42 protein-coding genes and 2 pseudogenes (1 of these 44 cut by a window edge) are annotated in these 57,671 nt (G+C 74.2%); 34 read left to right on the top strand and 10 right to left on the bottom strand.

Annotated elements, in window-relative coordinates:
* Nucleotides 1–329: 329 nt before the first annotated feature.
* On the top strand, nt 330–866 hold the full coding sequence (locus AB0O09_RS01490) for a hypothetical protein (protein WP_363539033.1): 537 nt from the start codon (nt 330–332) through the stop codon (nt 864–866).
* Nucleotides 863–1,684 carry a hypothetical protein gene (locus AB0O09_RS01485; protein ID WP_363539031.1) on the top strand — a complete coding sequence of 274 codons (822 nt, stop codon included), beginning with the start codon at nt 863–865 and terminating at the stop codon, nt 1,682–1,684. The genes AB0O09_RS01490 and AB0O09_RS01485 overlap by 4 nt, the downstream gene beginning before the upstream one ends.
* Before the next feature lie 60 nt (nt 1,685–1,744).
* Here AB0O09_RS01485 and AB0O09_RS01480 read toward each other — a convergent pair whose 3' ends face one another.
* Entirely contained in the window at nt 1,745–2,077 is a 333-nt protein-coding gene (locus tag AB0O09_RS01480; RefSeq protein WP_359983694.1) for a phage tail protein, read from the bottom strand.
* 47 nt (nt 2,078–2,124) lie between these two features.
* Entirely contained in the window at nt 2,125–3,354 is a 1,230-nt protein-coding gene (locus AB0O09_RS01475) for an RNA-guided endonuclease TnpB family protein (RefSeq protein ID WP_363539029.1), read from the bottom strand.
* 7 nt (nt 3,355–3,361) lie between these two features.
* On the opposite strand from AB0O09_RS01475, the pseudogene tnpA reads away from it, so the two are divergent.
* The 10 genes and pseudogenes from tnpA (at nt 3,362) to AB0O09_RS01425 (ending at nt 15,793) form a co-directional block, all read left to right on the top strand.
* Nucleotides 3,362–3,795: pseudogene (gene tnpA, locus AB0O09_RS01470) on the top strand (IS200/IS605 family transposase).
* Nucleotides 3,796–3,884: 89 nt separating this feature from the next.
* Nucleotides 3,885–4,883, top strand: coding sequence for a LysE family transporter (locus AB0O09_RS01465; RefSeq protein WP_363539261.1), 999 nt, complete (start codon nt 3,885–3,887; stop codon nt 4,881–4,883).
* A 289-nt stretch (nt 4,884–5,172) separates the two neighbouring features.
* On the top strand, nt 5,173–7,032 hold the full coding sequence (locus AB0O09_RS01460; protein ID WP_363539027.1) for a non-ribosomal peptide synthetase: 1,860 nt from the start codon (nt 5,173–5,175) through the stop codon (nt 7,030–7,032).
* A 295-nt stretch (nt 7,033–7,327) separates the two neighbouring features.
* Nucleotides 7,328–10,333 (top strand): beta-ketoacyl synthase N-terminal-like domain-containing protein, encoded by a 3,006-nt coding sequence (locus AB0O09_RS01455; protein WP_363539025.1) that lies wholly within the window; start codon nt 7,328–7,330, stop codon nt 10,331–10,333.
* Complete coding sequence (locus tag AB0O09_RS01450) at nt 10,326–11,513, top strand: MupA/Atu3671 family FMN-dependent luciferase-like monooxygenase (RefSeq protein WP_363539023.1); 1,188 nt, start codon at nt 10,326–10,328, stop codon at nt 11,511–11,513. The genes AB0O09_RS01455 and AB0O09_RS01450 overlap by 8 nt, the downstream gene beginning before the upstream one ends.
* Nucleotides 11,514–11,516: 3 nt before the next feature.
* Entirely contained in the window at nt 11,517–12,080 is a 564-nt protein-coding gene (locus tag AB0O09_RS01445; protein ID WP_363539021.1) for a gamma carbonic anhydrase family protein, read from the top strand.
* Nucleotides 12,080–12,844 carry an alpha/beta fold hydrolase gene (locus AB0O09_RS01440; RefSeq protein WP_363539019.1) on the top strand — a complete coding sequence of 255 codons (765 nt, stop codon included), beginning with the start codon at nt 12,080–12,082 and terminating at the stop codon, nt 12,842–12,844. The genes AB0O09_RS01445 and AB0O09_RS01440 overlap by 1 nt, the downstream gene beginning before the upstream one ends.
* Nucleotides 12,834–13,685 (top strand): transporter substrate-binding domain-containing protein, encoded by an 852-nt coding sequence (locus AB0O09_RS01435; protein WP_363539017.1) that lies wholly within the window; start codon nt 12,834–12,836, stop codon nt 13,683–13,685. The genes AB0O09_RS01440 and AB0O09_RS01435 overlap by 11 nt, the downstream gene beginning before the upstream one ends.
* Nucleotides 13,686–13,780: 95 nt before the next feature.
* Nucleotides 13,781–14,341 carry a flavin reductase family protein gene (locus AB0O09_RS01430; RefSeq protein WP_363539015.1) on the top strand — a complete coding sequence of 187 codons (561 nt, stop codon included), beginning with the start codon at nt 13,781–13,783 and terminating at the stop codon, nt 14,339–14,341.
* A gap of 114 nt (nt 14,342–14,455) precedes the next feature.
* The gene (locus AB0O09_RS01425; protein WP_363539013.1) at nt 14,456–15,793 is read left to right on the top strand and encodes a homoserine dehydrogenase; all 1,338 of its coding nucleotides are present in this window, start codon (nt 14,456–14,458) and stop codon (nt 15,791–15,793) included.
* A 109-nt stretch (nt 15,794–15,902) separates the two neighbouring features.
* On the opposite strand, the gene AB0O09_RS01420 is transcribed toward AB0O09_RS01425, so the two are convergent.
* Nucleotides 15,903–16,490, bottom strand: a complete 588-nt coding sequence (locus AB0O09_RS01420; protein WP_363539011.1) for a histidine phosphatase family protein — start codon at nt 16,488–16,490, stop codon at nt 15,903–15,905.
* Between the two features lie 247 nt (nt 16,491–16,737).
* Between AB0O09_RS01420 and AB0O09_RS01415 the strand changes: the two genes are divergently transcribed.
* A complete protein-coding gene (locus AB0O09_RS01415) occupies nt 16,738–17,523 on the top strand; it encodes an HAD family acid phosphatase (protein ID WP_363539009.1) in 786 nt (261 codons plus the stop codon).
* 152 nt (nt 17,524–17,675) lie between these two features.
* Nucleotides 17,676–19,334: an NAD(P)/FAD-dependent oxidoreductase gene (locus AB0O09_RS01410; RefSeq protein ID WP_363539007.1), complete on the top strand. Its 1,659-nt coding sequence runs from the start codon at nt 17,676–17,678 to the stop codon at nt 19,332–19,334.
* Nucleotides 19,335–19,360: 26 nt separating this feature from the next.
* On the opposite strand, the gene AB0O09_RS01405 is transcribed toward AB0O09_RS01410, so the two are convergent.
* Entirely contained in the window at nt 19,361–19,801 is a 441-nt protein-coding gene (locus AB0O09_RS01405; protein WP_363539005.1) for an ATP-binding protein, read from the bottom strand.
* 277 nt (nt 19,802–20,078) lie between these two features.
* Between AB0O09_RS01405 and AB0O09_RS01400 the strand changes: the two genes are divergently transcribed.
* The 6 genes from AB0O09_RS01400 (at nt 20,079) to AB0O09_RS01375 (ending at nt 24,839) form a co-directional block, all read left to right on the top strand.
* Complete coding sequence (locus AB0O09_RS01400) at nt 20,079–20,441, top strand: STAS domain-containing protein (protein ID WP_363539003.1); 363 nt, start codon at nt 20,079–20,081, stop codon at nt 20,439–20,441.
* Nucleotides 20,442–20,472: 31 nt separating this feature from the next.
* On the top strand, nt 20,473–20,865 hold the full coding sequence (locus tag AB0O09_RS01395; RefSeq protein ID WP_363539001.1) for an ACT domain-containing protein: 393 nt from the start codon (nt 20,473–20,475) through the stop codon (nt 20,863–20,865).
* 96 nt (nt 20,866–20,961) lie between these two features.
* Nucleotides 20,962–21,900 (top strand): ATP-binding cassette domain-containing protein, encoded by a 939-nt coding sequence (locus tag AB0O09_RS01390; RefSeq protein WP_363538999.1) that lies wholly within the window; start codon nt 20,962–20,964, stop codon nt 21,898–21,900.
* The gene (locus tag AB0O09_RS01385) at nt 21,897–22,745 is read left to right on the top strand and encodes an ABC transporter permease (protein ID WP_363538997.1); all 849 of its coding nucleotides are present in this window, start codon (nt 21,897–21,899) and stop codon (nt 22,743–22,745) included. The genes AB0O09_RS01390 and AB0O09_RS01385 overlap by 4 nt, the downstream gene beginning before the upstream one ends.
* 127 nt (nt 22,746–22,872) lie before the next feature.
* The gene (locus AB0O09_RS01380) at nt 22,873–24,168 is read left to right on the top strand and encodes a histidine kinase (protein ID WP_363539259.1); all 1,296 of its coding nucleotides are present in this window, start codon (nt 22,873–22,875) and stop codon (nt 24,166–24,168) included.
* Nucleotides 24,165–24,839, top strand: coding sequence for a response regulator transcription factor (locus tag AB0O09_RS01375; protein WP_363538995.1), 675 nt, complete (start codon nt 24,165–24,167; stop codon nt 24,837–24,839). The genes AB0O09_RS01380 and AB0O09_RS01375 overlap by 4 nt, the downstream gene beginning before the upstream one ends.
* A gap of 76 nt (nt 24,840–24,915) precedes the next feature.
* Here the strand turns inward: AB0O09_RS01375 and AB0O09_RS01370 are convergent, their stop codons facing one another.
* The 3 genes from AB0O09_RS01370 to AB0O09_RS01360 form a co-directional block, all read right to left on the bottom strand.
* The gene (locus tag AB0O09_RS01370; RefSeq protein ID WP_363538993.1) at nt 24,916–25,695 is read right to left on the bottom strand and encodes a VOC family protein; all 780 of its coding nucleotides are present in this window, start codon (nt 25,693–25,695) and stop codon (nt 24,916–24,918) included.
* A gap of 141 nt (nt 25,696–25,836) precedes the next feature.
* Entirely contained in the window at nt 25,837–26,100 is a 264-nt protein-coding gene (locus AB0O09_RS01365; protein WP_363538991.1) for a hypothetical protein, read from the bottom strand.
* Between the two features lie 76 nt (nt 26,101–26,176).
* Complete coding sequence (locus AB0O09_RS01360; RefSeq protein ID WP_363538989.1) at nt 26,177–27,412, bottom strand: cytochrome P450; 1,236 nt, start codon at nt 27,410–27,412, stop codon at nt 26,177–26,179.
* Nucleotides 27,413–27,729: 317 nt separating this feature from the next.
* Between AB0O09_RS01360 and AB0O09_RS01355 the strand changes: the two genes are divergently transcribed.
* The 11 genes and pseudogenes from AB0O09_RS01355 (at nt 27,730) to AB0O09_RS01305 (ending at nt 52,386) form a co-directional block, all read left to right on the top strand.
* The gene (locus AB0O09_RS01355; RefSeq protein ID WP_363538987.1) at nt 27,730–28,563 is read left to right on the top strand and encodes a PIG-L family deacetylase; all 834 of its coding nucleotides are present in this window, start codon (nt 27,730–27,732) and stop codon (nt 28,561–28,563) included.
* 313 nt (nt 28,564–28,876) lie between these two features.
* Nucleotides 28,877–29,446 carry a GNAT family N-acetyltransferase gene (locus tag AB0O09_RS01350; RefSeq protein ID WP_363538985.1) on the top strand — a complete coding sequence of 190 codons (570 nt, stop codon included), beginning with the start codon at nt 28,877–28,879 and terminating at the stop codon, nt 29,444–29,446.
* 88 nt (nt 29,447–29,534) lie between these two features.
* On the top strand, nt 29,535–31,817 hold the full coding sequence (locus AB0O09_RS01345; protein WP_363538983.1) for a hypothetical protein: 2,283 nt from the start codon (nt 29,535–29,537) through the stop codon (nt 31,815–31,817).
* A 133-nt stretch (nt 31,818–31,950) separates the two neighbouring features.
* Nucleotides 31,951–32,730, top strand: coding sequence for a hypothetical protein (locus AB0O09_RS01340; protein WP_363538981.1), 780 nt, complete (start codon nt 31,951–31,953; stop codon nt 32,728–32,730).
* A gap of 146 nt (nt 32,731–32,876) precedes the next feature.
* A complete protein-coding gene (locus tag AB0O09_RS01335) occupies nt 32,877–35,132 on the top strand; it encodes a hypothetical protein (RefSeq protein ID WP_363538979.1) in 2,256 nt (751 codons plus the stop codon).
* Between the two features lie 153 nt (nt 35,133–35,285).
* Nucleotides 35,286–36,167: a hypothetical protein gene (locus tag AB0O09_RS01330; protein WP_363538977.1), complete on the top strand. Its 882-nt coding sequence runs from the start codon at nt 35,286–35,288 to the stop codon at nt 36,165–36,167.
* Between the two features lie 4 nt (nt 36,168–36,171).
* The gene (locus tag AB0O09_RS01325; protein WP_363538975.1) at nt 36,172–49,077 is read left to right on the top strand and encodes a hypothetical protein; all 12,906 of its coding nucleotides are present in this window, start codon (nt 36,172–36,174) and stop codon (nt 49,075–49,077) included.
* Between the two features lie 132 nt (nt 49,078–49,209).
* Nucleotides 49,210–50,265, top strand: coding sequence for an NAD-dependent epimerase/dehydratase family protein (locus AB0O09_RS01320; protein WP_363538973.1), 1,056 nt, complete (start codon nt 49,210–49,212; stop codon nt 50,263–50,265).
* Nucleotides 50,266–50,365: 100 nt separating this feature from the next.
* Nucleotides 50,366–51,043 (top strand): annotated as a pseudogene (locus AB0O09_RS01315) (glycosyltransferase family 2 protein); the annotation flags it as partial.
* The gene (locus AB0O09_RS01310; RefSeq protein WP_363539257.1) at nt 51,017–51,706 is read left to right on the top strand and encodes a DUF2064 domain-containing protein; all 690 of its coding nucleotides are present in this window, start codon (nt 51,017–51,019) and stop codon (nt 51,704–51,706) included. The pseudogene AB0O09_RS01315 and the gene AB0O09_RS01310, both read left to right, overlap by 27 nt.
* Entirely contained in the window at nt 51,703–52,386 is a 684-nt protein-coding gene (locus AB0O09_RS01305) for a methyltransferase domain-containing protein (RefSeq protein WP_363538971.1), read from the top strand. The genes AB0O09_RS01310 and AB0O09_RS01305 overlap by 4 nt, the downstream gene beginning before the upstream one ends.
* Before the next feature lie 77 nt (nt 52,387–52,463).
* Here the strand turns inward: AB0O09_RS01305 and AB0O09_RS01300 are convergent, their stop codons facing one another.
* Nucleotides 52,464–53,846 carry a glycosyltransferase 87 family protein gene (locus tag AB0O09_RS01300; protein ID WP_363538969.1) on the bottom strand — a complete coding sequence of 461 codons (1,383 nt, stop codon included), beginning with the start codon at nt 53,844–53,846 and terminating at the stop codon, nt 52,464–52,466.
* 178 nt (nt 53,847–54,024) lie between these two features.
* Between AB0O09_RS01300 and AB0O09_RS01295 the strand changes: the two genes are divergently transcribed.
* A complete protein-coding gene (locus AB0O09_RS01295; RefSeq protein ID WP_363539255.1) occupies nt 54,025–55,134 on the top strand; it encodes a molybdopterin-dependent oxidoreductase in 1,110 nt (369 codons plus the stop codon).
* Nucleotides 55,134–55,589 carry a hypothetical protein gene (locus tag AB0O09_RS01290; protein WP_363538967.1) on the top strand — a complete coding sequence of 152 codons (456 nt, stop codon included), beginning with the start codon at nt 55,134–55,136 and terminating at the stop codon, nt 55,587–55,589. Before AB0O09_RS01295 ends, AB0O09_RS01290 begins: the two co-directional genes overlap by 1 nt.
* On the opposite strand, the gene AB0O09_RS01285 is transcribed toward AB0O09_RS01290, so the two are convergent.
* Both AB0O09_RS01285 and AB0O09_RS01280 read right to left on the bottom strand, forming a co-directional pair.
* Nucleotides 55,534–56,409: an S-methyl-5'-thioadenosine phosphorylase gene (locus AB0O09_RS01285; RefSeq protein ID WP_363538965.1), complete on the bottom strand. Its 876-nt coding sequence runs from the start codon at nt 56,407–56,409 to the stop codon at nt 55,534–55,536. The two genes, AB0O09_RS01290 and AB0O09_RS01285, sit on opposite strands and share 56 nt — an antisense overlap.
* Before the next feature lie 135 nt (nt 56,410–56,544).
* Nucleotides 56,545–57,396 (bottom strand): methyltransferase domain-containing protein, encoded by an 852-nt coding sequence (locus tag AB0O09_RS01280; RefSeq protein WP_363539253.1) that lies wholly within the window; start codon nt 57,394–57,396, stop codon nt 56,545–56,547.
* A 59-nt stretch (nt 57,397–57,455) separates the two neighbouring features.
* On the opposite strand from AB0O09_RS01280, the gene AB0O09_RS01275 reads away from it, so the two are divergent.
* Nucleotides 57,456–57,671: the start of a PadR family transcriptional regulator gene (locus AB0O09_RS01275; protein ID WP_363538963.1), read on the top strand. The gene runs 501 nt beyond the window's last position; only the first 216 of its 717 coding nucleotides appear in the window; its start codon is at nt 57,456–57,458; the stop codon falls past the right edge of the window.

Genomic DNA, 57,671 nt, shown 5'->3' with positions numbered 1-57,671 from the left:
GGACGTATGCGGATGGTAATCACACGTCGCCCTCCCTCCGCTCATCCGACTCCGTGGCGTCACCGCGGCTGAGGGCCGGCGCCGACCGCCCGCAACGCGATCCGCCCCGCCCGGTGGCCCCGCGCCCGCCCGCCCACGCCCCGCCCGCGCGCGCGGGGGGATGCCCGCCGGCGGGTGCGGCCGCTCATCGGCGGACTCCGGCCCGGGCGCGGCGGGAGAGCGCGACCACGGCGGGAACGGCGCTGGCGACGGCGGGCAGCCGGACGCGGCAACCACGGAGGCGGGCCGGTGCGTCAGGGACGGTAGAACCCGACCCGAGGGAGTGAACCGTGTCCGGCAGGCCTCCGGCGGATCCGCACGCCACCACCACCCCGGACGGCCCGGCACCCGGCTACGATCCGTCTGCCCGGTGGTGGGCGATCCTGCGGCACGCGCTGTCCGTCGCCGTGACGACAGCGGTCGTCGTCACGGCCTTCACGGTCCTCACCCTCCCCCTGGCGGCGGTCTTCCTCCTTGACGACGTGTTCGTCGTCCGCGACTTCGCCGAAGCCGTTCTGATCGCCCTCGGCGTGGGGTTCGCCGCGAGCGTGCTCGTCCTCCCCGTCGCCTTCGGGTTCGAGCGGCGGGTCATGCGCGGCGGCACCGCATGGAAGGCGCTGGCGGCGTGCGCCCCGGTGGCCGCTCCGATCACGGCTGCGCTCGTCTTCGCTTCACTGTTCGAGTTCCAGCCGTCGGCCGCCGTCGGCTATGCGCTCGACGTCGCCGTGCTGCTCCTCGTGAGCTTCTCGGTCTACTGGCCGGCGCTGTGGTCGCTGAACGCCCTCCACCACGGCGCTCGGCGCCTCTGCCGGCGGGTGGCGGGGTGACGTCCGTCGAGCGCCTGACCTCCCGCGCCCGGCACGGCCGACACCGGGAGATGCTTCCCGAGCTGCTCGACCTGGCCACCGATCCCGCTGCGCCACCCGACCCGGCGTGGGAGGCCGCAGCGGCGGCCGTCCAGGTCCTCTGCTGGGAGGACCGCTTCGCGGAGGCGGGCGAGCTGGCCGAGCTGCTGATCGAACGTCAGGGGCCCGGCGGCGGGGACCTGTGCGACCAGGACATGCCCTTCACCGAGGCGTTCCTGGCCGCCCAGCTGTACGCGGGGGTGCCCGCACAGCCCCGGATGCGCGCCGCGGCCGACCACGTCCCGGAGGGCCGGGTCCTGCGGGACGGGCTGCTCTGGCCGGCCGAGCAGCTCGACGTCCGGCCGGTGGAGTGGCTGCTGCCGTGCCACTACGACTGGGGCGGGCCGCGCGTGCCCCGGGAGGGCGTGATCGGCGAGTGGCTGCTGGACCGCGACTTCGCGGCGCTGGAGCCGCGCGAGAAGCGGGTCGCCTGGGAGGCCGTCGCCAAGACCAACGACTTCGCGCGCGGCCGCGAGCTGGTCGAGTCGCTCGGCGAACTCCCCGATCAGTACCACCTCTGCCTGTGGCTCGCCGGCTGGTACGCCGTCGAGGGGGACGTCGCCGGCGGCGAGCGGATGCTGCTGGCCGCGCACGCGCGGTGGTGGCCGTACATGAGGTGGGACGTGATCCCGACCTCCGAGGTGCTGCAGCCGACACTGCGGAGGGTGGTCACCGACGAGGTGCGGCAGCACTACCTCAGCCGGCCGGCCGGCCCCGAGGCGTCCGGCGGGCCCTCGTAGCGGCACCCGACACCCGGCACGCGGGGCCCGGCCGGTCGCACGGCCGGGCCGGCGCCGGGATCAGTACTCGTTCTTGATGACGAAGTACGAACCGCGGATCGTCCCGGCGAGCTTCGACTTCTGCCGCGCGAACTTGAAGCTGGAGGCGAGCTCCTCCGGGACCTCCATCCCGTCCGAGAGCTTGAAGCCGACCGCACGCTTCTTGGGGTCGTCGACGGTGTACATCACGTTGATCGACAGGCCGCTCTCGTAGAAGACGTAGGCCATTCGGATGTTCTCGACCTGGAAGGCCGTGGCTTCGAGGGGCCGGGAGGAGATGACGATCTCGCGCTCCTCCCGCAGGATCCGGTGCACCCACTCGACGACCTCGGCGGCCTCGCCGGCCGGCTCCACCGTGAAGACGTGGTCGTACTTGTTCTTGAATTGACATCCTCCCCGGCCTAAAGGCCGGGGATTCCCGCCTGCTCCCACCGGATGGTGGAGGGCTTCGGATGGGTTCCTGCTTCGCCGCGCGGTGCGGGCACGGGTGCCCGGCTTACCTGCGCTCCACAGGCTGACACCGCCAGTCCGGCGGCCTTGGCGACGTTGACCGCCGCGTTCACGTCCCGGTCGAGGACGGCCCCGCATGCCCCGCATGTCCACACGCGGACGTGCAGCGGCTTTGGGCCGTCCTTGACGCCACACCGCGAGCACACCTGGGAGGTGGGCTCGAAGCGGCCGATCCGGAGGAAGGTGCGCCCGTACCGGGCGGCCTTGTACTCCAGCATGCTCACGAACGCCGACCATCCGGCGTCGTGCACGGACTTGGCCAGGCGCGTGCGGGCGAGCCCCTTCACCGCCAGACCTTCCACGGCGACCGCTTGGTTCTCGCGGATCAGCTTGGTGGAGAGTCGGTGATGGAACTCGCGGCGCGCGTCCGCGACACGGGCGTGGGCCCGTGCGACGCGAACCCTGGCCTTGTCCCTGTTCCTGCTGCCCTTCTTCTTGCGGGAGAGGGCGCGCTGCACCTTCTTCAAGCGCTTCTCGGCCCGGCGCAGGAAGCGCGGGCTGTCGATCTTCGTACCGTCGGAGAGGACCGCGAAGTGCCCGAGCCCGAGATCGATGCCCAGCTCGGGCGACACCTCGGGCAGGACTTCTTCCGGGCCGGTCCCGACGACGAAGCTCACGAAGTACCGGCCCGCGCTGTCCTTGACCACGGTCGCCGTGGACGGGCTGGAGGGCAACGTGCGCGACCACTTCACCCGCACGTCGCCGATCTTCGGCAGACGCAGCTTCTGCCCCAGAGTGATCGACCAGCGGGCGTTCGCGGTGAAGCGGACGGCCTGCCGGGTGTCCTTGCGGGACTTGTACCGGGGTGCGCCCGTGCGCGGCCGCTTGCCCATGAGCCCGTCGAAGAAGTTGCGGTACGCCGCGTCCAGGTCGCGCAGGGACTGCTGGAGGATCACCGCCGAGACCTCGGCGAGCCAGGCCCGTTCCGGGGTGTTCTTCGCCTTGGTGATGAGCTGCTTCGACAGGTCGCCGGTCTTCGGGAACGGCATGCCTTCGCTGCGGGCGGTCTCCCGGGCGCGAAGCGCGTCGTTGTAGACCACCCGCGTACACCCGAACGCCCGTGCCAGCGCGGTGCGCTGACCGGCGCTCGGGTACAGGCGAAAGCTGTACCGAAGCTGCACACAGATCATGCTACGCAGTTGGTTCACGGGTATCGACGAGAACGTTCACACGGATCGACACCGCGTCTTCCGCATGCACGTCCATTTGGTTTTCGTGACGAAGCACCGGCACTCCGTTTTCGCCGACCGGCACCTGACGCGGTGCGAGAAGATCATGCGCGCCGTGCGCGAGGGCTTCGAGGCCGAGCCGATCGAGTTCACCGGCGAGGCCAACCACGTCCACCTGCTCGTGAACTTCCCGCCGAAGGGCGCCGTGTCCGGGCTGGTGAACTCCCTCAAGTGCGTGTCCTCGCGCAGGCTCCGCCAGGAGTTCCCCGACCTCGTCCGCCACTACTGGCGGGCACAGCGCCTGTGGTCCGGCTCGCACTCGCCGGATCGGTCGGCGGTGCGCCGCTCAGCATCGCGAAGCAGTGCATCGAGCAACAGAACCGGCCGCACTGACCCGGGCCGAGGCACACCGTGCGGATCCGCGCCACGCCGCAGGGCTGCCGGCCCGAGGTGCCGACGACGGCGTTCCGGCTGCCTCGCCGATGCGGCGCCCACCACCAGAACTTCCTCACGACGCAGCCCGACTGACTGTGAGTCAAAGTACCGGCCGTGATGCCGATCACGTCGCAGACCGGTGCGACTCACGAACCGGCAGAAGTGCCGAACTGCGCTGCTGCACAGACGACTTGACGCCATGCAAGATCCTGACTGACGGTTCCTCACAACAGCCGCCCCCCACCGGACTCCGGGCAGGACGCTCGGCCGGGGGGGCGGTTATGGGGCATTTGCTCATCCACATCGTGGACATGGGTATGGAGTCCGTGAGGGGTGTGTATAGGCTGCGCGACGATCGCCGGGCGGAGTTCTGCCGGCGGGTCACATCAGCGGCATTTCCGGGGGAGGAATTAGCCATGCCACTTGATGCGTGGATCACTTGTTTCGCGGCTTCGTGGATCTTCTCGTTGTCACCGGGCTCCGGCTCGGTTTTCTCGATGTCGAACGGCCTGAACTACGGATTCAAGCGCGGATATCTGGGCGCGGTCGGACTGGTGCTCGGCCTCTGGGCCGTCTTCCTGGTCGTCGTGGTGGGCCTCGGGGTCATCATCCAGGCCTCGCCGATCGCCTTCAACGTGCTGAAGTGGGCCGGTGTCGCCTACCTCTTCTACCTCGGCCTGGCACAGTGGCTGTCGAAGGGTTCACCGATCACGCTCCGGGAAGGCGACAAGCCGAAGATCGGCATTTTCGAGATCATCGGAAAGGGCATTTCGCTCAACCTGATCAATCCCAAGGGCTACATCTTCATGCTGGCGGTCATCCCGCAGTTCATCGTGGCCGGGCACTCGCTGGCCCCGCAGTACGTCGCCGTCGCCCTGACCTTCGCGTTCACCGACCTCGTGGTGATGGCCGGCTACACCGGGCTCGCGTCCCGGGTCGCGCTCCGGCTGAAGACCGAGAAGCAGGTCGGCGTCCTCAACAAGGTGTTCGGATCGCTCTTCATGCTCGCCGCCGTCGTGCTGGCGACGTTCCAGCAGGCCGGCTAGTTCCAGCAGGCCGGCTGGTCCACGGCCTGCGCGGCAGTGCCCGGTGGGGAGCGGTCCGTCGGAGGACCGCTCCGCCGGGGGCACCGCCCGGGCGAGCGGGCCCGTGGTGCCCGGCCCTCGCCCGTGGGAGTCCCGTGTCCCGTTCCGCCGGACACCGTGCACCGTTCTCCCTCTCCTCCGTCTTCTCTTTCCTCCACGCAGCGGCCCCTTCCGGCCGGCCCAGGGCCGGACCGCGCTCAGGGCACGGGCACGGCCCGTCGGCCCGGGGGCCGCCTTCACCTGTCCTCACATGGAGATGTTTGCTGTGCAGGCGGTAGATGATCTTTTGCAGCGGGCGTGCGAGACGTTCGCGGACGCGACCGCTGTCACCACGTCGACCGAGTCGCTGAGCTACTCGGACCTGTTCTTACGAGCCCGGGACCTCGCCGGGGAGCTGGGTGCGCGCGGCATCGGCCGGGGCGACGCGGTCGCGGTCCTCGGCCGCCGCAGCCCGGCGGTGATCGCGGCGGTGTTCGGCGTCTGGCTGGCCGGCTCGGTGGTCATGCTGGTCGACGAGGCGCTGCCCGAGGCGCGCCGCGAGGCCATGCTGGACACCGGCCCGGTCCGGGCGGTGGTGGTGTGCACGGACGGTCCGCACACCCGCCCGCGGGTCGAACCGCGGGCCGGCGCCGCGCGGACGGACGTCCTCGACGACCCGGACCACGCCTACATCGCCTTCACCTCCGGATCGACCGGCAGGCCCAAGGCCATCGTGGGCAGCCACACCGGTCTGTCGCTCTTCCTGCAGTGGCAGGCCGAGGAGTTCGGCGTGGGGCCGGACGACCGGTTCGCGCACCTGACCAACCCGTCCTTCGACGTCTGGTTCCGGGACGCGCTGACGCCGCTGGTCTCCGGTGCCACCCTGTGCGTCCCGGACGCCGCCCACCTGGACGCCGCCGGAGCGCTGGACTTCCTGCGCGGCCGGGAGATCACCGGCCTGCACCTGGTCCCTTCCCTGGGCAAGGTGTGGACGTCGGTGGCGGCCGGGGCCGAACCGGTGCCCTCGCTGCGGCACGCCTTCTTCGCCGGCGAGCCGCTCGACGCCGAACTGGTGCGCCGTTGGTGGGAGCTGTTCCCGGGCTGCCAGGTGGTGAACCTGTACGGCCCGACCGAGACCACGCTGGCCCAGCACTTCTACCGCGTCCCGGCCGACCCCGGGCACGGGATCCAGCCGGTGGGCCGCAACCTCCCGCACTCCCGCAGCCTGGTGCTGGACGAGGAGCGCAGGCCGTGCGCACCGGGCACCGTCGGCGAGATCTGCATCGCCGCCGAACGGCCGTCGCACGGGTACCTGGCGGACGGCCGGATCGTCGCGCCGTTCGTCGAGGTCGAGGCCGAGGGGGAACGGCTCACCGTCTACCCGACGGGTGACCTCGGGCGCCGGGCCGACGGCGGCGAGCTGGAGATCCTCGGCCGGGCGGACGAGCAGATCAAGATCGCGGGCGTGCGGATCGAACTGCAGGAGGTCCGCTCGGCGATCCAGTCGCACCCGAGCGTCCGCGATGCCTTCGTGTGCGCACTGGAGGACCGTTTCACCAAGGCCATCGTGGCCGTCCTCGAGGGCGACGCGGCAGCCGAACCGGAACTCCGCACCCACCTCGGCGAACACCTGATGGGCGTCATGGTCCCCTCGGTCTTCGCCTATCTTCCGGCACTGCCGAAACTCCCCAACGGAAAGGCCGACCGGGCCGCACTCAAGGAGATCGCCGGAGAGCGCCTGGCGGAGCGTTCCCGTGCGGTTTCCGAATCCGTCGATTCCCGTTCGGATTCCCGCCGGGCCGCCCTCCCGGTGGCCGACCGGCTGGCCCGGATCTGGCAATCGGTGACCGGCGCCGGGCGGTTGGCCGACCGCGAAACGACCTTCTTCAACGCCGGCGGCACCTCGCTCACCATCGTCGTCCTCCATGCGGAGATCCAGACCGAATTCGGCGTCGCCTTCCCGCTGGTGCGGCTCTTCGAGCACGCCTCCTTCAACGCGCAGCGGAAATTCCTCGAAATCCTCCTCGAGGAGCCGGGCGGCAGCACGCCGAACACCGGTGCGGCCACCGCCGGCGCGGCTGCCCGACGCCGCGTCCTGACCGCCCGACGCACCCGCACCCGCAGCCGCTAGCCGATCCCGGGCTGCCCGGGCGCGCCCCGGGCCGTGCCGTCGCCGACCGTCCGGAGCGCACGTACCTCACGCGTCGCCTCCGGCCGGCCCGCGTACCCGCCCCTGCTGCGCCGACTCCCTCCTGCAGCGGTTCCCCTCTGCACCGTCGCGCACCCGTGGTGCCCGCGCACCCGCGCACCCCGTGCCGCCCGCCCGATCTGGGCTCACCGCCGGGCCTGGCGCCCCTGCGGGCTGTCCCGCGGGCCCGTACGCAGCGAACCGGCGCCACACACTACGGACTTGGACAAGGATGAACATGCACAGTGATGACGATGCGGTCGCGATCGTCGCGATGGAGTGCCGGCTGCCGCAGGCCGCGGACGTCGACGAGTTCTGGCAGCGCCTGGTCGACGGCCACACCGCGGTCACCGATCTGACGGACGACCAGGTCGCCGCGGCCGGTGTGCCGGCCGCGCAGCGCTCGCGTCCCGACTACGTCAAGCGGGCCGGAGTCCTCGACGGCGTCGCCGAGTTCGACTCCGGGTACTTCGGCTACTCGCAGCGCGAGGCGGACGTCCTCGACGTCCAGCAGCGCCTGATGCTGGAGAAGTCCGTGGCGCTGCTGGAGCGGGCCAACATCGATCCGCAGCGCACCGACCGGCGGATCGGCGTCTTCGCCGGCTCGGGCATGAGCACCTACGTGTTCGGCGCGCTCCGCCGACCCGACCTGGTGGAGTCGCTCGGCGAGATGCTCGTCCGGCACGGCAACGACAAGGACTTCCTGGCCACCCGGATCTCGTACAAGCTGAACCTGCGCGGGCCCAGCCTGAACGTGCAGACCGCCTGCTCGACCGGTCTGGTCGCGGTCCACTCGGCCGTGCAGAGCCTGCTGCTGAACGAGTGCGACGCGGCCGTCGCGGGCGCGGTGTACATCCGCGTCCCCCAGGAGTCCGGCTACCGGTACCAGGTCGGCGGTGTGCTGTCGCCCGACGGCGTCTGCCGGCCGTTCGACGCCGGGGCCAACGGGACGCTGTTCACCAACGGGCTGGGTCTGGTGCTGCTGAAGCGGCTCGGCGACGCGATCGCCGACGGCGACCGGGTGTACGCGGTGATCGCCGGCTCCGCGGTCAACAACGACGGTGCGCAGAAGGTGAGTTTCACCGCCCCGAGCGTCTCCGGGCAGGTCGCGGTGCTGCGCGAGGCCCTGGAGATCTCGGGTGCCGAACCGGGCGACCTCGACTACCTGGAGGCGCACGGCACCGGCACCGCGCTCGGCGACCCGATCGAGATCGAGGCGATCAAGCAGGCGTTCGGCACCGAGGGCGCCCCCTGCGGCATCGGCTCGCTCAAGGGCAACTTCGGCCACCTCAACATCGCCGCCGGCATCGTCGGCCTGATCAAGGCCGCGCTGGTCCTCGACCGCGGGTACGTACCGCCGACGGTGAACGTCCGCGAGATCAACCCCGCGCTGGAGCTGGAGGGTTCGCGCTACTACGTGACCACCGAGGGCCGGGAGCTGGACCCGGGCCGCACCCACTGGGTCGGCGTCAGCGCCTTCGGCATGGGCGGCACCAACGGCCACGTCGTCCTGCGCAGCCACGAGCCGCAGCCGGCCGGGACCGCCGAGCCGAGCGAGGCCACCGACGCGGGCGGGGCCCGGCCGAGCATCCTGACCTTCTCGGCCCGGTCCGAGAGCGCGCTGCGCGGTCAGGGCGCCGCACTGGCCGCGCACCTGGCGGCCGACCCGGACGCCTCGCTGGCCGAGTACGCCCACACCCTGCGCGAGGGCCGCACCCGCCACCCCCACCGCGCCGCGTTGGCCGCGGTGAACCCGGCCGAGGCCGTCGCCCGGCTGAAGGCCGAGCGCTACCACACCGGGGCCGCGGCCGACGCGGACGGCCTCGCCTTCGTCTTCGCGGGTCAGGGCACCCAGCGCCCGGGCATGGGCGCGGGACTCGCCGCGCACGACGAGGGCTTCGCCCGCCGGCTCGCCGAGGCGAGTGCCGCGGTCGACGCCCGCACCGGCTTCCGCCTGAGCGACCTGCTGGACGCCGGGAAGCAGGGCGGGAGCACCGACATCACGGACACGGCCGTCGCCCAGCCGCTGCTGTTCGCCGTCGAGTACGCGCTCGCCACCGCCCTGCTCGACGCGGGCGTCACGCCCCGCTACCTGTTCGGCCACAGCCTCGGCGAGATCGTCGCCGCGACCGTCGCCGGCGTCTTCGACCTGCCCGCGGCGGCCGAACTGGTCGCCACCCGAGCCCGGTTGATGTCCCGTTGCAGGACCGGCGCAATGCTCGCCGTCACCGACCTGGACCCGTTCGCCGAGCTCGTCGGCGACGGCACGCTGGTCGTCGCGGCCACCAACTCGCCGCGCCAACTGGTCCTTTCGGGCGGCCACGCCGGCATCGAGAAGGCGATCGCCCGGGCCGGCGAGGTCGGCGTCCAGCACCAGCAGCTCGCCACCTCGCACGCCTTCCACTCGCCGCTGATGCAGGACGCCGCCGACGAGTTCCTCGCCTTCCTGAAGACCTGCGAGTTCCGGGCACCGCGGATCCCGGTGGTCTCCAACATCACCGGCCGGCTGCTCACCGAGTACGAGGCGCGCAACCCGCACTACTGGGCGGAGCACCTCGTCCGCGGAGTGGACTTCGCCGGGTCGGTGGACACCCTGCGCGAGCTGGGCGTCGACAGGTTCGTCGAGATCGGCGCGGGCCGGTCGATGAGCAACCTGGTGCGGACGAACTTCGCCGCGGCGGGTGCGGCGGCGCCGGCACTGGCCCAGACCCTCGGCGAGCCGGAGCACGAGGCGGAGTCCTTCGCCGACGCCCTCGCCCTCGGCTGGGCCGCCGACCCGGAGGTGTCCGTCGAGGAGTACAGCACCGCCGGGCGGATGACGGCCCTGCCCACGTACGCGTTCGACCGGCTCGTCCACTGGGTGGAGCCGTCGCCGGGCTTCGCGGTGGACGCGGACGCCGCCCCGGCCACGCCCGCGGCGCCGACGCCGGCCCCGAGCGGACCCGCGCAGCAGCCCGGAGGTACGGCTCCCGCCGCCGCGGAGGAGGAGAACGGCGCCGCGGAGGAGATCCGGCAGATCGTCGGCCAGATCTTCGAGAGTTTCCTCGGCGGCTCGGCCGCCTCCGCCGACCTGGGCTTCTTCGACCTCGGCGGCAACTCGCTGATGGCCATCCAGTTGATCAACAAGCTTCGCGAAACCTTCCAACTCGACCTTTCCGTCCGGGACTTCTACGAGAACAGCTCGGTCTCCGGAACCGCCGACGTGATCACCGCACTGCTGCTGGAGGAGCCCGCACATGTCTGACGGCACTTTCCTCGACGCCGACCGGCTGGCCGGCCTGAAGGCACGGCTGAAGTCCGGCCCGGCGGCCCCCGCCCCCACCGCTGCCCCCGTCGCCCCTCCCGCCCCGGCGCCGCACGGGGCCCGGCGGTCGTCGGACCTCCCCGACCTCGGCGTCATCTTCTTCTCCGGGCTGACCGGCGGCAGTGACCCGTACGACCTCCTGCTGGACGTCTCCCGCTACGTCGACCGCGCCGGGTTCACGGCGATCTGGACGCCGGAGCGGCACTTCACCGAGGTCGGCGGCGCCTACCCCAACCCGGCCGTCCTCGGCGCCGCACTGGCGATGATCACCGAGAGGGTGCGGATCCGCGCCGGCAGCGTCAACCTGCCGCTCCACGACGTGCTGCGCGCCGCCGAGGAGTGGGCGCTGGTCGACAACCTCTCCGGCGGACGGGTCGACCTCGCGCTGGCACCCGGGTGGCACGCCCGGGACTTCGTCCTCAACCCGCAGGGCTACGAGAACCGTTCCCACCTGCTCAACCAGGCACGGGAGCAGCTCCAGGACCTGTGGCGCGGCACCGCCGTGCAGCGCAAGGACCCGCTCGGCGACACCCACGGGATCATGACCTTCCCCCGCCCCGTCCAGCCGGAGCTGCCGGTCTGGCTGACCTCCTCCAAGAGCGAGGACGCCTGGCGGTTCGCCGGTGAGAACGGTCTCAACGTGCTCTCGGCGCTGATCAACTTCGGCCCGCCCGAGCTGGAGAAGCGGATCGCGATCTACCGCGACGCCCGGCAGCGGGTCGGCCTCGACCCCGCGCGGGGCGTGGTCTCGCTGATGCTGCACACCTACGTCGGCGCCGACGCGGCCTCGGCCGTGGACCGGGTGCGGCCCGCGATGACCGAGTACCTGAGCTCCTTCGTCACCCAGCACGCCACCGCGGGGCAGGCCGAATCCAAGGACAAGGCCGACACGCTGCACAACCTCGGCGACGACCGGGACGCCTTCGTCGAGATGGTGTTCCAGCGCTACGTCTCCTCCAGCTCGCTCATCGGCGACGTCGCGGGCGCCAGGGCCACCCTGGAGGGCTTCCGGGCGCTGGGCGTCGACGAGATCGCCTGCCTCGTCGACTTCGGCCTGCCCAAGGACGAGGTCCTGCAGAGCCTCGCCCGCCTCGCCACCCTCGTCCGGCAGGAGATCTGAGCCGTGAAGACGTACAGCTTCCAGGGCGTCCGGCCCCGCATCCACCCGAGCGTCTACGCCTTCGACGACGTGGTCGTCATCGGCGACGTCGAGATCGGGGCGGACGTCAGCCTCTGGCCGGGCGTGACCGTCCGCGGCGACAAGGGCCCCGTCCGCATCGGCCGCGGCTCCAACGTGCAGGACCACGCGATGCTGCACTCGGACCCCGACCACCCGCTGGTCCTCGGCACGGACGTCACGGTGGCGCACGGCGCCCTGCTGCACGGCTGCACGATCGGCGCCGGAACGGTCGTCGGCATCGGCGCCGTCGTCCTCAACGGCGTCACCGTGGGCGAGAGTTCGCGGATCTCCGCCGGTGTGGTGCTCAGCGCGGGCCCGCAGTACCGGCCGCGCAGCCTGATCGCCGGCAACCCCGCCTCCGTGCTGATGACCCTCAGCGACAGCGACGTCGCCGTCCTGGACGAGACCGCCGCCGAGTACCGCGAGCTGGCCGACCGCTACCGCACCCAGCTGCGGCCCGTCACCCTGCCGGGCCGCGAACGGCCGCACGCCGGGTCCGGCGCCTGATGGCACCGCCGATCCGACCGGCCGGCAGCCGGCTGCTGCGCCGGTACGCGGGCGGCCACCGGCAGGCCGTGGTGTGCTTCCACCACGCCGGCGGGGGGATGTCCGCGTACCGGGGCTGGGCGCAGGCGCTGGCCGCCCGCGCGGACGTGCTCCTGGTCCAGCTCAAGGGCCGCGAGGACCGGGTGGCGGAGCCGCTCACCGACCGCCTGGACGACCTCGTGGTGGAACTCGCCCGGGAGATCTGCGAGTTGCCGTACGAGGACGTGGTGCTGGTCGGGCACAGCATGGGGGCGTCCCTCGCCTGGGCGGTGGCCGACGCGATCTGGGCGGTCTACCGCCGCCGGGCGCGGGTGGTGGTGTCGGCCCAGGCACCGCCCCCGTACGCGGGCCGGGACCTGCCGGGTGTTCCCGAGGTGCTCGGCGGGCCGGCGGACGACTCCGCCGACGCCGCGGCACCGGGCCCGGCCGACGGGCTGCACGCCGGGACGCTCGCCGCCGACCTGGCCTGGATAGCCCGGGAGTTCCCCGCGTTCGTGCCGCGCGCCCTGCCCGTCGACCTGCACTGCGTCCTCGCCGACCGCGACCACCTGGTGGACCCGGCCGCGGCGGCGGGCTGGGCGGCGCTGACCACCGGGCGCTTCACCCACCGGACGGTGGACGGCGGACACATGTACCTGCTCACCGATCCCGCACCGCTGCTCGCCCTGGCGGGCGCCGTCGCGGGCGGAGACCGAACGCTCCAGGAGGTCTGCGTTGACCAGTAGTCCGGCCGGTACGGCACACCACGGTGCGGGCATCCGGATCGGGTTCCAGCGGAACACCCCGCCGTTCTCCTACGCACCGCCGGCCGCGGGCCGGGCGGACAGCGGGTTCCGGCCGATCGGCTACTCCGTCGACCTGGCGCGGCTCGTCCTCGCCCGCATCCACGGCGGCGACCACCTCGTCCCGCCGGTCGAGGCGGTGGAGGTCACCTCGACCACCCGCGAGGGCCTGCTCTCCGCGGGCCGGATCGACATCGAGTGCGGATCGACCACGATCACCGAGGCCCGGTCGCAGCGCTACGCGTTCAGCCGGCCGATCTTCCGCACCTCGCACCGGATCGCCCTGAAGGGCCGCCCCGGCGTACCGCCGGCGCCCGGCCTGCGCGTGGTCGGCATCGAGGGCTCGACGAGCCAGGCCGCCCTGGAGGGCCACCCGGACCTCGGCTTCGCGTTCACCTTCGTCGGCGTGCCGTCCATCGGCGCGGCACGGGACGCGTTCCTCCACGACGACCGGATCGGCGCCCTCGTGGCGGACGAGGTGATCCTGCGCTCCCTGATGCGCGGCGGGGCGGCCGCCGCCGGCGTCCGTCTGCTGGACGTGCGCCTCGGCGGCGAGGACTACGGCTTCCTGCTGCGCAAGGACGACCCGGAATTCCTCCGCGCGGTCGACACCGCGCTGGAGGAGGTGTTCGCCTCCGACGCCTACCCGGAACTCATCAGGTCGTGGTTCCGCGCAGAGCTGCCGGGTCTTGGATTCGGCCTGGAAATGGATCCGGAGGACGATTCGTTCGTGTCGGCCGGGAGCCGCCGGAACGTGGGCCTGGTTCCCGTTCCCGGCGGCTGACCGCGCGCCGGGGAACCGATTTCCTCCGCTCGGCACGACCGGCCCCGAAAGGCGGGGCAATTCATCCGATCGACTACAAATTACGGGGGTCCGTCATGGTTATCGGAAAGGCGCCGGCGGCGAAAACCGTCGACTGCGACCTGCAGCGCGAGTTCAAGGAGGTCATGGCCTGCGTGGCCACACCCGTGTCGGTCGTGACGGCGATGGCCGGCCCGGACGTGCCCTCCGGCGCGACGGTCAGCGCCTTCACCTCGCTGTCGATCGATCCGCCGATGGTGATGGTCGCCCTCGACCACCGGTCGAGGACGCTCGACGCGATCCGCGCCTGCGGCGCCTTCGGCCTCAACGTCCTCGGCGCCGAACAGGCCGATGTGGCACTGTCGTTCGCGGCCAAGGGCGGCGCGGACAAGTTCCACGGCGCGGCCTGGGGCATCGACCGGGGGCTGCCGCGGATCGATCGGGCACCGGCCTGGATCGCCTCGACGGTGGCGGACCTGGTCGACGGCGGCGACCACGTCATCGTCCTCGGCCGGGTCCGGGCCGCGGAGGTGACCGACAGCCAGCCGCCGCTGGTCTACCACCGCCGCAGCTTCGGCACCCACCTGCCCGACCGCGTCCCGCCCCTGCTCGCACCGGCGCCGACGCGCTCCGGCTGACCGCCCGGCCCGCTCAGCCACGGATTTGCCGCGTTCGCCGGAATTACCGCGGCGAACGCGGCAGTCCGGCGACAATCCTTTCGTCTCGCACTCTGAGAACCCGAAGCTTTTCCGATGGACAGTCAGCCGACGGCGTGTACGCTGTCCGCCATGGGAAATAGTGTCAGAGTCGGTCTGCTCGGATGTGGAACTGTTGGGGAGGCATTCGCGGAACTGCTCGTCGAACGTCGCGGCGCCATCGAGGACGTGACGGGAATTTCCCTGGAACTCGTACGAATCGCAGTCCGCGACCCGGGCAAGCCCCGATCCGCGAAACTCGACTCGGGACTGTTCACGGGGGACCCTTACGACGTCGTCAAGGCCGATGACGTCGACGTCGTGGTCGAGCTGATCGGCGGCACCGCACCGGCCGGCGAGCTGATCCTCGCGGCGCTGAACGCCGGCAAGTCGGTCGTCACCGGCAACAAGGAGCTCGTCGCCAGCTCCGGGCCCGAGCTGTACGCCGCCGCCGACCGCGCGGGCGTCGACTTCTTCTTCGAGGCCGCCGCGGTCGCGGCCGTGCCGATCCTGCGCCCGATCCGGGAGTCGCTGGTCGGCGAGGACGTCACCCGGATCGCGGGCATCGTCAACGGCACCACCAACTACATCCTCACCCGGATGACGGCCGACGGCCTCGGCTTCGACGAGGCCCTGGCGAAGGCCCAGGAACTCGGTTACGCCGAGCCGGACCCGACCGCCGACATCACCGGCGCCGACGCGGCCTCCAAGCTCGCCATCCTGTCCTCGCTGGCGTTCAACCGGTCGGTCGCCGCCGACGACGTCGCCCGCGAGGGCATCGTCGGCCTCGACCGCGAGGACTTCGAACTCGCGGCCCAGTTCGGGTACGTGATCAAGCTGCTCGCGGTGGCCGACCGCTTCCCCGGCGACACCGGCGACGAGGCCGGCGCGCAGATAGGCGCCCAGGTGTTCCCGGCCCTGGTCGAGCGGGACCACCCGCTGGCGACCGTCCGGGACAGCTTCAACGCCGTGTTCGTCACCACCTCCGCCGCCGGCGAGCTCATGTTCTACGGGCGCGGCGCGGGCCCCCGCCCGTCGGCCTCCTCGATCCTGGGCGACGTCGCCGCCGCCGCGGACCACCTGCGCCGCGGCACGCACCGCCGCGTCCCGGTCGGCGCCCCCGCGGCCATCCGGCCCACCGAGGACCTCGAGTACTCCTTCTACATCCGCACCGAGGTCGACGAGGCACCCGGCGTCCTGTCCCAGGTCACCGGCGTGTTCGGCCGCCACGGCGTCTCCATCCGCAAGGTCGACCAGCACGGCTCCGAGTCGCAGGCCCGGGTCGTGTTCGTCACCTTCCCGGCCACCGAGCGCGCCCTGAACGCCGCACTCGACGAACTCCGCGGCCTGGGACACGTCCGCGGCGTCGGACGCGTCCTGCGGATCTACAAGTAACCCGCCGGCACCACGTCAGCCCCACCCCGTGGCCGCCGACCACCCGGTCGGCGGCCACGGGCACGTACACCGCTCCCCCGGCCCGGACCGTGACGCGACCGGCCCGCCGCTACGGGACGTTCCAGGCCGCGACGACCGGCTGCCCGTGCTCGGTGGCGAGGAAGCCGAGGGTGCCCGGATGCGGGTGGCCGAGCAGCCGGGCGGCGGACGGGTCGAGGCCGAGCCAGCGCACGGTCAGGACGCGCGCCAGATGACCGTGCGCGACGACGGCGACGTCGCCGTCGGCCAGCAGCGGCCGGATCCGGTCCAGCACCGCGTCCGTACGCGCCGCCACCTGCTGCAACCGCTCGCCGGGACGGTCGGCGCCGCCGGGGGCGACGCCGTCCCGCCACAGGTCCCACCCCGGCCTCGCCTCCTGGATCTGCTCCGCCGTCAGGCCCTCGTAGCCGCCGTAGTCCCACTCCAGCAGGTCCGGATCGGGCTCGACGTCGGTCAGGCCCGCCAGTTCGGCCGTCCGCAGGGCGCGGCCCAGCGGGCTGCTGAACACGGCCACCGGACGGCGTTCGGCCAGCCTCGGAGCGAGCGCCCTTGCGGCGTCCTCGCCCGCGGCGGTCAGCGGGACGTCGGTGCGGCCCGCGTACCGGCCCGACAGGCTCCATTCGGTCTGGCCGTGCCTGATCACCATCAGCTCACCCATGGCCGTGCACCATATCTGGCGGTGCGTCGGCCTGTCCGCGCGGCGTCCGGCCCCGCCGGGGGCGGAGCCCGCGAGGCCGGTGCCGAGTCCGTGCGCACCGCGCGTAGACATGGCGCGTAGACATTGCGCGTAGAGTTTGCTTGACCTGCCTGGTTACTCGCCCGTACGTTCAGCCCCGCATCGTGCGCGTCGGGAGTCGGGGGGACGACCCGCGTTTCCCTCCCGACGGCAGAAGGGGCAGAACCACATGCTCAGGAAGACCCTCGGGAACCGCTCGAAGACCCTCGCCACCCTCGCCGTCGGCGTGGTCGTCGGCGGTGCGGTCGCGGGCGGCGGCCTCGCGGTCGCCGACACCAAGGCTCCGCGCAGCGACCGTCAGATCACCAACATGACCGACGAGGTCAACGACATCAAGGCGTACTACGGCGACACCGTCGACGCGCAGGGCGAGCACTGGGCGTCGCCGACCAGCAACTACGCCAAGCAGGTCGCCGGGATCGAGAAGGACGCCAAGCAGTACCTGCAGGGCCGCGCCCACCACGACAAGGGCAAGAAGAAGGCGATCGTGCTCGACGTCGACGACACCTCGCTGTCGACGTACAACTACGAGCTGGAGACGACCTTCGTCTACAACCCCACGAGCAACGCCCAGTACATCGCCACCAAGACCATGCCGGCCGTCTTCGGCATGAACACCCTGGCGAAGTGGGCCGAGCAGCAGGGCTACACCGTCTTCTTCGTCACCGGCCGGCCCGAGGCCCAGCGGACGTACACCGCGGCCAACCTGGCGGCGGTGGGCTTCCCGACCGCGGACGCCTCGCACCTGTACCTGAAGAACAAGGAGAACCCGCCGGCGTACCTGCCGTGCGGCAAGACCTGCACCACCGTCGAGTACAAGTCCGGGACCCGCGCCCACATCGAGAGCCTCGGCTACCAGATCGTGGCCAACTTCGGCGACCAGTACAGCGACCTGTCCGGCGGCCACTCCGGCAAGACGTACAAGATCCCGAACCCGATGTACTACCTCCCCTGATCCCCGCTCAGGACGCCGGGCGTCGCGGCCGGAACCCCCGGCCGCGGCGCCCGCGCCCGTTCCGGCCGTCGTGCGGTGCGGTGCGGTGCGTGACCGGAACGCGGACGGCTCGTTACTCCCGGGGCGGGTGAGCTGCGGCGGAGGCGGTCGGTGTGACGGGAAGCGTGCTGGTCGGACGGCCGCTCGCGGCCGGCGGGGTGGCGGACGCGTACGACGCGGTGGTGGTCGGCTCCGGGGCCGGCGGGCTGACCACGGCCGTCTGCCTGGCACGCCAGGGCCGGCGCGTGGCGGTGTTCGAACGGCACTACACCGCGGGCGGCTACACCCACGCCTACCGGCGCCGCGGCTGGGAGTGGGACGTCGGGATCCACTACGTCGGACAGTTGGCGGAGCGCGAACCCGTCCGGGTGCTCTCGGACTACCTGACCGGCGGCGCGCTGCGCTGGGCCCCGCTGGGCGACCCGTTCGACGAGTACCGCCTGGCGGGAGAGGTGTACCGGGCCCCGGTCGGCTTCGCGGCCTACGAGGCCGGGCTGATCGCCCGCTTCCCGGCCGAACGGGCCGGCATCGAGGCGCTGTTCGGGCTGGTCCGGCGGTGCCGGGCGGTGTTGCCGGTGCTCGCGCTGGGACGGCTGTCGGGCCCCGTGGTGCGGCGGCTGGCCCGGGCGCTGCGGGCGGCGGCCGTGCCGCCCGAGGCGATGCGGCCGGCCCGGGAGGTGGTGGAGGGGCTGGTCCGCGACGAGCGGCTGCGGCAGGCCGTGCTCACCCAGAGCGCCCTGCTGCTGGCCGACTCCACGGCAAGGCTGCCGTTCTTCCTGCTCGCGGTGCTGTTCGAGCACTTCCGGACGGGCGCCTGGTATCCGGTGGGCGGCAGTGCCGCGATCGCCCGCGCGATGCTCGGACCCGTCCGGGCCGCCGGCGGCGAGGTCTTCGTCCGGGCGCCGGTCTCCCGGATCGAGTTGGACGGGCCCCACGCGACGGGCGTGGTGCTGGCGGACGGGACCCGGGTACGGGCGCCGGTGGTGGTCAGCGCGGCAGGTGCCCAGAACACCTTCGGCGCGCTGCTGCCGCACCGGAGCGGCGACCACCCCGGCCACGGGAACGGCAGCGGCGACGGCGACCGGCTGGCCGGCATGCGGCGCGGGTTCCCCTTCGTGCTGCTCTTCCTCGGGCTGGACGGGGACCCGGCGGAACTCGGGCTGCCACGGCACAACCTGATGGTCACCGACGGGGACTGCGACGCCTTCTTCAACGGCACGGGCGGGCGGACCAGCGGCCACTTCCTCTCCTTCTCCTGCGCCAAGGACCCGACCTGGACCGCCCGGCACCCCGGGCGGTCCACCGGCGAGATCCTGGCCTACGTACGGCCGGAGCTGTTCGCGCCCTTCCACGGGTCGCGGTGGCGGCACCGGGACCCGGACTACCTGGCCCTGAAGACCGAGCTCACCGCGGAGCTGCTCGATCAGCTGTACCGTCAGCTGCCCGGCACCAGGGGGCGGGTGGCCCACCACGAACTCGGCACCCCGCTGACGGCCGAGCACTTCGCCGGCTGGCCCGGCGGCAGCCTCTACGGGCTGGCCAAGGACGTGGCGGGCTTCGGCGACGGCCACCGCGCCGGCCTGGCCGACTGGCTGCGCCCTCGGACCCGGATCGAGGGCCTGTACCTCTCCGGCCAGGACTGCCTGGCCGGCGGCTTCCTCGGGGCGGTCACCGGCGGTCTGCTGGCCGCCCACGAAGCCCTGGACCGGACCGGTCGCGCCCGCCTCTGGGCCGGGATCCTGAGACAGGGCCTGCGGCCGACGTCCCCCTGACGACCCCGGCACGGCCCTGCACCGGCTCAGCCGTCGAAGAGCGGATCCGGTCGGGCGAGTGCGGCCCGGCGTGCCCGCCCGGGGTCGGGCTCCGGTCCACGGTCGGGCTCCGGTCCGGGGTCGGTGGCGGGCGTCAGCGGCAGGTCCGCCCAGACCGTCTTGCCGTCTCCGGCGGGCGTGGCGCCCCAGGCTTCGGTGACGCGGTCGACGATGACCAGGCCGTGCCCGTGCGGCGTCTCCGGGCGGTGGGGCTCGATCAGGTGCGGCGGTACGGGGTTCGCGTCGGTGACGGCGATCCGCAGCCCGCCGGGGCGCAGCCGGAGGTCGAGGGCGAGCGGTCCGCCGGCGTGCTGCGCGGCGTTCGCCAGCAGTTCCGCGGCGGCCAGGACGGCGTCGCCGGCTGCCGGCCGGCCGGTCAGGTGCCAGTCGGTGAGGGCGTGGCGGGTGAAGTCGACGCCGTCGCGCACGAGGCCGCCCGCCCGGGACGGGAAGTCCAGTCGGCGGCGGCCCCGGACCGCGGTGGAGGGGGGGAGGACACATGGTGGGTTCCCGGTCGTTGCCGAAGGTGCTCCGACCCGGGCGTCTGCCCCGCCCTGCGCCGCTTACGCATCGGGGCTCCGCGGCAGCGGCGTGCGGCCGGCCGCCCGGCCCCGGCGGCCCTCGTTGACACGGTCGGGGGTGGGTAGAAGGCTGGAGGAAGTCCCAGCGCAAGCGCTCCGGCGGCCCCGAGCCGAAGGACGGTCCATGACCGCGCTCCTGCACACCACCCACATCGCCGGCGCAGCACCCGGTACCGACCTGCTGCGTCTGCGCGGCGAGGCCGACCAGGACACCGCCGCCGACCTCCAGCACGCCTTCGACCACGCGCTGCGGAGCCTGCCCACGCCCCACGTGCTGCTCGTCGACTGCCGCGGACTCACCTTCTGCACCTCGACCGGCCTGAACGCCGTCCTCAAGGCCCGGCGCCTCGCCCTGCGCCAGGGCACCGTGCTGCGTCTGACGGGTGTCACCGACCAGCTGCGCCGGCTGCTGCGCATCACCGAGGTCGACACCGTCCTGGACATCCAGGACTCCCCCGCCGCCGACGACGCGCCGGGCACCGTCTGAGCTCTGGCATCCTGCTCGGACGGAGTCCGCCGTGTCCCAGCAGTTGCGTGTCCTGCCCGGGGAGTTCGTCGTCGAGCACCTGGGCGACGGCGCCCCGCCGCCCGACGGCGCGTGGCTCTCCCCGGTCCGGGCGCCGGAGGGCCTGACCGTCGTCCGCCCGTCGCGGCCCGGGGAGGGCCCGGGCGCGGAACGCCGGTCCGCGCTGTACGGCGGTGACACCGCCCACGCGGTCGACGTGCCGGGCATGCTCCCCGCCGCCGGCGTCCCGGTGTTCGTGGCGTCGACCTTCCACGCCGACGTCGTCCTGGTGCAGACCGGCTCCGTGGCCGCGGCACGGGCCGTCCTGCGGGCGGCGGGCCACACCGTCGTCCGACCCGGCGGGCCGGGCCCGCGTGGTACCGCGGTACTACGCCGCGGCCGATGATCACCCCCGGGTACCACGGTTCGCGGCGCCGTCGAACCTAGCGTTGCGGGTGAGGCGGTCGGAACGTTCCGGCCCGCGACGACGTAGGGGTGACCGATGATCGAGGCGCACCGGCTGACGAAGCGGTACGGGGAGAAGACGGCGGTCGACGGGCTGGACTTCACCGTCCGGCCGGGTACGGTCACCGGTTTCCTCGGGCCGAACGGCGCGGGCAAGTCCACCACGATGCGGATGATCGTCGGTCTGGACGCTCCCACCAGCGGGTCGGTCCGGGTCAACGGCCGCCGCTACGCGCAGCACGCCGCCCCGTTGCAGGAGGTCGGCGCGCTGCTGGAGGCGAAGTCGATCCACCCGGGCCGGTCGGCGTTCAACCACCTGATGGCGCTGGCGCACACCCACGGCATTCCGCGCAGCCGGGTCGACGAGGTCATCGGCCTCACCGGTCTGCAGTCGGTCGCCAAGCGGCGCGCGGGGGCGTTCTCCCTCGGCATGGGCCAGCGGCTGGGCATCGCGGCGGCGCTGCTGGGCGATCCGGCGACCGTGATGCTGGACGAGCCGGTGAACGGTCTCGACCCGGAGGGCGTGCTGTGGATCCGCAACCTCCTGTCCGGCCTCGCCGCCGAGGGCCGCACCGTCTTCGTGTCCTCGCACCTGATGAGCGAGGTCGCGCTGGTCGCCGACCACCTGATCGTCGTCGGGCGCGGCCGGCTGCTCGCCGACACCACCGTGCAGGAGCTCGTCCGGCAGGCCGGCGGGGACGTGGTGAAGGTCGCCACCGCCGACCCGGCCCGGCTGCGGGAGGTCCTCGCCGGGCCCGGTGTCGAGATCACCGGGCAGGCCGGCTCCGAGGAGCTGCTGGTCTCCGGGGTGACGGCGCGCGCCATCGGCCTGAAGGCCGCCGAGCACGGCATCGCCCTGTTCGAGCTGGCCACCCGGACCGTCTCCCTGGAGGAGGCCTTCATGGACCTGACCCGGGACGCCGTGGAGTACCACGGCTCCACCACCGGCATCGAATCCGAGGAGCGTGCCGCATGAGCACCGTCGCACCGAACCGGGCCCCGGCGGCCACCGCCGAGCGGCCGGCCCGTCCCGGCTACGGGGTGACCGGAGCGCGTGTCCTGCGCTCGGAGTGGGCGAAGATGTGGTCGCTGCGCTCGACCTGGATCACCCTGGGCCTCGGCCTGTTCTTCCTGGTGGCGTTCGGCCTGATCGCCGCGTACCAGTTCAAGTCGCGGATCACCTCGGGCCGGCCAATGGACCGGGACTTCGCCTCCGCCTCCGCGCTCAGCCTGTCGCTGTTCGGCACGAACTTCGCGCAGCTGGCCCTCGGCGTCCTCGGTGTCCTGGTCGCCGCCGGCGAGTACTCGACCGGCATGATCCGCTCCACCCTGGCCGCGGTGCCGCGCCGCCTGCCCGTCCTGTGGTCGAAGGCCGTGGTGTTCGGTGCGGTCGCGCTGCTCGTCGGCACCGCCGGGGTGTTCGCCGCCTTCGTCGTCGACAGCCGCATCGTCTCGGGCACCCGTGCCGCGATGGTCCTGTCGGACGCCGGCGTGGTGCGCGGCCTGTTCGGTGCGGGTCTCTACCTCGGGCTGGTCGGGGTGATCGGTGTCGCCCTGGGTGTGCTGCTGCGGTCGGTGGCGGGCGGCATCTCGGTGCTGGTGGCGTCGCTGATGCTCGTCCCGGGCCTGGTGTCGTTGCTGCCGAGCTCGTGGCAGGACGACATCGCGCCCTACCTGCCGAGCCACGCCGGCGAGGCGATGTTCACCCTGCACCACGACGCTTCGACGCTGTCGCCGACGGCCGGCCTGGTGGTCTTCGTCGTGTGGACGGTCGCGGCACTGGCCGGCGCGGCCGTCCGCCTGGTGCGCAGCGACGCCTGAGACCCTGTGCGCGTCGCGGTGCCCGGCGGTGTCCGGGCACCGCGGCGGCCGTCCCGCCCATCATGGACAGGTGAGATCCGTGAACCACCAGGAGAGCGCCGCTCCCGGCCCGGCCGTGCCGGAGGCCGTGGGCGGCGACCCGCTGTCCGGGCACCCGTTCTTCGTCCGCCTCGCCCGGGCCGGGCAGCACCTGCGGGAGGTGGACCGCCGCCACCCGTGGATCCTGGACACCGCGGTGGTCGCCGTCGTGTTCCTGGTGTTCTGCCTCCCGGACCTGGTGCACGGCGACGGCGGCCGGGGTCCGCGCGAGCACCGGATCGTCTTCACCGAGCTGCCGGTGCCGGCGATGCTCGCGCTGCAGCTGGGACTGGTGCTGCCACTGCTGTGGCGCCGGCGCCGGCCGACGGCCGCGTTCGCCGTGGTGATGGCGGTGTTCGTGCTGCAGTGGTCGATCGGCGCGGCGCTGCGCGCGGACGTGGCGCTGCTGGTGGCGCTGTACTCGCTGGCGCTGCACGGGCGGCTGCGGGACCTGGCGTGGGCGTGCGCCGCGGTGACGCTCGGCATGGCGGTGGTCGCGGTGCGGGTGTCGTCCGCGGTGTCGGTGTGGGACGGTCTGTTCTTCCTGTTCGCCGCGGTGACCGCGGCGGTCGCGCTGGGCATCGCGGTGCGGGTCCGGCGGGCACAGCTGGCCGGTCTGCGGGAGCGGGCGGCCCGGTTGGAGGTGGAGCGGGACCAGCGCAGCCGGCTGGCGGCGGCGACCGAGCGCACCCGGGTGGCGCGGGAGATGCACGACATCGTCGGCCACAACCTGTCGGTGATCATCACGCTGGCGGACGGCGGCGCGTACGCGGCCGAGGCGTCGCCGGAGCGCGGCCGGGAGGCCCTGGTGCTGATCGGGGACGCCGGCCGGCAGGCGCTGGGCGAGCTGCGGCGGATGCTCGGGGTGCTGCGCGAGCGGGGCGGCGGCGGCCCGGAGCTGGCTCCGCAGCCGGGCATCACCGACATCGACGGGTTGTGTGCGCGGATGCGGGCGGCCGGGCCGCGGATCGCCTACCGTTCCGAGGGTGAGCTGGACGGGCTGGACCGCGGGGTGCAGTTGATGGCGTACCGCATCGTCCAGGAGGCGCTGACGAATTCGCTCAAGCACGCGGGGCGCGAGACGCGGGCGCGGGTGACGGTGGCGGTCGACGGGGACCGGCTGCGGGTGCGGGTCGACGACAGCGGCCCGCCGGGGGGTGCGGCCGGGCCGCGGCCGGGTGGCGAGGGCCACGGGATCGCGGGGATGCGGGAGCGGGCCGCGCTGTACGGTGGCACGGTCGTGGCGGGTCCTGCGGGAGGTGGGTGGTCGGTGGTGGCCGATCTCGACCTGTCGCCGGTCGCGGACGCTGCGGGGCTCCCCGGCGGTGCGGGTGGTCCGGCGTGACGACGGTGCTGATCGTGGACGACCAGCCGTTGCAGCGGTACGGCTTCCGGATGCTGTTGGAGAGCCGGCCGGACACCGCGGTGGTCGGCGAGGCCGGGCACGGGGCGGAGGCGGTGCGGCTCGCCGCGGAGCTGCGGCCGGACGTAGTGCTGATGGACGTCCGGATGCCGGGGATGGACGGCATCGAGGCGACGCGGCTGATCGTCGCCGCGGGCGGGCGGTCGCGGGTGCTCGTGCTGACGACCTTCGACCTCGACGAGTACGCGCACGCGGCGCTGCGTGCGGGGGCGAGCGGTTTCCTGCTGAAGGACGCCCGCCCGGAGGAGCTGCTGGCGGGGATCCGGGCGGTGGCCGAGGGGGATGCCGTGGTGGCGCCGGCGGTGACGCGGCGTCTGCTCGACGCCTACGCCCACCGGCTGCCGGGCCGGCCGCCGGACGCGGCCGCGCAGGAGCCGCGGCTGGCGGCGCTGACGGACCGGGAGCGGGAGATCCTGGTGGCGGTCGGGCGGGGCTGGACGAACGGGGAGATCGCGCAGCGCCTGGTGCTGTCGGAGTCGACGGTGAAGACGCACGTCGGCCGGGTGCTGGCGAAGATCGGCGCCCGGGACCGCGTCCAGGCCGTCATCTTCGCGTACGACATGGGGCTGACCCGGCCGAACCCGCCGGCCTGACCCGCGCCGGCGGGCGGCCGCGCGGGCCGGCCCGCCCGGGGAGCGGGCCGGCGGTGGCGCCAGTGCGCGCCGGGGCCTACAGCGGCTGCGGCTTGATCATGGCGAAGGGCGCGCCCTGCGGGTCGGCGACCACGGCCATCCGGCCGGCCGTCATGTCGAACGGCGGGGCCAGCACGGTGCCGCCCCGCTTGACCAGGGCGTCCACGGTGGAGTCGACGTCGTCGACCGCGAAGTAGGTCAGCCAGTGCGCGGGGGTGCCGGGCGGGTCGTCGGCGAGCAGGGTGACGCCGCCGACGGCGCGGCCCCCGACCCGTAGCTCCCAGTAGGAGTCGGCGCCGTCCATCGGCTCGATCTCGATGCCGAACGCCTCGCCGTAGAAGGCCGTGGCCGCCGGAGCGTCGCTGGTGTGCAGTTCGTTCCAGACGAGTGCACCGGCCTCGCCGGTGACCCGGGCGCCGGGGAACTCGCCGGGCTGCCAGACGCCGAACACGGCGCCCTGCGGGTCGGCGGCGATCAGCATCCGGCCGAGGGTGCCGACGTCCATGGCCGGGACGAGCAGGGTGCCGCCCGCGGCGACGATCGCGTCCTGGGTGGCCTGCGCGTCGGTGCTGGCCAGGTAGCCCGTCCACACGGTCGGCGGTTCCGGCATGCCCTCGGGTGCCGTCGCCGGGCCGATGCCGGCCACGGCCCGGCCGTTGAGCTCGCAGACCGCGTATCCGCCGAACTCGGCCGGTCCGGGCGCGCCCTGCCAGCCGAGCAGGTCGCGGTAGAAGTCCAGGGCGGCCTGCTGGTCCTTGGCCATCAGGTCGACCCAGCACGGGGTGCCGGTCGGGTACGGGGTGGTGACGTCGGGCATGCTCTCTCCTTCGAACGGGGACTCTCCCGTCACCCTGTCGTCACCGACCGGAGCCGGCCGTGTGCGACACGCAGTCGCGGGCGGAGCTTTCCCGCACCGGCCCGGGCCGCGGCCACCGCCCCCTGCCGGCCGCGGCGTCGGTCACGAGGGCTCCGCCGCCGGGCCGTGCAGCTCCTGCTGCCACAGCGCCTCGCAGAGCAGGTCCAGGCCGTGCCGCAGGTGGCGCCGGTAGGTGCCGTACGGGAGGCCGAGGCGGCGGGCGGCGGCCTCCTGGGTGGGTGCGCCGGAGAAGTACCCGGCGGTCAGCGCCTCCCGGGCGCGGGCCCCGCGCGGGTCGCGGGCGAGGTCGAGGCCGGGTGTGAACAGCAGGTCGTTGATCGCCCGGGTGATGTCGGTGCCGGTCATGGCTGCCTTCTCCTCGGGGTGTCGGGGGCGGGTGGTGTGCGGGGCGGGTGGTGTGCCGGGCGGGTGGGGCGGCCCCTCACGGGTGGGCGGGGACCGGTTCGCGGACGGGCGTGAAGTCCAGTTCCAGGGAGACGGGGCCGCGGGTGTAGAGGCCGGTCTCCCGGTAGCGGAAGCCGGGGCTGGGGCGGAGGTCGTCGAGCAGCCGCAGCAGCAGCGCGGCCACGGTCTCGATCTCGGCGCGGGCGAAGGCCGCACCGACGCACTGGTGGAGTCCGGTGCCGAAGGCCAGGTGCTGGGCGGCGGCGGTGAAGGAGCGGGCGGCGCCGAGGTCCGGGCGGTGCAGGTCGAAGGCGTCCGGGTCGGTGAAGGCCCCGGGGTCGCGGTTGGCCGCGCCGATCATGCAGAAGACGGTGGCTCCGGCGGGGACGACGGTGCCGGCGAACTCGGCGTCCTGCTCGGCGCGGCGGGGGACGAGTTGCACGGGCGGGGTGAGGCGCAGCGTCTCGGCGACGGCGGCGGACAGCAGGGCCGGATCCCGGCGGACCTGCGCCAGTTGCCCGGGGTGGTCGATCAGGTACTTGAAGAGCAGGGCGAGCGTCTTGTCGGCGGGTTCGACGGCGGCGAGCAGCACGTTGACGACCAGGGCGGTGACCTCGCGGGTGCTCATGGCGATGCCGTCGAACTCGGCCGTGCACAGCATCGACACCAGGTCGTCGCCGGGGTGGCGGCGGCGGCGTTCCACGACGGGGGCGAGGTGGGCCTCCAACTGCTCGGCGCAGTCGAGGCAGTGGCGGCGGCGCTCGGGGGTGAGGACCAGGCCGGTGACGAACTCGGTCACCCCGCCCAGCCAGTGGGCGACCTGCTGCCAGTCCTCCTTGTCGAGGCCCAGGACGTCCAGCGTCACGCGGACGGCGAACGGCTTGCCGAAGTCGTTGACGAGGTCGATCCGCCCGCGGGAAAGGAAGGGCGCGACCAGCTCAACCGCGTTGGCGCGGACCGCGCGGATCTGCTCCTGCAGGGCGGGCCCCGTGAACGCGCGGACGACGATTCCGCGCTTGGCGGTGTGCTCCGCCCCGGTCATCCGGGCGAACACCCGGCCGCGCATCACGGGCTCGGCGCGCACCTGGAGCGTCTCGGTGCTGAACGTCTCGTGGTCGCCCAGCACCCGTCGGACGTCCTGGTGGCGGGAGAGGAAGTAGCCGTCCACGGCGGGCTCGTGGTGCACCGGCGCGCGGTCCCGCAGCCAGCCGTAGTACCGGTGGGGCGCTGCGGCGAAGCCCTCGGACAGGATGCTGAAACGGCGATCGACCACTGGTGGGGGGCCTCTCGCGAAGACGGGCACGGCGGGAGCCGGAGCGGCGGGGCCCACCCGGCCTGCGGCACCGTGCGCCGTGCAACGAGGCTGCGGGCAGCCGTGGGTCGGCCTGCCGGGTCGACCGCCCGGCGGCACGACGCCGACTGAGAATGTGTGGGGGACTATAGCCTGAGGATCTGTCGGGTTCACGCCACCGGCGTTCCCCCGAGGACGCGGCCGGCCCCGGGCGCGGGCGGTCGCCGGATATTGTGCGCGGTCGCCCGCCCGCCTGCCGCAGACTGGGGCCGGAGCAGATCCCGAACTGGAGGACGATCATGGTTGAACGGCCGTTGACGCTGATGGCGGTGCACGCGCATCCCGACGACGAGGCCACCGGGACGGGCGGCGTGCTCGCGCGGTACGCGGCGGAGGGCATCCGCACGGTGCTCGTCACGTGCACGGACGGCGGTTGCGGTGACGGGCCGGGGGGCGTCAAGCCGGGCGATCCCGGGCACGATCCGGCCGCCGTGGCCGCGATGCGCCGCGAGGAGCTCCGGGCGAGTTGCGAGGTCCTGGGGATCGGCCACCTGGAGCTGTTGGAGTACGCGGACTCCGGGATGATGGGCTGGGCGGCCAACGACGCGCCCGGCTCGTTCTGGCGGACGCCGGTGGAGGAGGGCGCCGCCCGCCTCGCCGAACTGCTGAAGCAGTACAAGCCCGACGTGGTCGTGACCTACGACGAGAACGGGTTCTACGGCCACCCCGACCACATCCAGGCGAACCGCATCACGATGGCGGCGCTGGAGATGACCGGGATGACGCCCAAGGTGTACTGGACGACGGCTCCGCACTCGCAGATGCAGCGGTTCGGCGAGGCCATGCGGGAGTTCGGCGGCGACTGGGAGGAGCCGGACCCGGCGGAGGCCGCCGCCCTGGCCGAGATCGGCCTGCCCGACGAGGAGATCACCACCTGGGTGGACACCACCGCCTTCGGCGACCGGAAGTTCGACGCGCTGGCCGCGCACGCCAGTCAGGGCGAGAACATCTTCTTCCTGAAGATGGGCAAGGAGCGGTTCACCGAGCTCATGGGCACGGAGACCTTCGTGCGGGTGCAGGACACCACGGGTGCGGCCGTGCCCGAGAACGACCTCTTCGCCGGACTTCGCTGACCGACGGCGCCGCCGGACGGTGCCGCGCGGGCGTTGCCGTGGCCGGACCCGCTCCTGCGGGTCCGGCCACGGCCGTTCCCGGTCCGTGTGCGGCGGCCCGTGCACGGCGGTCCGGTCCGGGGCCCGGCCGCGGACCGGCTGAGCGGTCGCGAACCGGTCGTGTACCGCCCAGGCCGTTCGGCGGGGGTCACCCCGCCGGTCGGCGGGAGGGGTGGCCCGCCGGTCGGCGGGTGGCGTTTCGGCCGATCGGCGGATGCCCGGGGTTTCGGCAGGATGATCGTATGATTGGGCAGAGCGGCAAGGAGGTCTGACGGTGCGTCGCCTGAGCTCCTTGCCCGTACCCGAACTGGCGGACGGCACGGTGGTGCTCCGCCGGCCCGAGGCCGCGGACGCCGCGACCGTCCTCGCCGGTACCCGCGACCCGCTGGTCCGCGAGTTCATGCAGGGGGTGATCCCCCATCAGGACCTCGACGCGGCCGCGCGCTGGCTCGCCGACGTCCCGGCGCGCCTCTGGGTGCTGGACCGGGCGGCGTACTTCACTGTGGCATCCGTCACGGAGGGCCGCGCCGTGGGCTGGGCCGAACTCGTCGATCTGCGCCCCGAAGAGGGCGCCGCGGAGGCGGCGGTATGGCTGTTGCCCGAGGCACGGAGCCTCAGGACGGCCACCTCCGCGCTGCGCCTGCTCTGCCGGTTCGGCTTCGAGCAGCTCGGACTGGGCCGGATTGACGCGTACGCTGCGGCAGATAACATGCCTGTTCAGGTGGTTGGTGCCTACATCGGATTCCGCCGCGCCGGATTCCGGCCCGGACTGTTCCGCAGTTCGCGGACGCAGGCGCTGCACGACGCCGTACACGCGACGCTCACACCCGAGGACCTGTGCTGACATCTTTCTGACGTAGCGTCAGGCACACGGGGCGTTCCGCATGGCACGCACGAGGACGGGCTGGCCCGTCGAGAGGGAGGGGACCCTGATGTCGGGGGGAGCTGTTTCGCCGTCCACGGAGACGGCACCCGGGGGAGGTTCGGAGCTGCTGCGGCTCACCGCGCCCGCCGAGGGCCCGGCGGGCGGCCGGATCGACCTCGCGGTCGAGGCGACCGGGGAGTTCCGGGTCGAGCGCGTCGCGGCCGGCGGCCGCGCGTTCAGAAGCGGTCGCGTCGACCGGGTCTTCCTGACACGGGTCGTGAAAGCGCTCTCATCCGCCGCACCGGGAAACGCCCAGGTCACCGTCGGTGCCGACGCCGGGTCGACACCCGCGCGTCGCCTGTTCGCCACCGGAATGCCGTCCGGCGTCGACGCCGTCTGGGACGACGCCGCGGGCGTCCCCGTCCCCGGCATCGCCCGCGCGCTGGAGGTGCTGGCGGCCCAGGTCCTCGACCCCGCCGCCGCCGGTCTGCTGCCCTCCTCCCTCGTCCAGCTCGACCAGCCGGAATCCGACCCCGCCGAGCCGACCGCCGGCACCGGCCGGCCCGCCGCCGCCGTCGGATCCGTCGGCGGCCGCCCGGCCTACGCACTCGCCAGGCCCGGTGAGGGCTTCGGACTCACCGCGCTCGAGGACGGCACCGAACTCGGCGGGTCCGGCACCGACGCCGGCGTCCTGCCCACCGCGGTGGCCCTCGGCCCGGCCGACGGCCGCGAGCTGTTCGCGGTCGGCGGCGAGGACGGCTCCGTCCAGGTCTGGGACGCCGTCAGCGGCGAACTGCTGCACGGCACGGCCGGCGGCGAGGGCGCCCAGGCGGTCGCCGCCGCCACCGTGCACGGCGTCCCGCTCGCCTTCTCCGCCGGACGGGCCGGCGAGATCCGCGCCTGGCGCACCGCGGACGGCCGCGGCCTCGGCCTGCTGCCCGTGGCCGGAGCCGGCGCCGCCGCGCTCTGCCACGCCCGCTGCGCCGACCTGGACCTGCTCGCCGCCGGCGGCGCCGACGGCCTCGTCCGGGTCTGGGACACCGCCACCGGCGAACAGCTCCACCTGCTGGTCGGCCACACCGACCGGATCACCGCACTCGCCGTCCTCACCCTCGGCAACCAGGCCGTGCTCGCCTCCGCCGGCGCCGACGCGACCGTCCGCCTGTGGGACCTCGCCACCGGGCAGCCCGTCGCCGTCCTCACCGGCCACTCCGCCTCGGTCACCGGCCTGGCCTTCCTGCAGCCGGACGGCGACCCGCTGCTCGCCTCCTGCGCCCTCGACGGCACCCTGCGGCTGTGGGACGTCTACACCGGCACCGCCGTCGGCGGCCGCCCCGCCCGCCAGGGCTGGCTCACCGCGCTCGCCGCGCTGCACCTCGACGGCCGCCAGGTGCTCGCCGTCGGCGACGAACACGGCGCCGTGACGCTGTGGGACCCGACCGGCTTCACCCGGCTCACCGAACTCGCGGCGGGCGGCGGCCACCCCGTCAACGCGCTGACCGTCCTCGCGGCGGACGGCCTGCCCCGGCTGGCCGCCGGCCACGGCGACGGCACCGTCCGGCTGCTGGACCCGGCCGGCGGCCCCGGCCCCTGGACGGCCGCCGCCGACGGCGGCCCCGTCACCTCGCTCGCCGTGTGCCCCGCGGACGACGGGCCGGTCCTGGTCTGCGGCACCGCCTCGGGCGCCGTCCGCTGCCTCGACGCCCGGACCGGCACCGAGCTGCCGCTGCCCACCCCGCACACCGGGGCCGTCACCGGCCTCGCCTTCTGCCCGCCCGTCGGCGACGCACCGGCACTGCTGGTCTCCGCCGGAGAGGACGGGACGGTCCGGGTGCGCGACGCGCTCGCCGGCGCCCAGCTGCGCCGCTTCACCGCCGACCGCGACGGCGTCACCGCCCTCGCCGCCGGCGAGGTGGCGGGCCACCAGGTCGTCGCCACCGGCGGCCCGGCCGGCCGGGTCGGGCTGTGGGACGCCGCGCTCGGCCTCCCGCTGCTCGAACTCGCGGGCACGGCCGGCCCGGTGGAGGTCCTCGCCTTCGGCCGGGTCGGCGGCCGCGAGGTGCTGGCCGCCGGCGGCGCCGACGGCGTCCTGAGGATCTGGAACGCCGACGACGGCACCGCGGTCGGCGAGTTCGCCGGCGGCGGCGCCGCGGTGCGCAGCGTCACCCTGCAGGACCTCGACGGCGAGGCCCTGCTGGCATGCGGCGACCAGCAGGCGGTGCTGCGGCTGTGGCACGTCACCAGCGGAGCGCTGCTCAACGAGGCGGAGGTGGACCGGGTCCCGCTCGCGATCGCGTTCGGCGACACGGGCCTGTACACGGTCGGCCCGGACGGCGCAACCGCTCTCTGAGCGGCACGCCGACGGTCACGACCGATCGACCGAAGGGCCGGCCCGCCGTGCGACGGGCCGGCCCACCGGCGGCACGCCAGTGCGGCCGGCACAGACAGGCGAGAGCCTGGCGGAACTGGGGTGGGGGTACATCATGAGCGGTTCGTCGTCCTTCAAGATCGACCTGGAAGAGGTGGAGGCGGCCACCAAGGCGATCCGGGCCATGCTCGACGACCTCGAGGCGCCGACGGCGCGACTGGAGGCGGTGATCAACCAGATCAAGCCGACGGCCTACGGCAGCGAGGCCGTCGGCAAGTCGCTGACCGGCGGCACCTCCTCGGTCGGCGGGCTCCCCGACCACCAGAAGCAGGTCTTCGACGGGGTCAAGGCCTACCTGCAGAACTCGGCGCAGATGGCCGCCAACCTCGAACTCATGGTGCAGCGCTACCGGGAGACCGAGGCGACCCAGACCGCCGAGCTCACCCGGCTGAACGGCGGCCGCGGCGCCGAGGCCGGCACCCTCGCATCACCGGTCTCCACCACCCCGCTGTCGACCGTCCCGGGCACCCCGGCGTCACCGCTCACCGCGGTCGACGGGATCCCGGCCACCGAACCGCTGCGCGCCGTGGACGGCGTACCGGTCTCCGAGCCGCTGCGCGCCGTCGACGGCATACCGGTCACCGAACCGCACCGTGCGACGATCGGCCTACCGCTCTCCGAACCTCTGCGCGCCGTCGACGGCATACCGGCCACCGAACCGCTGCGCGCCGTCGACGGCATCAGGCCCCCCGAGCCGGTCACGCTGCCGACGCACCACGCCCCCGAACCCGCCTTCCACACCCCCGACGCGCCCGACCTCTCGTACAACTCGCACGCGGACGACGACGTGGACCCGCCGCCGCTGCACGGCGGAGGACGCAACATGCTCATCTGAGCCTGCCGTTCCGGACGCGCCGCCCCGGCGCCGATCCGCCTGACGCAACGTCACATGCCCAAGAACATCGAGTCCGAGCGGGCGTTCCCCGCCGACTCGGGTCCCCAGTCCCAGGCCAGCCGGCCAGCCCAAGAGAGCGACTCGTCATGATCGTGCTGCCGCCCGACCTCGCCGAAGTGCTGAAGGTCGTCCAGAGCAACGAACACGGATCCGGTGTCGTCTTCCCCGACGCGAACGAAGACCTGCTGGCGGAACTCGCCGACGCCTGGGAGGCGTGGGCCGCCGCCGCCGAACCCGCCATCCGCACCATCGTCGCCAGCGCCAACCGCGCCATGGCCAACATGTCCGGCGCCGCGGCCGAGAGCTTCCAGGGCTACCTGCACAAGTACGCCGGCAGCGACCAGTCGCACGCGGCGACCACCCTCGACGCCGGTGCCGCGATGGCCCAGTCGCTGCGCGGCGCGCACGAGGCCGTCAGCCAGACCAAGTCCGAGATGGTGCGCGAACTCCAGTACGCCAAGGAGTACATGGAGCAGAACCCGGCCGGGAAGCACGACGACATCGCCCAGTCCGAGGGCATCAAGACGGCCGCGGACACCTACAACACCTACGTCGGCCAGGTCGGCACCGGCATCGACACGATGCTGCGGCAGAGCGCCGGACACGTCGAGCGGATGACCAGCGCCGGACAGGTGGCGCGGCTCGGCGGCTCCGGCGGGAGCGACAGCACCTCCCCCACCCGCACCACCGGCCCCAACACCGCACTCGACCCGACCAGCCTGCTGCACCCCACCGCCACCACCGGGATCGACTCGCTGGCCACCGGCGCCACCCTGCCGGGCGGCCCCGGCCCCGCGATGCCTTCCGGACCGCTCTCCGCGCCGTTCGACCCCGCCTCGGGCATGCCCTCCCCCGGCATGCCCGGCGGCGGGTTCGGCGGCGGAGCACCCGGCGGCGGGTTCGGCGCAGGCAGTGCGGGCGGCGCGGCCGCGTACAAGCCCCAGCTCAGCGCACTGAAGCCCTTCCAGCCGCCGGCACCCGTCCCCTTCTCGGGCAGCCTCGGTGGTGGCGGCGGCTCGGCCGGCGGCTCCGGAGGCGCACCCGTCTTCTCGCCGCTGACCCCCCGTCTCGGCCTCGCCGGCCTCACCGACCTGCCCGGCTCCTCCGGCTCCCTCGGTGGTACGGGCGGCAAGGGCGGCTCGGGCACCCTCGCGCCGTGGAACCCCCCGACCCCGGGCGGCCCCGCGATCGGCGGGCCGGGCGGAGCGATCGGCGGGCTGCCGCTCGGCGGCATCGGCGGGCTCGGCGGCCGTGTCGGCGGCGCCACCGGGGGAACGCGTTCCACCGCGGGCGCCTTCAAGCCGCTGACCCCCGGCGGCGTCGGTGGTTTCGGAGGCGGCCCGGGCGGCAGCCGCGGCCTCGGCGGCGTCGGCGGTGCCGGTGGCCTCGGCGGGGGCGCGGCCGGAGGCCGCGGTCTCGGCGGCGGCGGTGGTGTCGGCGCACTGGGCGCAGGCGCCTCCGCGAAGGGGTACGCCACCCGGGCCGGACTCGGCGCCGGCGGCCTCGGCGGGGCGGAGGGCGGCCTGCGGGCCGGCGGCACCGGTGCCGCCGGGTACGGCCGCTCCGAAGCCGGCGCCACCGGCACCGGCCGCGGCACCGGCCCCGCCGGCATGGCCGGGGCCCACGCCCCGGGCGGCATGGGCGGCGCCGGCGGCCGCGGCGAGAAGCGCGGCGGCAACCGGTTCGTCCGCCCGACCCGCTTCGGCTGCGAGGGGCCGGAGGACGAGGACGAGACGCTGCTCGGCGACCGCGGCATCACCGGCCAGGCCGTCCGGCACGAGGAGGGCGACCGCCACTGGGAGCGGATGCGGCGCCGCTGGCTCGACTCCGCCCGCACCGAGGGCCCGGCCCCCCAGGCCCCTGCCGCCGCGGGCGCGGAGACTCCGGCGGAACAGAACACCCTGCTCAACCAGCTGACCACCGCCCTGCTCGGTCCCGAAGCGGGCACGGACGGCGCCGCCACCGACACGGCCGCGGGCTCCGACAACGGCAGCGGTGGCGGCAGTGGTGAGGGCGGGTCCGCGGCGTCCGGCGGCGAGCGGCCGGCGCACGGCTCCCGGGACGAGGGCACCGGCACGTCCTCCTCGCCGGACGAGGACTACCTCGACCGCGCCCGGTCCGTCGCCGCCCGCCGCGGCCGCCCGGACGACGACACCCCGGCGGCCTCAGCCGCCACCGGCACGGGGTCGGGAGCCGACGGCGCAGACAAGCCCGCCGAGCGGGCCCCGCTCCGTCAGGAGGGCGGCTACCAGGTACCGAGCCCGTTCCTGCGGGCCGCACTCGCCCGCCTCGCCACCTCCGGCGGCGCGGACGGTGCCGCCCCGGGCGGCGCGGCCTCGTAACCGACCGGCCGTCGTACGGCCGCCGCACACCCCGCAGCCTTCCCACCGCCGTCCGCCCGCTCCCACGAGCGGGCGGACGGCCGGCACGAACTGGACGAACCCATGGATGAGCAGACAGGCGCAGAACAGGCTCACGCCGTACTGCGCGAAACCGTGAGCAGCCCCCGCCTGCAGGAAGCCGCGCTGCAGCCGACCGAGGCATGGGAGGTCGCCGAACCCACCGCGCGCCTGCAGCCCATGGAACACGTGCAGATGGCCGAACCCACCGCGCGCCTGCAGCCCATGGAGTCCGCCCACCTCGCCGAACCCACCGCCCGTCTGCAGCCCATGGAGTCCGCCCACCTCGCCGAACCCACCGCCCGTCTGCAGCCCATGGAGTCCGCCCACCTCGCCGAACCCACCGCTCCCCTCCAACCCATGGAGCGCGGCGTCCCGATGGCCGAACACACTGCCCGGCTGCGGCCCGACGCGGTGGAGGCGTCCCCGACGCAGACCACCGCGCTCGCCGCGACGGCCCGGACCGCCCCCGACGCCCAGGTGAAGCGGCTCGCGCCGACCACCGCCGCCGCGGCGCAGTCCGGCGGATCCGCCGGCAGCGGCTTCGAGGTGAATCCGGAGCAGTACCGCGCCGCGGTCAGCCCGGTGCTCGCGGCGGCCGACCAGCTCACCCAACTCGTCACCGGGCTCTCGGCGTTCCTCGACCACACCCAGTCGACGGCCCCGTGGGGCAACGACGAGTCCGGCAAGAAGTTCGCGGAGGGCGAGAAGGGCTACCTGCGGTACAGCACCGACACGCTCAAGGGCCTCAAGGGCATGCCGGAGGCCGTCCGTTACGTCGCGGACGGCCTCAAGGCCATGGCCGAGAACTACCGGGCGACCGAGGAGGGCACCACCTCGGTCTTCCAGGGCGGCGGAACCGACGGCGTGTCCGTCCCCCAGACCGGTTCGTACAGCGCGCCCGTCAACGTCACCTCTCCGGGCGCCACCCTGCGCGACATCGCACAGGCCCACCCGTCCACCACCCGAAGGGCCTGATCCGATGGCGGTCGAACTCCCCGAGCCCCTGCAGTGGGTGCTCCTCCTGCTGGCGGGCACCCGCTGGCCGGAGGCCGACGAGGACATGCTCCGCGACATGGCGGAGCGCTGGCGCGACGGCGCCAAGACCCTGGAGGACGCCGGACGCTCCGCCGACTCCGCGGTGAAGCGTGCGCTCGACGGCCAGCGCGGCGCGGCCGCCGACGCCCTGGGCAAGCACTGGTCGCAGTTCACCACCGGCAAGGGCACCGAGGCGGAGCCGGGGTACTTCCCCGGTCTCGTCCAGGCCTGCAACGGCATGGGCGACATGCTGGAGGCGATGGCCAACTCCGCGGAGACCGCGAAGATCCAGATCGTGGCCCAACTCGGCATCCTGGCCTTCGAGATCGCCACCGCGGAGGCGGAGGCGCCGTTCACCGCGGGTGCCTCGCTGGCCGAGATCCCGGTGTTCGTCGGCATCAGCCGCACCGCCGTCCAGCAGATCCTGAAGCAACTGCTGAAGGAGACGCTGCAGTTCGCGGCGAAGCAGGCCGCGCAGATGGCCGCGATCAACCTGCTGGCCCAGGGCATCGAGGTGATGGAGGGCCACCGCAAGAGCGTCGACATGAAGGAGCTCGGCCAGAACGCCCTCGGCGGTGCCGTCGCCGGTGCCAGCGGCCACCTGATCGGCAAGGGTCTCAGTGCCGGCGGGTCGAAGCTCGGCCTCAGCAGCGTCATGGAGACCACCGCGGGCCGGATGGCCCACGGCGCAGCCGTCGGCGTCGGTGCTGACGTCTCCACCCAGCTCATCACGACCGGTCACGTCGAGGGCGGCAGCCTGCTCGGCTCCGGACTGAGCGGCGGTGCCTCGGTCGGCCTGCACCGCGGCGCGGCCGCCGTGAAGGGCCACTTCAACGGCCCGCCGAAGATCCCCACCCCGCACGCCGGCCCCGAGGGCGCCGGCGGCGCCACCCCCGGAGCGGGCGGCGCACCGGTCTTCTCCAAGTCGGACTCCGGCTCGTCGAGCTACCGCGGACCGTCCGCCGAGGGCCTGTCCGGCGGCTCGCACGAGGCACCGGCCTCGACCGGCTCGACCGGTTCCGCCGGTTCGGCGGGCGGCTCCGTCGGCGGTCACTCCGCCACCGGCCTGACCGGGGGCTCCAACGGATCCACCGGCTCGTCCGGTTCGGCCGGCACGAGCAGTTCGGCGGCTACCACGCACGGCGGTGGCGAGGGCGGCGCGAGCCGTCCCGAGAACGCACCCGCGCCGGCCTCCGGCACCCGGGGCCTGGTCCCGTTCGGCTCCGACCGTCCCGCGCCCGTCGCCGAGCACACCCCGGCGAACGAGACCGCCGCGGCCGGGCAGCCGACCCCGCACACGGCCGACCGTCCCGCACCCTCCGCCGAGCACACCCCTGCGCCCGAGACCGTTGCCGCCCCGGCCGCCGCCCGTGGCGACTCCGCCGAGCCTGCGCCGCGTCCCGCAGAACCCGTGCACCAGGTCTCCGAGAGCACGCCGCGCGCCCCCGAGACCACCCCCCGGGGCACCGAGCACGCACCGGTCACGCACGAGCAGGCTCCCGGGCAGATCCACGAGCAGGCACCGCCGCAGGCCCGTCAGGACGTCCAGCCGTCGCCGCACGCGACCACGGGCGAGACCCGCACGGCGCCGGCCGACCCGGCCCCGGCACACGAGTCCCGGCCCGCCGCCGCGGATCACGCCGGTGACCGGGCGCCGGTCGCCGACCGGCCGACGGCGGCCCCGGTCCACGAGGCCCCGGCGCCGAGCCGCGAGACCTCCGTGCCCGCGCACGATGCGCCGGCCCCCGTCCACGAGACCCCGGTGCACACGCAGCAGACCGCTGCCCCCGTGCACGAGACGTCCGTCCCGACCCGCGACACCTCCGTGCCCGTGCACGAGACGCCCGTGCACGAGACGCCTGCGCACGTGCCCCCCGCGCACGAGACACCGGTGCACACGCAGCAGCCGACCGGGGCCGTCCACGACACGCCGACGCCCGTCCACGAGACGCCCGCCCCCGCGCAGCAGACCCCGTCCCACGTCCAGCCGGGCACCGGCCCCGTCCACAACACGGCACCGCCCGTCCACGAGACCCCCGTCCACGAGGGTGCCGCGGAGCGTCCGGCGGCGGCCGTGCCGCACACGGCGGCTCCGGCCGCGGCCCCCGCGCAGGGCCATGTCGCGGGGGGCGGCGGCGAGCACCGTGCCCCGGCCCCCGAGTCGGAAGCCCCGGCACCGGCGTCCAGCCGGCTGGACGGCACCGGCCCGCTCGGCGGTGCCCCGCACCTGGCCACGCCCGGTGGCGACACGCACCTCAACGGCGGCACCCGGATCTCGGGCGGTCAGACCCAGGGCAGGCCTGCGCCGGAGACCGTGCCGGGGAACGTCGTTCCCGACAACGCGGCGTCCACCGTTCAGCAGCCGGCGGGCACGCCGCCCGTGTCGGGCGGGTTCATGCCCGGCCCGGTGCCGGGTGGCGGCTCCGCCCACACGGCGGGCGGCGGCGCCCGTACGCCCTCGCCCCACGCCACGACCGGTCCGGTGTCGCAGCGCCCGGTGGAGCCGACCCCGCAGCCCGGAGGCGGCACCGTCCGGCCGGGCGCGGGCCGAACGTCCGACACCCACGTGCCGCCCCCGCCCCCGCCGCCGCAGCACCAGGCGGGCGGGACTCCGCGGACCCTCGGCGACCCGAACGGGTCCTCGTCGTCCGCGCCCCGCACCGGTCGGACCGGCGACGAGCACCTCCCGCCGCCGCCCCCGCCGCCGTCGGGGAACTCCCGGATCCGTCCGATCGACGAGGCGCCGACCCCGGACGAGCTGGCGCAGCTGCACCAGCACCCGGCCGGCCCGTCGCTGATCCACCCGCCCATGGCGGATCCGGCGGCGCTGGCCCGGTACAAGAGCGACAACAAGTTCAACTTCAAGCTGACCGGCGAACTGCGGACGGCGGCGAACACCCTGCCGAACAACTCGTGGGGACGGCACGACTCGGGCGTCCAGACGCCGAACGGCCGGCCGGACGTCAAGGTCAGCCCGTACTCGCAGTCGTTCAAGACGCACCTCGACCCGCTGACCCTCAAGGCCCTGCACTCGGATGCCGCCGGCGCGATCACGGAGCCGCTGCGCAACGAGCTCGGTGCCGACGCCATGGTGTACCAGGGCAACCAGGTGCTGGAGGCGGCGGGCAACCTGGACTTCCGTACGCAGGAGCACTTCCAGCAGCAGGAGATCCGCCGGAACGTGCTGGAGCGCCTGGCCCGCCAGGACTCGCAGCAGACCTGGCACCCGGTCGGCGAGCAGCGGGTGAACGACCACCTGGACGGCTCGACGTCCGCGATGGACGGCGTGAACCGGCTGCTGGGCGGACACGACGGCCACCCCGGCTTCGACGGCATCGTGCTGGGCGAGAAGCACAGCGCGTCGCCGAGCTGGCGCTTCCTCAGCGAGAACATGCAGGGCCTGAAGGCCGCGGGCGTCGACCGGATCTACGTCGAGTCGCTCCGCGACGACGCCTTCCAGCAGCACCTGAGCGACTTCCAGCGCCCCGGCGGCACCATGTCGCCGAACCTGGAGAAGATGCTCCGCACGTACGACCGCAACCTGACCTCCCCGCCCGGCCACGGCCTGTACGAGACCGTGGTGCGCGCGAAGGAGGAGGGCGTGACGATCCACGCGGTGGACGGCTACCCGGCGCGGCGGCCGCACGAGTTCGGGCCGCAGGCGCTGGAGGAGCGGGCGCGGCTACTCAACTCCTACATGAACCACGCCATCACGGAAGGCGGCGGGACCGGCAAGTACGTGCTGGTCACCGGCAAGGCGCACGTCCACGAGCACGCGAACAGCAACGGCCACCGGATCCCCGGTGTGGCCGAGATGCTGGGCGCCCCGTCGGTGCGGCTGACCGACGGGGGTTCGCCGAACCCGAACGGGGCACCGCACGACGCGACCGCCGGCACCGACTCCGGGAACATGCGCCTCGGTTACCTCCCCCGGGAGTCGACCGGGCAGGACCCGGCGAACGCGGCCCAGCAGCACGGCAACGGCGCCCCGCCCGCTCCGCCGGCCCCGCCGGTGCCGCACCAGGGCGGGGGCGGCTCCTCTCAGCAGGCCCACGGCCTCGGTACCGACAACACACCCGCGCCCCCGGCCCCGCCGGTGTCGCACCAGGGCGGGGGCGGCTCGTCCCCGTCGACCCGGAGCCTCGGCGGCGACACCACCCCGCCGGCCCCGCCCGCCCCGCCGACCCAGCAGCACACGGCCGGATCCTCGCAGTCCGGCCACCGGACCCCGCCCGCGACGACGCCGAACACCGCGCCGGCCTCCGGCCACAACGCCCCGGCGACCGGTGGCCACCACGCGCCGTCGACGACCGGCCACACCAACCCGCCCGCCGCCGGCCCGCACAACGCACCGTCGACCAGCGCCCACGACCAGTTCCTCGACCGGCAGAAGCAGGCACGCGACGCCGAACTGCAGGCACTGTCCGGCAGGTCCCCGGTGCGCGACGCGGTGGACCAGCTGGGCCGCGAGCAGCGGGCGGTGGCGACGCCGCCGCCCGGCGCCGACCGGCTGCGGCAGGACCTGCCGACCATGTCGCCGCAGGAGCGGACCCGGGAGCTGGCCGGCCTGACACCGGAGAACCGGCGCTGGCTGGCCCGCGACCCGCAGACGGTGGATGCGCTGAAGAACGCGCTGCCGCCGAAGGAGTTCGCGAAGACCGCGGCGGAGCTGCTGGTGCACGTGGATCCCCGCGCGGAGCGCGCGCCCTCGGCACGGCAGGAGGCGCAGCAGCAGATCGCCCGGATGCTCCAGGACCCGGAGACCGCCGCGCGGCTGCTGAAGAACGGCGCCGACGTCGTGGTGGTCCCGAAGGACGTGCGGATGCCGGACGTCCCGGAGCTGAACAACCTGCGCGGGGTGCACAACAACTCCTCGGCGGGTGCCGGCCGCGGCTACGACGACATGCGCGGCTCCGGCGGACGCCACTCGGCGATCACCGAGGAGAACCTGCTCGGCGAGCACACCCCGATCGGGCACGGCGGGCACTACGAGGACGGGTACTCCACCACCACGCACGAGTTCACCCACACCGTGCACCGGTACGGCCTGGACGCGCACGACCAGAAGCTGATCACCGACACCTTCAACCAGAAGCACGGCGACCCGAACGCCGCCTGGCCGGACGGTCCGCGCCACGACGGCAGCGGGAAGCCGGTCGACAACTACTCCTCGCGCGACGAACAGGAGTACTTCGCGCAGGTCACCAACGCGTACCTGGGCACCAACCACGGCACCGACCCGTACACCGGCCAGCCGCGCAACAACGGCGCGGACTGGGTGCGGCAGAACGAGCCGGCCATGCTGCCGCTGCTGGAGAAGCTGTACGGCAAGGACCCGGGGGCGGTGCACGGCGGGCCGGCCAACCCGGTGCACGCCACCACGGCCGAGAACCGGATGTACGAGGGCTTCCGGGACTTCATGGACCGGGTCGACGGCAACGGGAGCAACCCCCCGGCCCAGCAGCCGCCGGCCACGCCGCCGCCGGCCCCGTCGGCGGGCAACGCCGGTCAGCACGGCGGGAGTTCCTCGCACCTGCCCCCGCCGCCGCCGAAGGCGCCGGGCTTCGGCAGCAAGCCCGCGGCGGACGACGGCTACTCGCACAAGATCGACGGCGAGAAGACCTTCGACGCGATCAAGGACTTCCTGCCGGACTCCGCGGAGTTCGACAAGGTCAAGGACAGCCTGAAGAAGTACGAGCGGTCCGCGCTGATCGACGGCGACACCGACGCGATCCTGCACGCGTACCAGCAGCAGAAGCAGCTGCACGTGGACGTGCTGCGCCGCAACGTGCCCGAGCAGCTCGACGCGGTGAACCACCGGCTCGACGAGATCGCCCAGCAGGCACCGGACCGCCAGGCCGAACTGGCCGGCGAGAAGCACAACCTGGAGACCGCGAAGGCCCACCTGGAGGACCAGCGGGACCGGCTGGCCGTCTACGAGCACGAGTTGGCCCGGCTCAAGGGCGAACCCAAGTCCGGCACCGCGGAGTTCAAGGCACTGCAGGACGCCCGCGCGCAGGCCGAGCCGCGGATCGCCAAGGACGCCATGGCGCGGATCGAGGAGCAGCGCAAGGCTGTCGCCGACCTCCGGCAGGAGGCCGTCCAGCGGCGCGACGACGCCGAGACCGCCTACCGGAACGAGAGCAACAAGCGGACCGCCACCGGCTCCACCAAGGAGACCGCGGCGGAGGCGGCCGCGAAGACCACCCGGAACGTCTTCGCGAGCCGGGTCGAGGACCTCAGGGTCCGCGAGGAGGAGCTCGCGCAGGACCTCCGGGCGCGCAAGGACGCCCTCGCCGGGAACTACGGGGCGACGCCGCCCAAGCCGAAGAAGGGCGCCGAGCACGAGCTGACCGACGGTGCCTACCGCGCCGCGTTCGGCTACTCGGACCACGGGGTGATGGCGGGCGAGCCGCACGCCGAGAAGACCGTCCGCCGGATGGAGGACGGCAAGGTCAAGCTCGGCACCGCGGTCGTCAACCGCAACCACGTGGTCGCCGACTACATGGTGCACAAGTACGTGACGGCCGCCGTGTTCAAGGCCCGGTCGTTCGGCGACGAGCAGCACCGGGCGGAGGCGTCGCGGACCTTCTCCGACTTCGCCGACACCATGGCGCCCGACCAGCACCGCGTGCTCGACAAGGCCGGCAAGCAGGCCGCCAAGCGGCTCGGCGCCAACGACCAGGAGCACGCCGCGCTCGCCTGGCGCGACCTGGCCTACACCGCCAAGGACGTGGACCTGGGCAAGGCCTACGGCAACGACAAGCTGGAGGCCGCCTTCGCCCCCGCGAAGCTGGACGACCCGGCGAGCGCCGTCGCGGCCAGGGACGAGGTGCGCGACCAGCTCGACCGCTCCGGACTGGAAGGCCCGGTCAAGGCCGAGTTCGACCGGTACGCGGACACCGTGGAGCGGTTCTCCGGCGACCCGTCGCCGCAGCACCTGACGCAGATGAAGGATGCCCTCGCGGACGTCCGCACCAAGGTCCGCGAGCAGGCCGTCGAGGACCTCGCCGTGATCCACGGCGTCACCGGGCCGCGCCACCTCGACGACACCGTCGCGGCGGCCCGGCAGGCCGCCGCCGAGCCGCCTGCCGGCCGCGGCAACTCCCCGGCGCACCAGCGGCTGGCCGACCGGCTCGACGACCTGGCGCGCTCGTACGACCGCCTCGGCCAGGACCGGCAGGACCTGAAGGGCCTGGCGAACGAGCTGCGCAACGACCCCGGCGCGGTGCGGCCCGAGCGGCTGGAGGCGTTCGCCGACGCGCTGCCGAACGAGCGCGACCAGCTGCGGCAGGACGAGGTGGACCGGCGCCGCGAGGAGGCGGCGCAGACCCTCAAGCCCGGTGGCACCGCGGCCGCCCAGCAGAAGGCCGCGGAGAAGCTGCTGCCCAAGGCCGACGCGGACATCGCCGCCGTCGCCCGGCAGTACGGCGGCGGCTTCCCGCGGGCCGGCGCCGGGGAGAAGCACCCCGCCGGCCTGTTCGACCAGGCCGTGCAGGCCAAGGTCGAGGACGTGCCGAAGCTGATCGAGGAGATCACCGCGGGGCTGTCCAACAGCGCCTCCAACCTGCGCTTCGGCGACGAGCTGACCAACAAGTGGATCCAGAACTTCCTCGACCCGCACGTGATCCGGGACCAGGACGTGCTGACCGCCGTGGCCAAGGGCGACCTGCCGCCCGAGGCGCTCTACTCGCCGCACACCCTGGACCTGCTGCGCGGCCTGCGCACCCTGGAGGACACCGGTCTGGCCCCGCGCGAGCTGCGCGACCTGATGGCCCCGAAGACCGAGGCCGACATGGTCGACCTCCACCAGCCGGGCCAGAAGCCGAGCGCCAGCGCGGTCAACATCGCCGACGAGCACGGCATGCTGAACCACGCGGGCGGCAGGACCCCGGTCTCCTCGTCCGGCGACTTCACCCGTCAGCCCGGGCAGTCCGCGAACCCGGTGGTCGGCTCCGAGGCGCTGCACGACCCGGCCCGCGACGCCCGGCCGGGCGCGGAGGGCCACGAGATCGGCACCACCCCGCCCCCCGCGACGCCCCGGCCCCCGGCGAGCCAGGACACCGACGTGGTGATGGCCTCGGCGGACCACGGCACGCCCACCGGGACGCAGGACCACGACACGCCGATGCTGTCGCAGGACCAGGACCACCCGATGGCCTCGCAGCAGACCGGCCGGCCGGAGAAGCGCCGGGTCGACCCGGACGACGACATGTTGATGCCCGACGCGCCGCCGTCCAAGCGCCAGCAGACGGGCGCCGTTCCGACGCCGCCGCCCCCGCCGCCGGTCTCCCGCTCCACGGCGGGCGACCACGGCGGGACGGGTACGCGCGGATTCGGCTCGCTGCCCTCGCCCCCGCCGCCGCCCGGCACCCACACCCAGGCCGCCGGGACCCACCACGCGGGCGCCGGGGCCGGGACTCCGCACCAGCCGGCGGCCGCACACGACGGCGCGCCCGAGCACCACGGCCAGCAGCACGAGGGGCCGCAGCACGAGGCCGACCCGCATCAGCACCACGAGGACACCGACCGGCAGCCGCACGACGACCAGCAGGTGCCGCCCGTGGAGCCGCTGCTCCCGCCGGTCGGCACCCCCGAGTACGGGATCATGCACGACCCGGGGAGCTTCCTGCGGGACACCCCGCTCGGGGTGGACTTCGGCTCCGGGCTGAGGCTCCGCACCGAGGGGCTGCAGCAGCACCAGGTCAACTCCTTCCTCGCCAAGTTCGAGGGCAGTGACCGGCACTGGTTCGCGCTCGTGCGCGACCCCGCCCGCAGCACGCCCGACAAGGACGCCTTCGTGCTGACCCCTGCGTGGGAGAAGTACGCCCAGCACAGCGAGGAGTTCCGGCCCCCGGCCGGCGTCCGCCTGCCCGACCCGATGCCCGACCACCACTACGTCACCGCGCTGTACGCCCCGTACAAGTCCGGGACGGCGGGCGGCGACCACACCATCGGGCACGTCGAGGTGCCGTTGCACCCGGACCCGGCGCGGCCGGGCGACGGGCTGGTCTTCACCGGTGGCATGAACGGCTGCGCGTTCGTCGCCACCGACGTGAACCCGCACACCGACACCTTCCAGCTGTGGCACTTCCAGTCGTACTCGGCGAAGAACAACCTGATCGGCGGCGCCGACTTCCGGGCCGGGAAGACCGTCACCGACTGGTTCGGCCCCGACGAGTACCGCTCGCCGCACCCGTTCACCTTCGAGGTCACCAACGTCCTGCACCACGGTCCCGACGGCTGGCACGTCACCAGCCAGGAGTCGGTGCAGGAGCACGGCAACCCGCACATCGGCAAGCAGACCACCCGCCCGTTCAGGCTCGACCCGCCCAGCGAGGCGGATCGGGTGCAGATGACGGTCGGCCCGTACCACATCAACGCCAAGGAGCAGGTCGAGCGGTTCGACGACCTGGCGAACAAGCTGCAGAACAAGCTCCCGCCGGCCACCGACCCGAAGTTCCTCACCGTCCGCAACGAACTGCTCGGACAGCTCGGCGACCTGCGGGGCCGGCTGGTCGCCCAGGCCGACGCCGTCGGCGCGCTCACGCAGCCCGGCACCACCATGCAGCAGGTCCACGACGGCGCGGCCGCACTGCAGCAGCAGGCCGCCGTCGACCGGCAGCACGCCCAGGACGAGTCGATGCTCTTCACCGCCCGGATGAGCGCGCTGGGCCAGGCCAACCCGCGCTTCCACGAGCTGGAGGCCCTGAAGCGGCAGCTGTTCGACGAGTTCGCACCGCAGGACGAACGGTCCTGGCTGTCCGTCATGTCCCGCGACAGCGAAGGCCAGTTGCAGAGGCTGGCCGAGGAACAGCACCAGCACGACCCCGCTCCGGGCTTCGGCTCGCTGCCCTCGGCCCAGCCGCCGGACGCCACCCACGGCACCGGTGCGTCCGAGCACCGGCAGTCCCGTGCCATGGACGTCGACGAGCCCGCCCCGGCCGTCCCGCACCGGCAGGACGCGGACGGCGACACCGTGATGCAGGAGCGCTCCGAGCCGAACAGCCGCAAGCGCGGACGGGACGAGGACGACCGGCCCGTCGCCGAACGGGAGGCGAAGCGGCAGCGGACACCGTCGTACGAGAACAGCGACGCCGTGATGCACGACCGCGGCTACCAGGCCGTGGGCACCCGGCATCCGTTGACGCAGGACCTGATGGGCTACCTCGGCGGCGAGCCGAAGGTGCATCCGCCGATGAGCTCCTCGCTGCTCGGGAAGGTGAACCCGCATGCCGCGCCGGTCCACCCGGGTGAGGGCTTCCGACCCGGCAACGACCTGAACGCCTGCCTGGAGAACGTGGAGGCCTACCGGGACACCCACTTCGGCCGTCCCCGGGTCTCCGGGCAGACGCTGCACGGGAACGTGGAGCCGATTCCGGGCAACACGCTGTGGAAGCGGCACGACGGCCCGGCGCTGTTCGGCGAGGGCGACGCCGCGGTCCGGAAGCTGATGGAGAAGGTGCAGGCCGGCGGGCCGGGCAGCTTCGCCACCGTGCTCGGCGCGGGCAAGGAGGGCGCGGGACACGCGGTCGCGCTGGTCCACGACCGCGACGGGCAGCTGCGGTGGGCCGACCTGACGGACCGCAAGGTGACTCCCGCGACCGGAGGGATGCCGGAGAACTTCCGCTCCGACTGGACGGTGTGGGCGTCGGTCGCCGACCCGCACGAGAACAACATCTCGGGCCCGCACGACCCGAACTTCATGGACACCTACTCGACCTTCACCCGCCCCCCGGCCGAGCACGCCCCGGAGCCGATGGACGTGGACGCCTTCGGCACCGTGCCGCCGTCCGAGACGGTGGGGCGGTCCACCGGGGACGCGCCTCCGCCGCCGCCCCCGCCGCCCGCCTTCCGCACCGGCCCGGTGGCGCGCAGCGGTCACCTCCCGCCGCCGCCCCCGCCGTCGTCCGTCGACCACACGGCGACCGGCCACACGGCGGACCAGCACACCCCGATGGACGTCGACCCGCCGGCGCCGGCCGCCACGCCCCCGCGCAGGACGCTGGCGGTCGCCGTGCAGACCGTGGTCGTCGGCACCGACCACGCCTCGCCGCACGGGCGGGACGTGTACCTCAGCGAAGTGCTGCCCTCCAACGACCGGCCGATGACGCGGTTCGGCACCGACCAGCGCTCGCACACCGTGCCGTGGGCGCTGACCCGGCGGGCGGCGAGCGGCCTCGCCGGGCGTTCCGCGGAGTCGGTGTGGGCCGAACTCACACAGGACATCACGGAGTTCAAGAAGTTCCCGCCGGAGCCCAAGGGCGCCGCGGAGAAGGACTACCCGGCGGTCAAGGCACGCTGGGACGACATCGTCGCGCGGCTCGACCAGCTGCCCGCGGATCCGTCGCGCCGGCAGTCGCTCCAGGAGTGGCACCGCGACCTCGGCGACCTGGTGTCCGGCTACATCGAGCTCTCCCAGATCACGTCGTTCGCCTCGTTCGCGGACGGCCGGGCGGTCGGGCACGGCGAGGCGGGGATGCTGGACCGCCTCGGCGCCTTCCAGCGGGGTGAGGGCCCGGCGCCCCGCACCGACGAGGTCGTGGGCACCCTGCTGGACATCAAGCAGACCGCCTCGCTCTCCGAGAAGGACGTCGAAACGGCCAAGGAGCACCTGATCCGCAGCCTCCACCGGGCGTACCCGGAGTACATGACGCCCGCCAACCGCGCCGACATCGAGAACCAGCTCGGTCTGCAGCCGGTGACGGTGCAGCCGCCCGGGCAGCTGCCGGACGGTACGACCGGCTTCTCCCGCTACGAGCTCAGGGCGGAGCTGGTCGCGGACATCGGCGCCCACCCGGGCGACCCGTCGCGGATCGGGCGGATCGTGCTCAGCGAGCAGTCCCGCCCTGACACCCAGTTCGGCAGCAACCAGTACTCGCACGCCGCCTCCTGGTCGCTGATGCGGGAGTCGCTGCTCTCCTTCGAGGGCAGGCCGCGCCAGGAGCTGGAGAGCTGGCTCGGCAACCGGTTCGACGAAATGCAGGACCACGTCGAGGGGCCGATGTCGCGGGCGGTCGACCACGCCCGCCAGGAGCTGGCCAAGCTGAACACGTACCCGCAGCACGAACGGGAGACCCGGGTCGGCGACCTCGTCCGGATCTTCGTCAGCGCACACCAGAGCCTGCCGCACACCACCTTCGTGGACCAGCTGCAGCTCGGCAGTGCCACCTCCAGCGGCGAGCTCGACTTCTCGCTGCGCGGCGGGGACCGGCACGACGAACTGGTGGCGAGCCACTTCGACGGCGCGGCGCCGTTCAACAGCGGCGACGACAGGCTCGTCCGCTCCTACCGGAGCTGGCAGACCATGGCGGAGACCCTGGGCCCGGTCGGACCGGAGACCGTCGACCTGGTGGCCGGACGGACCTTCACGGCCAAGAACCTGGCCCAGCTGCGCGCCTCGGCCGCGCAGAACCCGGTGAACCAGGAGGTCGGACAGCGCTACCTCCAGGGCGTCCTGGCGTGGGACCGCGCGGTCACCACGGCGTTCCCGAACGACGGCGGCAACGCGGTGACCTCGACCTGGCAGGCCCACCGCCACGAGTTCACCATGGACCGGTTCGGCCGCCCGACCGACCCCGCCGTCCACCGGCAGGTGCAGGCCTGGTTCGACGAGCTGAACACCTCGCAGCGGCCCAGCGACGCCGCGGACGCGATCCGCGGCCTGACGGAGTACTACCGGGTCCGGAGCGCGGGCGGCCGCCGCGGCACCGAACGGGCGGCCCTGGTGGCGGCGATGGAGCTGGTGTCACCGCCCGCCCGGGTCGCCGGCGGCAAGCGCCCGGGCGACGCCATCGGCGACGACCTCGCCTCGCAGTTCAGGAGGATGAATCCCGACGACGACAGCTGACCGCGCAGCCGGGCGGCGGCACCCCGCCGCCGCCCGCAGGCGCACGCCGGGACGGCCCGGTCGGCTTACCGAAGGATGACGTGCTGTCCGGCACCGCTCCGACGGCCGGTCCGGCCGGTAGCGTCGCCGGACATGAGGATCCTCGTCACCGGCGGTGCCGGTTTCATCGGTTCGGCGGTCGTGCGTTCGGCCGTGACGGCGGGCCACGAGGTCAGGGTGCTGGATGCCCTGCTGGAGGCGGTCCATCCACCGGGCGCCATCCCCGACCTGCCGGCGGGCGTGGACCTCCGGCACGGGGACGTGCGCGACGCGCCCACCGTGGAACGGGCCCTGGCCGGGGTGGACGCGGTCTGCCACCAGGCGGCGATGGTCGGTCTCGGCCTCGACCTCCGCGACGCACCGGACTACGTGGGCTGCAACGACCTCGGCACGGCCGTCCTGCTGTCCGCCATGGCCGGCGCCGGGGTACGGAAGCTGGTGCTGGCCGGCTCCATGGTGGTGTACGGCGAGGGCCGCTACGCCTGCCCGGTGCACGGGGACGTCGCACCCGGCCCGCGGCGTCCGGCCGACCTCGACGGCGGACGGTTCGAACCGCCGTGTCCGGTGTGCGGCGAGGCCCTGCGGCCGGGTTCGGTGACGGAGGACGCCCCGACGGACCCGCGCAACGTGTACGCCGCGACCAAACTCGCCCAGGAGCACCTCGCCTCGGCGTGGTCCCGCGCCTGCGGCGGACGGGTCATCACCCTCCGCTACCACAACGTCTACGGGCCGGGGATGCCGCGCGACACGCCCTACGCCGGGGTGGCCTCGCTGTTCCGTTCGGCGCTGGCCCGGGGCGAGGCGCCACGGGTGTTCGAGGACGGGGGCCAGCGCCGCGACTTCGTCCACGTCGGGGACGTCGCGGCCGCCAACCTCGCCGCCCTGTCCGGCATCGGCGCCCGCCCCGAGGGCGGCTCCCGCGCGTACAACGTCGGCAGCGGCGAGGTGCGAACGGTCGGCGAGATGGCGCAGGCGCTGTCGGCCGCCTGCGGCGGCCCCGCCCCGGTGGTGACGGGCCGGTACCGTCTGGGTGACGTCCGGCACATCACCGCGGACTCCTCACGGATCCGCCGGGAACTCGACTGGCGGCCCGAAGTCCCCTTCGGGGCCGGCATGGTGGAGTTCGCCGCCGCCCCGCAGCGGGTGTGAGCACCACGGGCGGGCGCGGCCGCACCCCCGGGACGGCGTCGCACTTCCGTAAGGCGTGGAGTACACCGCCGGCCCGCCCGCCGCGGTTAGCGTGACCGGTGTGACCCCTCCCCCTGCGTCCCCGACGGACGTCGACGTCGTCCTCCCCTGCCTCGACGAGGCGGCCGCCCTGCCGTGGGTGCTCGGCCGGATCCCGGCCGGCTGGCGGGCGATCGTCGTCGACAACGGCTCCCACGACGGCTCCGCGGAACTGGCCCGCTCGCTCGGCGCGACGGTCGTGAGCGAGCCCCGGCGCGGCTTCGGCGCCGCCTGCCACGCCGGGCTGCTGAGCGCCACCGCCGACCTGGTCTGCTTCATGGACTGCGACGGCTCCCTCGACCCCGCCCAACTCCCCCGGGTCACCGGCCCGGTGCTGGCGGGCGAGGCGGACCTCGTCCTGGGCCGCCGCCGACCGTCCTCCCCACGGGCCTGGCCGGTGCACGCCCGCCTGGCCAACACCGTACTGGCCGGCCGTCTGCGGGCCCGCACCGGCGCCCGGCTGCACGACCTCGGCCCGATGCGGGCCGCCCGCCGGGACCGGCTGCTCGCCCTCGGCCTCGGCGACCGGCGCTCGGGCTACCCGCTGGAGATGGTGCTCACCGCCGCGGCGGCCGGCATGCGGATCACCGAGACGCCGGTGGACTACCTGCCCCGGGCGGGCCGCTCCAAGGTCACCGGCACCGTCCGCGGCACCGTCCGCGCCGTGCACGACATGCGGGCGGTCCTGGCCGCACCCCCGCCGACCCTGCTGGTCATCGCCAAGGCCCCCGTCCCGGGCCGGGTCAAGACCCGGCTCACACCGCCCTGGACACCCGAACAGGCCGCCGCGCTGGCAGGGGCCGCCCTCGCCGACACCCTGCACACCCTCTCCGCCGTCCCGGCGGGCCGCCGGCTGGTCGTGCTCGACGGCCCCCCGGGCGACTGGCTGCCGCCCGGCTGGGAGGTGGTCCCGCAGTGCGACGGAGGATTGGACGCCCGCCTCGCGGACGCCTTCGCGCACGCCGAACGGCTGGCCCCCGACGCACCCGCACTGCTCGTCGGCATGGACACCCCGCACCTGCGGGCCGAAACCCTGTCCGCACCGCTGTCCGCCGTCGCACGCACCGGCGTCGACGCGTGGTACGGGCCGGCCACCGACGGCGGCTTCTGGGCGCTCGGCCTCACCCACCCCACCGGGCGACTCGCCCGACAGCTGCTGCTCGGCGTCCCGATGTCGACCGGCGGAACGGGCCACGTCCTGCTCGAACGGCTGACCACCGCCGGCCTGACGGTCCGGCACCTGCCGCCCATGACCGACGTGGACACCCACCGGGACGTCCGCACGGCCGCCGCCGAGGCACCGGACGGCCGGTTCGCCGCCTGCCTGCGCTCGCTCGCCCCGGCACAAGAGGCGACCGGATGACCGCCCCCGCCGTCCCCTGGGTGGACGACCCGTTCAGCCACGCCGTCCGGACGGGACGCGGCCCCCTGTGGCTGCGCCGCCCGGAGGGCAGCCGCATCGCACTGGACATCGAACGATGGTGCGGACCCGCCGCCGGGGCCGACCACGACCTCCTGGCGCGCTGCACCCGGCTCTCCGCACCGGTCCTGGACGTCGGCTGCGGCCCGGGTCGGCTCGTCGCCGCCCTCCTCGGCCTCGGCGTGCCCGCCCTCGGCGTCGACATCACCACCGCCGCCGTCGCCCGGACCCGCCGCATCGGCGGCCTCGCGCTGCGCCGCTCGCTCTTCGACCGGCTGCCCGGCGAGGGACGCTGGGGCGGAGTCCTGCTCGCCGACGGCAACCTGGGCATCGGCGGCGACCCCGACGCCGTGCTCCGCCGCGGCGCCGAACTCCTCGCCCCCGGCGGCACCCTGCTGGTCGAGGTCGAAGCCGAGGAGGTCGACGAGCGGACGGCCGTCCGGGTCGAAGGCCCCGACGGCCGGCTGGGACCGCCGTTCACCTGGGCGCGGCTCGGCACGGCCGCGACCGTCCGCCGGGCGCACCGGGCCGGACTGGTCGAGGCGGAACGCTGGACCTCGCACGGACGCCGGTTCCTCGCCCTGCACCGGGCACCGGACGGCGGACGGCCCTGCGGAAACTGAGCCGGCGCAGCCGGACGGCCCCCCTTCGACCGCGCCGTGACGGCCGGTCGGACAGGCGGCCGTCCGGGGGGGGCGGCTCACCTGCGGTCCGGCACCGGAGTCACCCCGGTCCGCGGCCCGTCGACCGCCCCCCGCACCACGGCCCGCCGACGCAGCCGACGCCACCACGCCACCCCGAGCACGCACACCAGCGCCGCACCGTACGCGACCTGCTGGACCGCCCCGCCGCCGGCCAGGTAGAGCACCTGTCCGGCCGCCGGCACCGCGAGCCACTCCCGGCGGCCGTCCAGCGCCACCAGCGCGACCACCAGCAGCCCGTACCAGGGGTAGGCCGGCGCGACGACCAGCAGGGCCGTCCCGGTCACCACCAGGGCGCCGCGCCACGGACGCCGGGGGTCGCCGCACCGCAACACCCACAGCACCACCCCCGCCAGGACCGCACCGGCCGCCCAGGGCGCCCACCCGTCCGGCACCACCAGGCGCAGCAACCCGAACCGGCCGAGGTGCTCCTGCCCGTACCCCTCCTCCTGCAGGTACCCCGGCAGGTACCCCAGGACCGCCGCGCCGGAGCGGGCCGCGTACGGCAGGTACGCCAGCACGAACACCCCGGCAGCGGCACCCGCCAGGACGAGGTGCCTCCTCACCGGACGCCCGGACAGCAGGCCGGACAGCGCACCCGGCAGGGCCAGCGCCGGCAGCAGCTTGGCGGCGACCGCCGCGCCGGTCAGCACCCCGCCGCCCACCGGACGCCCGCGGGCGACCCGGCCCAGCCCCGCGACCAGCAGCAGGGCACCGAGCGTGTCGACGTGCGCGTCGTTCACCGCCCACACCGTGATCCCGGGGCACCACCCCCACACCGCGGCCCGGCGACTCCCCCGCCCCGAGAACAGCAGCACACCGGTCGTGGCGACCGCCAGCAGCGCCCCCGCCCCCTGCACCCCGCGCACCCCGCCGCCGAACGGGTGCACGGCGAGGAACCACGCCTCGGCGACCGGCGGGTAGATCGTGTGCACGGCCGGCCGGTTGATCCTGGTGCAGTCCCCGGCCGCCGTCCGCCGCTCGTCCCAGCCCCGGCAGCCGTCCCCGGCGGGGAACAGACCGCCGTCCCGCAGCCGGAAGAGCGCGGGGTCGTCCGGCGCGTACACGTAGGGCGAGATCCCCGCCGCCTGCACCCGCCCGTCCCACACGTACCGGTACGCGTCGTCGCTGGTACGCGGCGGGGCCAGCAGTCCGACCGCGGCCACGAGAACGCTCCCCGCCAGCACCAGCGGCGCAGCCCGACGGGCCGGCACCCGCCGCAGCAGCACCAGGGCGAGCGCGAACAGCACGGCGTCGAGCGCGTACCAGCCGTACAGCGCCGTCCGCCCGCCCAGCGTTCCGCCGACGGTCACGGTCAGGGCCAGGGCCGCCACCAGGGCGGCGAGGGCGAACACACAGGGCAGTCCGGTCCGGGTCGTCACGGGCCCACCCTGCCAGCCGGCACCCGCGCGCCGGCCGCGGCGCAGCCGCCGTTCGGATTCCGTAAGCACGTCGCACCTCCTTCCGGGCGCCCCGGAGCGCTTCGATGAAGGGGTGGAATCCAAGCCCTCCGGCGTCCCCCGCCGATTCGACCCCGCCCTGCCGCCGCCGCCCGCGTCCCTGCGCCGCGGCCCCTTCCGACCCGGTGCGTTCCGCTCCCCCCTGCACGAGCCGCGGACGACGGTCGTCCTCGGCCGCTGGCTCGGCGCCGCACTGCTGGTCTGCTTCCTGACCGGGCTCGCCAGCCACCTGCTCCAGGACCCGCCGGCCTGGCTGTCCGGCGCGCTGCCGGCCCGCCCGGCGAACGGCTACCGCGTCACCCAGGGCCTGCACGTGATCAGCGGCATCGCCGCGATCCCCCTCGCAGGGGCGAAGCTCTGGGCCGTCTACCCGCGGCTCTTCGAGTGGCCGCCGGCGCGCAGCGTCCTCCACGCGCTGGAACGGCTGGGCATCGCCGTGCTGGTCGCCGCCGTGCTGCTGGAACTGTTCACCGGGCTCCTCAACACGCTGCAGTGGTACCCGTGGCCGTTCCCCTTCCGGCAGACCCACTTCTGGCTCGGCTGGCTGGCGACCGGAGGCCTGCTGGTCCACCTCGCCGTCAAGGCCCCGCTGATCGCCCGGCACTGGCGCCGGCCCCCGGTGCCGCTGCCCGGTCGGCGCGCCTTCCTGACCTCGGTGACCGCCGCCACCGGGCTGGTCACCCTCACCACGGCCGGCCAGAGCGTGCCCTGGCTGCGGCACCTCGACCTGCTGGCGCCGCGCCGCCCCGACATCGGCAGCCAGGGCCTGCCGGTCAACCGCACCGCGGCCCAGGCCGGCACCCTCGCCGTACCCGCCGACTGGCGGTTGGAGGTCGTCGGCCCACGCCCCTACCGGCTCACCCTCGCCGAACTCGGCCGGCTCCCCCAGCACGAGGCCGTGCTGCCGATCTCCTGCGTGGAGGGCTGGAGCGCGAGCGCACACTGGGGCGGCGTCCGGATCACCGAGCTGCTCGCCCGGGCCGGCGCGCCCGCCGGCTCCGCCGTCCGCGTCACCTCGCTGGAGGCCGACGGCCCCTACCGGGTCATGGAGATGCCGCCGCAGTACGCCGACGACCCGCTCACGTTGCTGGCGCTGCGCGTCAACGGCACCACCCTGAACCCGGACCACGGCTTCCCCGCACGGATCGTCGCACCGAACCGGCCGGGCGTGCTGCAGACCAAGTGGGTCACCCGGATCGAGGTGCTCTGATGGCCTCCCCGCTCCGCGCCGCCCTTCTCACCGCAGGCCTGGCGATGATCGGCTTCGGCACGTACGGGCTGCTGAACGACGCCTACATCACGGCGCCGGCGGACGTCCTGGTGTGGGCGTTCGGCGCTCTGCTGCTGCACGACGGCCTGTGGGTGCCGCTGCTCTGCCTCGCCGGCGCGTACCTGGCCCGCGGTCCGGTGCTGCGCGGCTGGCTGACCGTCACGGCCGCGGTCACGGCGGTCGGCCTGCCCGCCGTGCTGCGCGCCGGGGACGACCACGGCAACCCCTCGCTGCTGCCGCTGCCCTACCTGCGCAACTGGCTGCTGGTGCTGGCCGCCACCGCCCTCGTCGCCCTGGCCGTCAGGCTGGTGCGGCGGTGGCGGCACGGGACCGGCCCGGTCAGGCGCCCGGCAGCCCGGGAGGAGCGCCCGGCACCCCCGGAAGACCGGTCGTGAGGCCGTCGAGCGCGTGGGCGCAGGGGCACTCGCGCTCGACCGGCAGCAGTTCCACCGCCTTGAAGAGCACCGTGCGCAGCCGCTCCACGTTCCGTGCGAACTCCGCGAGCACCTCGGTGTGGGTGACGCCCGCACCGCTCTCCACACCCGCGTCCAGGTCGGTCACCAGCGCGATCGAGGTGTAGCAGAGCCCGAGTTCACGGGCGAGGACCGCCTCCGGGTGGCCGGTCATGCCCACCACCGACCAGCCGTTGGCGGAGAACCAGCGGGACTCGGCCCGGGTGGAGAAGCGCGGGCCCTCGATCACCACCATCGTCCCGCCGTCCACCGCCTCCCAGGCCGCACCGGCCGCGGCCGCCAGGGCGGAGCCGCGCCCGTGCGGGCAGTACGGGTCCGCCGCCGACACGTGCACCACCTCCGGCACCGAGCCGTCCGGCAGCGGCTGCCCGTCGTAGTACGTCTGCACCCGGCCGGAGGTGCGGTCCACGAACTGGTCCGGCACCACCAGCGTCCCGGGGCCCAGTTCGGGCCGCAGACCGCCGACCGCGCACGGCCCGAGCACCTGCCGCACACCGAGCGAGTGCAGGGCCCACAGGTTCGCCCGGTAGTCGATCCGGTGCGGCGGCAGCCGGTGCCCCCGACCGTGCCGCGGCAGGAAGGCGACCCGCCGGCCCGCCACCTCCCCCACCGACAGCGCGTCGCTCGGCTCGCCGTAGGGCGTGGTCACCCGCACCTCGGTCACGTCCGCCAGCAGCTCGTAGAGTCCGGAGCCGCCGATCACACCGATCTCGGCCGTGGGCCGTTCCTGAATGTCCGTCACGCGATTCGTCCTTCCCGGTCGACGTGCCGCCACTGTAGGAGCGGGAACCCGGCCGGGCGGCCGTGCAGGGCCTTACGGTTCGCGAACGTCACCCCCCGACCCGGCGCCCGACCGGCCCCGGACGGCCACCCGGCCTCAGACGCGGGCCGCGGTGATCAGCCAGGTGGCCGAGGGGTACAGCACGCCGTCGGCCGTCTCGTGGGCGCGCAGGGTCGTCCGCAGGTCGTCCAGGGCACGTGCGCGGCGCGCCCCGTCGAGGTCCGCCAGCATCCAGCCGAGCAGCCCGCTGACGAACCGGTGGGCGTCCTCGGCGTCGGCCCCGAAGCGCATCGGTGCGGTGAGCGGCTCGACGTGCGGCTCGGTGAACCCGGCGCCGGCGAGCAGGCCGCGCACCCGGTCGGGGTCGGACAGCGAGAACGGCCCGGGGGCGCCGGGAGGCGGCGCCGGCAGGTCCCGGCCCGCCGCCATCGCCGTCGTCAGGGCGAGGAACCACGCGTTCAGCGACCGCGGCTGCCAGACCAGTTGCACGAACCGGCCGCCCGGCCGCACCGCGCGGGCGATGTTGCGGAACGCGGCCGCGTGGTCGGCGAAGAACATCGTGCCGGTGCGGCTGACGGCGAGGTCGAACCCCCCGGCCGGGAACGGGTGGATCTGGGCGTCCGCCTGCTCGAACCCGACACGGCCGAGGCCCTGCTCCGCCGCGCGGCCGCGCGCCACCCGCAGCAGGGCCGCGGACAGGTCCACGCCGAGCACCCGGCCCGTCGCCGCCCGGCGCGCGACTTCACAGGTGATCTCGCCGGCGCCGCACCCGACGTCGAGCACCCGGTCGGCCGGGCGGACCGCCGCGGCCTCCAGCAGGGGTGCCCGGTAGCCGCGCAGCGAGCGGTCGAAGCGGTCGGCGTGCTCGGCCCAGTAGGTGCCTTCGTCGCCGTCCCAGGCCCGGGCCTGCTCGGCGTTCGACGGGTCGACCTGCAGCGTCCCGGTCATCTCGACCACCGCCCTATACTCCCAATGGGACTATTTCGGTCTAACCCCGAGGGGTCGCGATGTCAAGGGAACCCGCGCTCACCACGACCTCCTACGCCGTCCTCGGCCTGCTGTCGGTGCGCCCGTGGAGCACGTACGAGCTCGCGCGCCAGATGGACCGCGGTCTGGGCCGGATCTGGCCCAGGGCGGCGAGCAAGATCTACGAGGAGCCGAAGAAGCTGGTCCGCCACGGCCTGGCCAGGGCCGAGCGGGGTTCCGTGGGCCGGCGGCCGCGC

This window comes from Kitasatospora sp. NPDC093679 (assembly GCF_040683455.1).
Taxonomy (GTDB): domain Bacteria; phylum Actinomycetota; class Actinomycetes; order Streptomycetales; family Streptomycetaceae; genus Kitasatospora; species Kitasatospora arboriphila.
This window is presented reverse-complemented; position numbering and strand designations above follow the sequence as displayed.

Bases quoted from the DNA above. Each gene is read 5' to 3' on its own strand.
- AB0O09_RS01385 (WP_363538997.1), top strand. From the start codon at position 21,897: ATGAGCACCGTCGCACCGAACCGGGCCCCGGCGGCCACCGCCGAGCGG.
- AB0O09_RS01280 (WP_363539253.1), bottom strand. From the start codon at position 57,396: ATGACCGGGACGCTGCAGGTCGACCCGTCGAACGCCGAGCAGGCCCGG.
- AB0O09_RS01455 (WP_363539025.1), top strand. From the start codon at position 7,328: ATGCACAGTGATGACGATGCGGTCGCGATCGTCGCGATGGAGTGCCGG.
- AB0O09_RS01345 (WP_363538983.1), top strand. From the start codon at position 29,535: ATGTCGGGGGGAGCTGTTTCGCCGTCCACGGAGACGGCACCCGGGGGA.
- AB0O09_RS01325 (WP_363538975.1), top strand. From the start codon at position 36,172: ATGGCGGTCGAACTCCCCGAGCCCCTGCAGTGGGTGCTCCTCCTGCTG.
- AB0O09_RS01335 (WP_363538979.1), top strand. From the start codon at position 32,877: ATGATCGTGCTGCCGCCCGACCTCGCCGAAGTGCTGAAGGTCGTCCAG.
- AB0O09_RS01365 (WP_363538991.1), bottom strand. From the start codon at position 26,100: ATGACCGGCACCGACATCACCCGGGCGATCAACGACCTGCTGTTCACA.
- AB0O09_RS01460 (WP_363539027.1), top strand. From the start codon at position 5,173: ATGGAGATGTTTGCTGTGCAGGCGGTAGATGATCTTTTGCAGCGGGCG.
- AB0O09_RS01400 (WP_363539003.1), top strand. From the start codon at position 20,079: ATGACCGCGCTCCTGCACACCACCCACATCGCCGGCGCAGCACCCGGT.
- AB0O09_RS01415 (WP_363539009.1), top strand. From the start codon at position 16,738: ATGCTCAGGAAGACCCTCGGGAACCGCTCGAAGACCCTCGCCACCCTC.
- AB0O09_RS01310 (WP_363539257.1), top strand. From the start codon at position 51,017: ATGCGGGCGGTCCTGGCCGCACCCCCGCCGACCCTGCTGGTCATCGCC.
- AB0O09_RS01390 (WP_363538999.1), top strand. From the start codon at position 20,962: ATGATCGAGGCGCACCGGCTGACGAAGCGGTACGGGGAGAAGACGGCG.
- AB0O09_RS01425 (WP_363539013.1), top strand. From the start codon at position 14,456: ATGGACAGTCAGCCGACGGCGTGTACGCTGTCCGCCATGGGAAATAGT.
- AB0O09_RS01465 (WP_363539261.1), top strand. From the start codon at position 3,885: ATGCGGCGCCCACCACCAGAACTTCCTCACGACGCAGCCCGACTGACT.
- AB0O09_RS01430 (WP_363539015.1), top strand. From the start codon at position 13,781: ATGGTTATCGGAAAGGCGCCGGCGGCGAAAACCGTCGACTGCGACCTG.
- AB0O09_RS01440 (WP_363539019.1), top strand. From the start codon at position 12,080: ATGGCACCGCCGATCCGACCGGCCGGCAGCCGGCTGCTGCGCCGGTAC.
- AB0O09_RS01305 (WP_363538971.1), top strand. From the start codon at position 51,703: ATGACCGCCCCCGCCGTCCCCTGGGTGGACGACCCGTTCAGCCACGCC.
- AB0O09_RS01370 (WP_363538993.1), bottom strand. From the start codon at position 25,695: ATGCCCGACGTCACCACCCCGTACCCGACCGGCACCCCGTGCTGGGTC.
- AB0O09_RS01340 (WP_363538981.1), top strand. From the start codon at position 31,951: ATGAGCGGTTCGTCGTCCTTCAAGATCGACCTGGAAGAGGTGGAGGCG.
- AB0O09_RS01320 (WP_363538973.1), top strand. From the start codon at position 49,210: ATGAGGATCCTCGTCACCGGCGGTGCCGGTTTCATCGGTTCGGCGGTC.
- AB0O09_RS01420 (WP_363539011.1), bottom strand. From the start codon at position 16,490: ATGGGTGAGCTGATGGTGATCAGGCACGGCCAGACCGAATGGAGCCTG.
- AB0O09_RS01355 (WP_363538987.1), top strand. From the start codon at position 27,730: ATGGTTGAACGGCCGTTGACGCTGATGGCGGTGCACGCGCATCCCGAC.
- AB0O09_RS01450 (WP_363539023.1), top strand. From the start codon at position 10,326: ATGTCTGACGGCACTTTCCTCGACGCCGACCGGCTGGCCGGCCTGAAG.
- AB0O09_RS01290 (WP_363538967.1), top strand. From the start codon at position 55,134: ATGGCCTCCCCGCTCCGCGCCGCCCTTCTCACCGCAGGCCTGGCGATG.